51 protein-coding genes and 2 pseudogenes (2 of these 53 running past the window's edge) are annotated in these 57,399 nt (G+C 63.2%); 29 read left to right on the forward strand and 24 right to left on the reverse strand.

Annotated elements, in window-relative coordinates; genetic code table 11:
- Positions 1-1,298 carry the 5' portion of an IS30 family transposase gene (locus ACW5CM_RS01945; RefSeq protein WP_457123992.1) on the reverse strand. Its footprint begins 79 nt before the window's first position, so 1,298 of the gene's 1,377 nt are visible here — the first part of the coding sequence; its start codon is at positions 1,296-1,298; its stop codon lies beyond the left edge, outside the window.
- Between the two features lie 58 nt (positions 1,299-1,356).
- On the opposite strand from ACW5CM_RS01945, the pseudogene ACW5CM_RS01950 reads away from it, so the two are divergent.
- A pseudogene (locus ACW5CM_RS01950) lies at positions 1,357-1,674 on the forward strand (transposase); the annotation flags it as partial.
- 276 nt (positions 1,675-1,950) lie between these two features.
- Here the strand turns inward: ACW5CM_RS01950 and ACW5CM_RS01955 are convergent.
- The 3 genes from ACW5CM_RS01955 to ACW5CM_RS01965 all read right to left on the reverse strand — a co-directional run bounded on the left by ACW5CM_RS01955 (position 1,951) and on the right by ACW5CM_RS01965 (position 5,521).
- A complete protein-coding gene (locus ACW5CM_RS01955) occupies positions 1,951-2,739 on the reverse strand; it encodes an acetoacetate decarboxylase family protein (protein ID WP_439289780.1) in 789 nt (262 codons plus the stop codon).
- Between the two features lie 6 nt (positions 2,740-2,745).
- Positions 2,746-3,846 (reverse strand): NAD-dependent epimerase/dehydratase family protein, encoded by a 1,101-nt coding sequence (locus ACW5CM_RS01960; protein WP_439289779.1) that lies wholly within the window; start codon positions 3,844-3,846, stop codon positions 2,746-2,748.
- Positions 3,847-3,970: 124 nt separating this feature from the next.
- Positions 3,971-5,521 (reverse strand): class I adenylate-forming enzyme family protein, encoded by a 1,551-nt coding sequence (locus ACW5CM_RS01965; RefSeq protein WP_457123993.1) that lies wholly within the window; start codon positions 5,519-5,521, stop codon positions 3,971-3,973.
- Between the two features lie 297 nt (positions 5,522-5,818).
- On the opposite strand from ACW5CM_RS01965, the gene ACW5CM_RS01970 reads away from it, so the two are divergent.
- The 7 genes from ACW5CM_RS01970 (at position 5,819) to ACW5CM_RS02000 (ending at position 13,474) form a co-directional block, all read left to right on the forward strand.
- Positions 5,819-7,426, forward strand: coding sequence for an AMP-binding protein (locus tag ACW5CM_RS01970; protein ID WP_457123994.1), 1,608 nt, complete (start codon positions 5,819-5,821; stop codon positions 7,424-7,426).
- Between the two features lie 153 nt (positions 7,427-7,579).
- Positions 7,580-8,320, forward strand: coding sequence for an SDR family oxidoreductase (locus ACW5CM_RS01975; protein ID WP_457123995.1), 741 nt, complete (start codon positions 7,580-7,582; stop codon positions 8,318-8,320).
- Positions 8,317-9,078, forward strand: a complete 762-nt coding sequence (locus tag ACW5CM_RS01980) for an SDR family oxidoreductase (RefSeq protein ID WP_439289775.1) — start codon at positions 8,317-8,319, stop codon at positions 9,076-9,078. The genes ACW5CM_RS01975 and ACW5CM_RS01980 overlap by 4 nt, the downstream gene beginning before the upstream one ends.
- The gene (locus tag ACW5CM_RS01985; protein WP_457123996.1) at positions 9,078-9,539 is read left to right on the forward strand and encodes a MaoC family dehydratase; all 462 of its coding nucleotides are present in this window, start codon (positions 9,078-9,080) and stop codon (positions 9,537-9,539) included. Before ACW5CM_RS01980 ends, ACW5CM_RS01985 begins: the two co-directional genes overlap by 1 nt.
- A 2-nt stretch (positions 9,540-9,541) precedes the next feature.
- The gene (locus ACW5CM_RS01990; protein ID WP_457123997.1) at positions 9,542-11,335 is read left to right on the forward strand and encodes an acyl-CoA dehydrogenase; all 1,794 of its coding nucleotides are present in this window, start codon (positions 9,542-9,544) and stop codon (positions 11,333-11,335) included.
- A gap of 117 nt (positions 11,336-11,452) precedes the next feature.
- Positions 11,453-12,208, forward strand: a complete 756-nt coding sequence (gene fabG / locus ACW5CM_RS01995) for a 3-oxoacyl-ACP reductase FabG (RefSeq protein ID WP_457123998.1) — start codon at positions 11,453-11,455, stop codon at positions 12,206-12,208.
- A 66-nt stretch (positions 12,209-12,274) separates the two neighbouring features.
- A complete protein-coding gene (locus tag ACW5CM_RS02000) occupies positions 12,275-13,474 on the forward strand; it encodes an acetyl-CoA C-acyltransferase (RefSeq protein WP_457123999.1) in 1,200 nt (399 codons plus the stop codon).
- A 537-nt stretch (positions 13,475-14,011) separates the two neighbouring features.
- Here ACW5CM_RS02000 and ACW5CM_RS02005 read toward each other — a convergent pair.
- From ACW5CM_RS02005 to ACW5CM_RS02015, 3 genes are all read right to left on the reverse strand, one after another.
- On the reverse strand, positions 14,012-14,947 hold the full coding sequence (locus ACW5CM_RS02005) for a zinc-binding dehydrogenase (protein ID WP_439289770.1): 936 nt from the start codon (positions 14,945-14,947) through the stop codon (positions 14,012-14,014).
- A gap of 158 nt (positions 14,948-15,105) precedes the next feature.
- Positions 15,106-15,543, reverse strand: a complete 438-nt coding sequence (locus tag ACW5CM_RS02010) for a nuclear transport factor 2 family protein (RefSeq protein WP_457124000.1) — start codon at positions 15,541-15,543, stop codon at positions 15,106-15,108.
- Positions 15,540-16,613: an MsnO8 family LLM class oxidoreductase gene (locus tag ACW5CM_RS02015; RefSeq protein WP_457124001.1), complete on the reverse strand. Its 1,074-nt coding sequence runs from the start codon at positions 16,611-16,613 to the stop codon at positions 15,540-15,542. Before ACW5CM_RS02015 ends, ACW5CM_RS02010 begins: the two co-directional genes overlap by 4 nt.
- A 108-nt stretch (positions 16,614-16,721) precedes the next feature.
- Here ACW5CM_RS02015 and ACW5CM_RS02020 point away from each other — a divergent pair, with 108 nt between their 5' ends.
- From ACW5CM_RS02020 to ACW5CM_RS02030, 3 genes and pseudogenes are all read left to right on the forward strand, one after another.
- Positions 16,722-17,183 carry a MarR family winged helix-turn-helix transcriptional regulator gene (locus ACW5CM_RS02020; RefSeq protein WP_457124002.1) on the forward strand — a complete coding sequence of 154 codons (462 nt, stop codon included), beginning with the start codon at positions 16,722-16,724 and terminating at the stop codon, positions 17,181-17,183.
- Between the two features lie 50 nt (positions 17,184-17,233).
- Positions 17,234-17,668: a flavin reductase family protein gene (locus ACW5CM_RS02025; protein WP_457124110.1), complete on the forward strand. Its 435-nt coding sequence runs from the start codon at positions 17,234-17,236 to the stop codon at positions 17,666-17,668.
- Positions 17,653-17,897 (forward strand): annotated as a pseudogene (locus ACW5CM_RS02030) (IS256 family transposase); the annotation flags it as partial. The gene ACW5CM_RS02025 and the pseudogene ACW5CM_RS02030, both read left to right, overlap by 16 nt.
- A gap of 26 nt (positions 17,898-17,923) precedes the next feature.
- Here ACW5CM_RS02030 and ACW5CM_RS02035 read toward each other — a convergent pair.
- Entirely contained in the window at positions 17,924-19,492 is a 1,569-nt protein-coding gene (locus ACW5CM_RS02035; protein ID WP_457124003.1) for an AMP-binding protein, read from the reverse strand.
- Positions 19,489-20,280 carry an enoyl-CoA hydratase/isomerase family protein gene (locus tag ACW5CM_RS02040; RefSeq protein WP_457124004.1) on the reverse strand — a complete coding sequence of 264 codons (792 nt, stop codon included), beginning with the start codon at positions 20,278-20,280 and terminating at the stop codon, positions 19,489-19,491. The genes ACW5CM_RS02035 and ACW5CM_RS02040 overlap by 4 nt, the downstream gene beginning before the upstream one ends.
- Positions 20,281-21,398: 1,118 nt before the next feature.
- On the opposite strand from ACW5CM_RS02040, the gene ACW5CM_RS02045 reads away from it, so the two are divergent.
- Positions 21,399-22,172 carry an enoyl-CoA hydratase-related protein gene (locus ACW5CM_RS02045; RefSeq protein WP_457124111.1) on the forward strand — a complete coding sequence of 258 codons (774 nt, stop codon included), beginning with the start codon at positions 21,399-21,401 and terminating at the stop codon, positions 22,170-22,172.
- Positions 22,169-22,957, forward strand: a complete 789-nt coding sequence (locus ACW5CM_RS02050; protein WP_457124005.1) for an enoyl-CoA hydratase/isomerase family protein — start codon at positions 22,169-22,171, stop codon at positions 22,955-22,957. Before ACW5CM_RS02045 ends, ACW5CM_RS02050 begins: the two co-directional genes overlap by 4 nt.
- Here ACW5CM_RS02050 and ACW5CM_RS02055 read toward each other — a convergent pair.
- From ACW5CM_RS02055 to ACW5CM_RS02070, 4 genes are all read right to left on the reverse strand, one after another.
- On the reverse strand, positions 22,944-23,726 hold the full coding sequence (locus ACW5CM_RS02055) for an alpha/beta fold hydrolase (protein ID WP_457124006.1): 783 nt from the start codon (positions 23,724-23,726) through the stop codon (positions 22,944-22,946). The genes ACW5CM_RS02050 and ACW5CM_RS02055 overlap by 14 nt on opposite strands.
- A 118-nt stretch (positions 23,727-23,844) precedes the next feature.
- Positions 23,845-25,113, reverse strand: coding sequence for a hypothetical protein (locus tag ACW5CM_RS02060; protein WP_457124007.1), 1,269 nt, complete (start codon positions 25,111-25,113; stop codon positions 23,845-23,847).
- A 369-nt stretch (positions 25,114-25,482) separates the two neighbouring features.
- Positions 25,483-27,030, reverse strand: a complete 1,548-nt coding sequence (locus ACW5CM_RS02065) for a TRAP transporter large permease (protein WP_457124008.1) — start codon at positions 27,028-27,030, stop codon at positions 25,483-25,485.
- Positions 27,027-27,692 carry a TRAP transporter small permease subunit gene (locus ACW5CM_RS02070; protein WP_457124009.1) on the reverse strand — a complete coding sequence of 222 codons (666 nt, stop codon included), beginning with the start codon at positions 27,690-27,692 and terminating at the stop codon, positions 27,027-27,029. Before ACW5CM_RS02070 ends, ACW5CM_RS02065 begins: the two co-directional genes overlap by 4 nt.
- A 379-nt stretch (positions 27,693-28,071) precedes the next feature.
- Between ACW5CM_RS02070 and ACW5CM_RS02075 the strand changes: the two genes are divergently transcribed.
- Positions 28,072-28,650, forward strand: a complete 579-nt coding sequence (locus ACW5CM_RS02075; protein WP_457124010.1) for a cysteine hydrolase family protein — start codon at positions 28,072-28,074, stop codon at positions 28,648-28,650.
- A 191-nt stretch (positions 28,651-28,841) separates the two neighbouring features.
- Here ACW5CM_RS02075 and fdxA read toward each other — a convergent pair whose 3' ends face one another.
- From fdxA to ACW5CM_RS02095, 4 genes are all read right to left on the reverse strand, one after another.
- Positions 28,842-29,180: a ferredoxin gene (gene fdxA, locus ACW5CM_RS02080; RefSeq protein WP_457124011.1), complete on the reverse strand. Its 339-nt coding sequence runs from the start codon at positions 29,178-29,180 to the stop codon at positions 28,842-28,844.
- A complete protein-coding gene (locus ACW5CM_RS02085) occupies positions 29,144-30,487 on the reverse strand; it encodes an FAD-dependent oxidoreductase (RefSeq protein WP_457124112.1) in 1,344 nt (447 codons plus the stop codon). The genes fdxA and ACW5CM_RS02085 overlap by 37 nt, the downstream gene beginning before the upstream one ends.
- 16 nt (positions 30,488-30,503) lie before the next feature.
- Positions 30,504-31,709 (reverse strand): cytochrome P450, encoded by a 1,206-nt coding sequence (locus tag ACW5CM_RS02090; RefSeq protein WP_457124012.1) that lies wholly within the window; start codon positions 31,707-31,709, stop codon positions 30,504-30,506.
- Positions 31,710-31,791: 82 nt separating this feature from the next.
- Positions 31,792-32,997, reverse strand: a complete 1,206-nt coding sequence (locus ACW5CM_RS02095) for an MFS transporter (RefSeq protein WP_457124013.1) — start codon at positions 32,995-32,997, stop codon at positions 31,792-31,794.
- 304 nt (positions 32,998-33,301) lie between these two features.
- Between ACW5CM_RS02095 and ACW5CM_RS02100 the strand changes: the two genes are divergently transcribed.
- The 8 genes from ACW5CM_RS02100 to fgd all read left to right on the forward strand — a co-directional run bounded on the left by ACW5CM_RS02100 (position 33,302) and on the right by fgd (position 44,311).
- Positions 33,302-34,051, forward strand: coding sequence for an SDR family NAD(P)-dependent oxidoreductase (locus ACW5CM_RS02100; RefSeq protein ID WP_457124014.1), 750 nt, complete (start codon positions 33,302-33,304; stop codon positions 34,049-34,051).
- Positions 34,052-34,259: 208 nt separating this feature from the next.
- The gene (dctP, locus tag ACW5CM_RS02105) at positions 34,260-35,501 is read left to right on the forward strand and encodes a TRAP transporter substrate-binding protein DctP (protein ID WP_457124015.1); all 1,242 of its coding nucleotides are present in this window, start codon (positions 34,260-34,262) and stop codon (positions 35,499-35,501) included.
- Positions 35,502-36,146: 645 nt separating this feature from the next.
- The gene (locus ACW5CM_RS02110; protein WP_439289745.1) at positions 36,147-37,760 is read left to right on the forward strand and encodes an AMP-binding protein; all 1,614 of its coding nucleotides are present in this window, start codon (positions 36,147-36,149) and stop codon (positions 37,758-37,760) included.
- A gap of 330 nt (positions 37,761-38,090) precedes the next feature.
- Positions 38,091-38,927: a pyruvate, water dikinase regulatory protein gene (locus ACW5CM_RS02115; RefSeq protein ID WP_457124016.1), complete on the forward strand. Its 837-nt coding sequence runs from the start codon at positions 38,091-38,093 to the stop codon at positions 38,925-38,927.
- 36 nt (positions 38,928-38,963) lie between these two features.
- On the forward strand, positions 38,964-41,357 hold the full coding sequence (gene ppsA / locus ACW5CM_RS02120) for a phosphoenolpyruvate synthase (RefSeq protein ID WP_457124017.1): 2,394 nt from the start codon (positions 38,964-38,966) through the stop codon (positions 41,355-41,357).
- Between the two features lie 111 nt (positions 41,358-41,468).
- A complete protein-coding gene (locus tag ACW5CM_RS02125) occupies positions 41,469-42,491 on the forward strand; it encodes a TIGR03557 family F420-dependent LLM class oxidoreductase (protein WP_457124018.1) in 1,023 nt (340 codons plus the stop codon).
- A 1-nt stretch (position 42,492) separates the two neighbouring features.
- A complete protein-coding gene (cofE, locus tag ACW5CM_RS02130; RefSeq protein WP_457124019.1) occupies positions 42,493-43,317 on the forward strand; it encodes a coenzyme F420-0:L-glutamate ligase in 825 nt (274 codons plus the stop codon).
- Positions 43,295-44,311, forward strand: coding sequence for a glucose-6-phosphate dehydrogenase (coenzyme-F420) (gene fgd, locus ACW5CM_RS02135; RefSeq protein WP_457124020.1), 1,017 nt, complete (start codon positions 43,295-43,297; stop codon positions 44,309-44,311). Before cofE ends, fgd begins: the two co-directional genes overlap by 23 nt.
- A gap of 14 nt (positions 44,312-44,325) precedes the next feature.
- Here fgd and ACW5CM_RS02140 read toward each other — a convergent pair whose 3' ends face one another.
- The gene (locus ACW5CM_RS02140; protein ID WP_457124021.1) at positions 44,326-45,177 is read right to left on the reverse strand and encodes a TIGR03620 family F420-dependent LLM class oxidoreductase; all 852 of its coding nucleotides are present in this window, start codon (positions 45,175-45,177) and stop codon (positions 44,326-44,328) included.
- Between the two features lie 87 nt (positions 45,178-45,264).
- Between ACW5CM_RS02140 and ACW5CM_RS02145 the strand changes: the two genes are divergently transcribed.
- Complete coding sequence (locus ACW5CM_RS02145; protein WP_457124022.1) at positions 45,265-46,251, forward strand: LLM class F420-dependent oxidoreductase; 987 nt, start codon at positions 45,265-45,267, stop codon at positions 46,249-46,251.
- A 36-nt stretch (positions 46,252-46,287) separates the two neighbouring features.
- Here ACW5CM_RS02145 and ACW5CM_RS02150 read toward each other — a convergent pair whose 3' ends face one another.
- From ACW5CM_RS02150 to ACW5CM_RS02170, 5 genes are all read right to left on the reverse strand, one after another.
- Positions 46,288-46,683, reverse strand: a complete 396-nt coding sequence (locus tag ACW5CM_RS02150) for a PPOX class F420-dependent oxidoreductase (RefSeq protein ID WP_457124023.1) — start codon at positions 46,681-46,683, stop codon at positions 46,288-46,290.
- A complete protein-coding gene (locus tag ACW5CM_RS02155; protein ID WP_457124024.1) occupies positions 46,680-47,549 on the reverse strand; it encodes an ABC transporter ATP-binding protein in 870 nt (289 codons plus the stop codon). Before ACW5CM_RS02155 ends, ACW5CM_RS02150 begins: the two co-directional genes overlap by 4 nt.
- Entirely contained in the window at positions 47,546-48,613 is a 1,068-nt protein-coding gene (locus ACW5CM_RS02160; RefSeq protein ID WP_457124025.1) for a putative F420-0 ABC transporter permease subunit, read from the reverse strand. The genes ACW5CM_RS02155 and ACW5CM_RS02160 overlap by 4 nt, the downstream gene beginning before the upstream one ends.
- A complete protein-coding gene (locus ACW5CM_RS02165; RefSeq protein WP_457124026.1) occupies positions 48,610-49,608 on the reverse strand; it encodes a putative F420-0 ABC transporter substrate-binding protein in 999 nt (332 codons plus the stop codon). The genes ACW5CM_RS02160 and ACW5CM_RS02165 overlap by 4 nt, the downstream gene beginning before the upstream one ends.
- A 119-nt stretch (positions 49,609-49,727) precedes the next feature.
- Complete coding sequence (locus tag ACW5CM_RS02170; RefSeq protein WP_457124027.1) at positions 49,728-50,372, reverse strand: GntR family transcriptional regulator; 645 nt, start codon at positions 50,370-50,372, stop codon at positions 49,728-49,730.
- A gap of 143 nt (positions 50,373-50,515) precedes the next feature.
- Between ACW5CM_RS02170 and ACW5CM_RS02175 the strand changes: the two genes are divergently transcribed.
- From ACW5CM_RS02175 to ACW5CM_RS02190, 4 genes are read left to right on the forward strand one after another with little or no spacing between them, the layout of a single operon-like run.
- Positions 50,516-51,916 carry an FAD-binding oxidoreductase gene (locus tag ACW5CM_RS02175; protein WP_439255112.1) on the forward strand — a complete coding sequence of 467 codons (1,401 nt, stop codon included), beginning with the start codon at positions 50,516-50,518 and terminating at the stop codon, positions 51,914-51,916.
- A complete protein-coding gene (locus ACW5CM_RS02180; RefSeq protein WP_457124028.1) occupies positions 51,913-52,341 on the forward strand; it encodes a GlcG/HbpS family heme-binding protein in 429 nt (142 codons plus the stop codon). Before ACW5CM_RS02175 ends, ACW5CM_RS02180 begins: the two co-directional genes overlap by 4 nt.
- A complete protein-coding gene (locus tag ACW5CM_RS02185; protein ID WP_457124029.1) occupies positions 52,338-54,545 on the forward strand; it encodes a malate synthase G in 2,208 nt (735 codons plus the stop codon). The genes ACW5CM_RS02180 and ACW5CM_RS02185 overlap by 4 nt, the downstream gene beginning before the upstream one ends.
- Positions 54,542-55,066 carry a hypothetical protein gene (locus tag ACW5CM_RS02190; protein WP_457124030.1) on the forward strand — a complete coding sequence of 175 codons (525 nt, stop codon included), beginning with the start codon at positions 54,542-54,544 and terminating at the stop codon, positions 55,064-55,066. Before ACW5CM_RS02185 ends, ACW5CM_RS02190 begins: the two co-directional genes overlap by 4 nt.
- 24 nt (positions 55,067-55,090) lie before the next feature.
- On the opposite strand, the gene ACW5CM_RS02195 is transcribed toward ACW5CM_RS02190, so the two are convergent.
- Positions 55,091-56,107: a LacI family DNA-binding transcriptional regulator gene (locus ACW5CM_RS02195; RefSeq protein ID WP_457124031.1), complete on the reverse strand. Its 1,017-nt coding sequence runs from the start codon at positions 56,105-56,107 to the stop codon at positions 55,091-55,093.
- Between the two features lie 133 nt (positions 56,108-56,240).
- Here ACW5CM_RS02195 and ACW5CM_RS02200 point away from each other — a divergent pair, with 133 nt between their 5' ends.
- Positions 56,241-56,939 (forward strand): GntR family transcriptional regulator, encoded by a 699-nt coding sequence (locus ACW5CM_RS02200; protein ID WP_457124032.1) that lies wholly within the window; start codon positions 56,241-56,243, stop codon positions 56,937-56,939.
- 118 nt (positions 56,940-57,057) lie between these two features.
- A protein-coding gene (locus ACW5CM_RS02205; RefSeq protein ID WP_457124033.1) for a sugar phosphate isomerase/epimerase family protein crosses the window boundary here: on the forward strand, positions 57,058-57,399 show its 5' end (the start). The gene runs 639 nt beyond the window's last position; 342 of the gene's 981 nt are visible here — the first part of the coding sequence; its start codon is at positions 57,058-57,060; its stop codon lies off the right edge, out of view.

Raw genomic sequence — 57,399 nt, forward strand, 5'->3', positions numbered from 1 at the left:
AGGCGTTTGCGGGGCCGGGTGTTGAGAGCGTGGGCGACGGCGGCGAGGTCGTCCTCGGACCAGCGTGAGAGGTCGGTGCCTTTCGGGAAGTACTGCCGGAGCAGTCCATTCGTGTTTTCGTTCGTGCCGCGCTGCCAGGGGCTGTGCGGGTCGGCGAAGTAGACCTTCAAGCCGGTGTCAATCGTGAACTGTGCGTGCGCTGACATCTCCTTCCCTCGGTCCCAGGTCAGGGAGCGCTTGAGTTCATCTGGCAGAGTGCTCATTGCTTTGGCAAGTGCACGGTTCATCGAGAGCGCACCATAGCCGGATAACGGCGGGCCATTCTTGACGATCGGCTGCTCCCGCCAGCCATCTTCTCGCGGCAGATGGACCAGCGTGGTGAACCCGGTCGTCCGTTCGATGACGGTGCCGATCGCGGACCTGTTGATGCCGATGATGAGGTCCCCTTCGTGGTGGCCGGGGATGGCGCGGTCTTCAGCATCCGCGGGCCGCTCGCTGATGAGGACATCCGCGGTCACGTGAGCCCACGGCACCCGTTTCGACCGCGCTCGGGGCATGCGGAGTGCTCTCCCGGTGCGAAGACACAGGATGAGCTCGCGCTTGAGCGCCCCACGGCTCTGGATGAACAGCGCCTGGTAGATGGCCTCGTGACTGATCCGCATGCTGTCATCATCGGGGAAGTCGAGCTTGATCCGGTTCGCGATCTGCTCGGGGCTCCACCCCAGCACCCAGCCCCGGTCCTTCCGGTGAGGCTTGTTCTGCCCCGTCCATCTTGGCGGTTGCGGGCCCGGGGCAACGCAACCGTCCGGGCGGCGGATCTGACCGGAGAGGCGCTCCTGCACGTACTTGCGCAGTCGAGGGTCCGCGGCCAGCTTCGCGACCTTCGGTCTTCTGGCAAACAGTTCGGCCTTCCAGTGCGCGACGGACGCCCGGTAGTCCAACGTCCCGCCTCGCGTCGCGGCGTTACGACGCAACTCTCGAGAGATCGTCGAGGGGTTACGCCCCAGTGCCTTGGCAATCGCCCGCACCCCGGTCCCCGTCGCCTTCAGGATCGCGATCTCCTCGCGTTCAGCCAACGACAGATACCGACCCGACGGCGCCGGCCACGAATACGGTGACATACCTCCTGATTGTCGGAACCATCGCGACCCGACGACGGGAGCCACGCCGAGCGCGACGCCAGCCTCGGTCGGGAGTAACCCCGTGCTGATCTTCGCCCAGAACTCCCGCTCCCTGGCACGCGGATGACCCGGGTGTCCAGGCGAGCGCATAGATGCCCGCCCGGTCACTTCCCTCATCCAATCCGATGGTCGTCCCACAACACCCTCCGATCAAGTGTTGCTTCCACCGGTTGAGCCCAGCCAATACACGTCGATTCGGCTCACCGATCACCTCGCTCTCGAGGAGATCGCACCATCGATCGGATCCGTCGGCGACGCATACGATAACGCCCTGATGGAGACGATTAACGGCGTCTACAAAGCCGAATGCATCGGCACGACCGTGTTCCACGACGGCCCGTTCAAGACGATCGCGGACGTCGAGTTCGCGACCGGCGGCTGGGTCGACTGGTACAACCACCGCAGGCTGCACGGTAGCCTCGGCATGGTCAGCCCCAACGAATACGAGGCCGACCATTACGCGGCTCTCACCAGAGTGCCGCAACCCGCATAACAGCGGCAGTGAACCTGAGGCGGTTCAACCACCGAAATAGGGTCTGGTGGAATCGTTCGTTCTTGCCCTGGGTCATCGGATGCCCGGGCTTCCCCGTGATCGCGACAACACCGCGCGTGCTCACGTAAGCGACGAGGTGGCTGTTAATGTCGCGACGGTCCGGGTTCAACGCTCTCCCGTTGTCTGTGAAAAGCCGTCAGGCGCCGCAGTGCAGAGTGATTCCCTTCATCATCACTGACAGCCGATGGTATTCGGAGATTCGCGGCCCCTGACCGATTAGCCGGCGAAGGCCTCGGCACCGACAATCGTGAACGCGACCTCGCAACGAAACCCACCGACGATCTCCCGCGGTTCCAGAAGCGTGTGCTCCTCGAACGCTGAGTCGAACAACTCGAGCTCGGCGTCCCCAGACCACACATCGGCCACCTCGAACCCTTCGACGAGGTTGCGAGCGAGATCGTGCACCAACGGCGGCCCCCCGGCGAGGTCGGGCACGTGACGCGTGTGCCAGACCGGCATACGTAGCGCTTGGGGCACGAGCCCCGCTTTTTCCGGTCCGGTGAGGGTCACCGCACCACGCGCGAGCCGCGTGCCCAGCGAAGCGACCGTGCCGACGAGTCGGGCTCCGGCTGTCAGTTGCGGACCACCTTGGCCGACCTTCACGGTTCGGGTGATGTCGATTTGCCCCATCTTCTTCGGGAAGCCCTGAATCAGTCCCCGGGCGAACGACAGGTCATCATCGACCCAGATGTAGGGCACCCGCGCGACCTTCTTACCCGCCAGCGTGCCAAAGACGGAGATGTAGGCCTCGCTGTACTGCGCGCGGGCTGGGTTGTCCCCGTATCGCGGGTCATTGGGTGCCGTCGATGCCCAGTCGACGAACGTGAAGCAGGCCGAGCCATCGGGCAACGGCTCGATCTCGGCGGGCAGTACTGCGGCGATGGCGGCAGGGTCTGCACGGAACTCTATCCCGATCGCCGTGCCAGAGAAGTGCCATGGGGGCGCGGGGACGAGTGATGCTTTGCCGGTGGGGGAGAGCGGTAGGCTCCAGCCGTTAAGTGCCACGGTGACTCAGATACGCGTGTCGGCGCGGACGACGCGGGTGCCGGGGCCAGCGTACGATTTTCCGTAACCCGGCAGTTCGTCGTATCCGAGGTTCGGTGGATCGGCGATGGCCGCTTTCCACCAGTTGTAGAGCCGGTCCTCGGCGCCGTAGTCGAACGGGTCCTGGAGAGCAAATTCCTCGTAGCCGCCCCGCGCGGGTGGGTTGGCCTGCAGCCATCGGACGGCGCGGCGCACGGCTTCGCGCGCCGGTACGACGTCGTGATAGCCGAGCCGGTCGCGAAGCTTGGCGGTATCAACTACACGGTGGTGAGCCACAGAGCTCATCTGCAGGGGGCGCGACGGAATCGCCAGCTCCGAGGGCATCGAGACAATCTCCAAGTCGTAGGACATCTCATCGGCTACGAGCTCGACCATCTGTCTGATAGTGAGTTTTTCGTCGTCGCCGCAGTTGAAGATCTCGCCCTTCGACTCGTCGGGCTGCTCGATCGCGAGCATCATCGCGTGCGCGAGGTTGTCGACGTATCCGAACGGGATGAGTGACAGGCCGCCGTCGGGCAAGATGATGAACGGCCGGCCATCGATGATGCGGCGCATCACTGCCCACTCGCGCGGCGCGAGCTGTCGCGGACCGTAGATGTACGGGTATCGAAAGTGCGTGGCATCCGGCTGCAACTCGAAAAGAAGCTGCTCCGTTCGGGCAACGCGATAGCTCTTGCCGTCCTCGTCCTCACGTGCGAGATCGGCGTCCTCGCGGGTCGGAATGGGCAGGCCTGTCGGTTGGAAGACCGACGGATCGAAAAAGCCGCGGTAGACGGGCACGCCGCCGACGGAGAGGAAGTGCCCCGCGCGTCCGCGAAGTACTGAGGCCGTGGCCCGAAGGCGGCCGTAGCTCGCGATTACAACGTCGAACGAGCGCTGGCCGAGGGCCTCTCGGATGCCCTCCTCGCTGAAGACGTCACCGTGGATGTGTGGGAACCGCATTACCTCGTCGAGTTCGTGCGTGCCTCGGTGCAGGATCGTCAGGTCGTATCCTCGTTTCTCGAGGCCGGTTGCGATAGCCGGGCCGGTGGGACCCGTGCCGCCGATCAGAAGTGCTGTCTTGGACACTTGAATCTCCTTACGATCCACTATCTTATTAATGATAATACTTTGAGAGGTGTTGCGACGCAAGCGCCGCAACATGCCTCAGTTTGATGCTGGTCCGGGCATGGCCTGTGTCACCGCCCCTGATTCAGTCGGATGCTTGGGTGAGCTGACCGCGCAGGACCTTTCCAATCTCGTTGCGTGGGAAGGCATCGACCCTGGTGAAACCGGCAGGGATCTTGTACGGAACGAGGTGCTCACGACACCAATCCGCAAGACGGTCAGTGATTTCCGCGCTCTCACTGATGATCCATGCGTGCGGTACTTCTCCTAGCCGGCGATCCGGTACCCCGGCGACGGCAGCGTCACGCACGCCCGGGTGCCGGCGGAGGACCTCCTCGACCTCTGCGGGGAAGACCTTCAGGCCCCCACGATTGATCATGTCGCTGACACGTCCCTCGATCCACAGAAACCCGTCCGCGTCGAGTCTCCCGATGTCGCCGGTCCGCAGGTATCCCCCGACAAACCGATCGACATCTTCGGGTACTGCTGACGAACTTTTCGCGTAGCCCTGCATTCGGTACGGTGAGTTGACGAAGATCTCACCCGGTCGGTCGATGCCCACTTTCTCGCCATCTGGGCCACGGACCTCAAGCGCTACATCAGGGTACGGTCGACCCGCCGCACCGAGCTTGTCCACGCCGAAGTCGCGCACGTCAGCCGAAGTCCAGCCGACCACTTCACCGCCGAGCTCCGTCTGTCCGTAGGAGTTGAGCACGAAGACGTCGAAGCGTTCGTAGAAATCGCGGGCGAGAGTGGGCGAGAGTGGGGCGGTGATTGAGCGCACGAGCCGCAGGGGGGCGAGGTCGGTGAGGTTTGGATCGTCGGCGAGCATAGTGATCATGGCAGGCGCGAGCACAGTTGACTTGACCTGGAACTCTCGAACGATCTCCACGAAGAGATCGACATTGAACTTGTCCATCAGCGCCACGCCGATTCCGGCCCGAAAGGAGAAGACGGTGTTGTAGATGCCGGCCCACAGGGACAGGGATGTGGGGACGACGTTCATCCTTAACGAGCCTGGCGAATCGATGGGAGATTTGGCCGTGCGGCGCAGCATACGAAGGCTGGAATCGAGCGCACCGATGGTGCCTGAGTGTCGAAGCAGCACGGCCTTTGGTCGACCCGTCGTTCCCGAAGTCCGCAGGGCGAGAGCGATATCCGGCTCGTAGAGTTCCTGACTCTGGTCGGCGTGGGCGATGATGCGCGGCTCGAGGTTATCGGCAAACTGCACGTAACCGATGCTCCCCGCGCGTTCAGACCGCTCGCCCGCAGAGCCGATGAGTAGAGCGACGGGAGTCTCTGAGATGACGGAGGCAATCTCTTCCTGCGTCGCGCGACCGTTGATGGGCACGTAGACGCCGCCCGAGCTCCAGATCGCGAACATCGCGATCACCGCTCGCGCACTCTCTTCGACGTGGACGCCGATGGCCATTCCCTGTTTCGCTCCGGCGGCAGTGAGCGCGCCAGACAGGGCGGAGACTCGCTCTCGGACTTCGCGGAGACTGAGTCGATGCTTCGGGGACGCCACCAGCAACGAGGAGTCATCGAAAGCAAGGTCCTCCAGCAGCCCGCTCAAGAGCGCGTGCGAGACATCGTTCGCCGTAGCGTCCCCAATGGATATATCGTTCGTGTTCATATCGTTCCGTCCGTTGCGCTAATCGCCATGTAGTCTATTATTATTACATTTATACACGCTATCATTGCTATGATAGAAAGTATTCGCTCGGGAACGGAATGTCCTTGGTGTAACGGTGTAACGCATACCGTGACCCATCATGAGCGGCCGGAGTGTAGAAGGAGCGCGGATAGAGGCGGATGCCGACGTCCGGAGGATCGTGGTCGACAGAACAGTTGCCGGAACGCCATTCGCGACGAGGCGGTCGCCGCAATCATCGGACGCTGATCCGGTTTGACATCAAACGAGGGAGATTCGATGGAAGTGGTGGACACGTATGCAGGTGTGCTCCGTGCGAGTGCGGCGCGTTTCGCCGACCTCGAGGCCCTGGCTGATGGCGATGTACGATTCACTTTCGGGCAGCTGCTCACCGACGTGCGCGCGGTCGCGGCGGCGCTGATCGTGAGAGGCATTCGCCAGGGTGACCGCGTCGCAGTGTGGGCGCCAAACTCCCATTGGTGGGTCCGCTTCAGTGAAGCTGTTCACTACATCGGCGGAGTCGTCGTGCCGATCAACACACGCTACCGTGCGATTGAGGCCCGCGAGATCCTCAGCCGCACGAAAGCACGAGCGATTCTTATCGACGATCGCTTCCTCGGATTTGACTATCTCGAAGCACTCGGCGAGGCGTTCATCGACGAGGGTGTCGCCGCGCTGGACGATCTCGAGTTCGTGGTCGACGTGTCCGTGGACTCGTCACGGCGGTCGCGGACCGATTGCGACATCTTTGGGTGGGAAGGCTTCGTCGCCACCGGGGCTTCTATCGCCCCCGAGACTGTGGAGGCTGCCGCTGACGCAGTGCGCGGCTCTGATCTCGGCGACATTCTGTTCACCTCGGGCACGACCGGTCAGCCGAAGGGCGTGACGTTTGTGCAGGGCGCCGTGATCGCGCTCTACCGCGACTTCGGCCGCATCTGGGGCCTTCGCCCCGGGGACAGATACCTCCTGTCGTTGCCGATGTTCCACTCTGGCGGTTTCAAGGCTGGCGTCCTCACCTCGCTCATCCACGGTGCGGCGATCGTGCCGTTGGCAGTCTTCGACGCCGTCGAAATGATGCGTCTCATCGAGCGCGAGCGGGTCTCGATCCTCAACGGTCCCCCGACGGTCCTTTACGCGCTGCTGGATGACGCTCGTCGTGTCGAGTTCGACTTGTCGACGCTGCGCCTGGCCGCGACCGGCGCGGCGACGGTTCCGGTCACAATGGTGGAGCGCGTGCAGAAGGAGCTGCCTTTCGAGCACTTCATCACCGCGTACGGGATGACCGAGACCTACGGAGTGGCCACGATGTGCAACGTGGGGGACTCGAAGGAGATGATCGCTAATACGAACGGCCGCGCCCTGCCGAATGTTCTGCTGAAGGTCGTCGATGCCGACGGCGCCGAGCTGCCAGCCGGTCAGGCCGGGGAGCTTCTCGTGAAAGCGCCCAACGTGACGCCAGGCTACTGGCGCGAGATCGAGCAGTCATCCGCGGCTGTGGTGGATGGCTGGTTGAGCACGGGCGACATCGGCACGCTCGACGAGGCGGGTTACCTGAAGATCACTGACCGACTCAAAGACTTGTTCGTGGTTGGCGGATTCAACGTGTCGCCCGCTGAGGTCGAGCAGACTCTGGCTCGCCATCCTGACGTGCGAGAGGTCTCCGTCATCGGAGTGCCCGACGCGCGGTTGGGTGAGGTCGCGCGGGCGTTCATCATTCCCGGGAACGGATCCACGCCCGATGAAGCGGAGATTATCGCGTGGTGCAGGGAGCGTCTGGCGAACTTCAAGGTGCCGCGCATGGTGGTGCTCGTGGAGCAGCTGCCCCGTAACACGCAGGGCAAAGTCATGAAGACGGAGTTGCGAGCATCTTTTACATCCGTTGCATGATCGCCGGCGATGCCGATTGGTTAGTCACGGCGTGTGGATCCCGGCGGGTGCCAACGTCGTCAAGGTCGCGCAGTTCAATGATGAGGAGTTCAGGGTCGAGATGATTCGCATTGGTGGAGGGCAGGGTATGTCGAAGGTGCTGGAGCGATTCTCATGAGCGGAAACCTCAGTTTTGATTTCAGTGGGCAGACCGTGGTTATCACGGGTGCGGCTCGCGGCATTGGACTAGAACTCTCGCGCAACTTCGCGCGCGCGGGTGCCGACGTGGTTCTCATCGACTTTGACGGCGAAGCCGTGAATCAGGCTGCGGAAGAGGTGGGTGGTAGAGGCATCCGTGCGGATGTCAGCGACACGGCAAGCGTCAATGCTGCGATCGCGCAGATCATGGCTGAAAACGATCGCATTGACGTTCTCGTCAACAATGCCGGAATCTTGCGCGATGGCATGCTGTGGAAACTTAGCGACGCCGACTGGGACGCGGTTCTCGCCGTCCACGCTGGTGGCACATTCAAGATGACCCGCGCGTGTGTTCCGCAATTCCGAGCGCAGCGGTTCGGCCGGGTAATCAACGTCACCTCGTACACCGGTCTACGAGGCAACATCGGGCAGTCGAACTACGCGATGGCGAAGGCGGGAATCATCGGGTTCACCAAGACGGCGGCAAAGGAACTGGCGCACTTCGGCGTGACGGTTAACGCGATCTCGCCGAACGCCGACACCCGAATGATCGCCTCAGTGCCGCCCGACAAGCGTGCGGAGTTGGAAGCCGCGATTCCGCTGGGACGATTCGGAGAGCCGAGCGAGATGTTCGACGCCGTTGCTTTTCTTGCCTCCCGCGAGGCCAGCTACATCACCGGAGTTGTACTCCCCGTCGACGGAGGGATCTCGATATGAGCACCGCAGAACGCTATGAGGGCCGTGCAGCCATCGTCACCGGTGCAAGCCGAGGTATTGGCTTGGCGATCGCACGTCGCCTTCTCAACGAGGGTGCCCGCGTTGTTATCACTGGTCGTAATCAGGCTGGTCTCGACGCGGCCGTCGCCGAGCTCGGTGCCGGCGACCGCTTGCTGACCGTGGCCGGCAGCGCCGACGACCAGCAGCACCAAACCGACACAGTTGATCGTACGATCGCGGCCTTCGGCCGGATTGATCTCCTGGTCAACAACGCCGGGATTAACCCCGCGTTCGGGCCCCTCATCGAGTCTGATTTCTCGGCGGCGCGCAAGATCTTCGACGTCAACGTGCTCGGCTCGTTGGGCTGGGTCCAATCCGTGCACGAAGCCTGGATGGGTGCGAACGGCGGTGCAGTGGTGAATGTCGCTTCGGTAGCTGGACTCCGCCCGGCCGCAGACATCGGACTTTACGGCGCGAGTAAGTCTGCGGTCATCTACCTCACCGGCCAACTCGCAGTAGAACTCGGCCCGACGGTGCGCGTGAACGCCGTCGCTCCGGGGGTCGTAACGACCCGTTTCGCGAAACCACTTTACGAGGGAATCGAAGAAAAGGTTGTCGCGCGATACCCGCTTGGCAGGCTCGGCGAGACCGCCGACGTCGCCTCGGCTGTGGCTTACTTGGGCTCTGACGATTCGGCGTGGGTAACCGGTCAGACGCTGGTGGTTGACGGCGGGCTTCTGCTCGGGGGTGGAATCTGATGGGCGAACTCCGATACGACGAGCTAGGAGATGCGCTCGGCACGATGCTCGGCCCGAGCGACTCGATCCTCATCACGCAATCCCGCATCGACTCGTTCGCCGAAGCGACCGAAGACCGACAATGGATCCACATCGATCCAGCACGGGCAGCACACGGGCACTTCGGAACAACGATCGCTCACGGCTACCTCACCCTGTCACTCGTGTCAGCTTTCCTTGAACAGATTCTCGTCGTCTCCGGCTTCGAGAGCGTCATCAACTACGGCACCGATCGCGTACGCTTTCCCTCCCCGGTGCCCGTCGACTCCTTGATACGCGCAACAGGGGAGATCATTGGCGTGGTTCCCGGCGACGGCTGGACCCAGCTCACCGTCCGGGTCACCGTAGAACGCGACGGCGGCACCCGGCCTGTGTGCGTCGCTGACGTTCTCATCCGTTACATTGCTCCCGCGGAAGGTTGATCATGGCATCTCAAATCTTGTCGCGCCGCGACCTCGACTTCTTACTCTTCGAGTGGCTTAAGGTCGACGAACTACTGACTCGCCCACGATTCGCGGATCACTCTCGTGACACATTTGAAGCGGTGCTCGATCTCTCCGAAGCACTCGCCGAAGAGGCGTTCGCGCCACACAATGCCCTGAGCGATGCCAATGAGCCTCGCTTTGACGGGGAGCGCGCGCACGTGATCCCCGAGGTGGGTGAAGCGCTGAGGGCCTTCAACGATTCGGGCCTACTCTCAGGCGCGATGGACGAGGAGGTGGGCGGTGCGCAGTTGCCACACGTCGTCGACCGTGCATGCTTCGCCTGGTTCCAAGCCGCAAACACGGCAACGGCGGCCTACCCGATGCTGACAGCGGCCGCAGCGCGCCTTCTTCTCGCATTTGCGACTGAACGCGATATCGAGCGCTACGCAACTCCGATGATCGAGGGTCGCTTCTTTGGCACGATGTGCCTTTCCGAACCAGATGCAGGGTCATCGCTTGCAGACGTCAGGGTACGCGCCAAAGTGCAGACCGACGGCACCTTCCGGCTGTTCGGGAGCAAAATGTGGATCTCGGGAGGCGACCACGAGTTGAGTGAGAACATCGTGCATCTCGTGTTGGCGCGCGCAACGGGCGCACCCATGGGTGTCAAAGGCCTCTCGCTATACGCGGTACCCAAGTACCTGATGCAGGCAGACGGTTCGCTTGGTGAACGGAACGATGTCGCGCTCGTGGGCCTCAACCACAAAATGGGGTACCGTGGCACGACGAATACGGTGCTCGACTTTGGCGGTGGCCGCTATCTCCCCGGCGGTGAAGCCGGGGCCGTCGGTACACTCATCGGCGAAGAGAACCGTGGGCTCGTCTACATGTTTCGAATGATGAACGAGGCGCGCATCGCCGTCGGTGCTGGCGCAGCGGCGCTCGGATACACGAGTTATCTTCACGCGGTCGAGTATGCACGGACACGTCATCAGGGTCGCCTCGTCGACGCCAAAGGCTCGGATTCCCCTCCGGTGCCGATCGTTCGCCACCCCGACGTGCGTCGGATGCTGCTTACCTCCAAAGCTTACGCAGAGGGGGCGATGGCGCTCGTGTTGTATGCCGCACGATTGCTCGACGAGGAGGAGACTGGTGAGACTGACGATGATCGCCAGCGCGCCGCCATTCTGCTCGATGTGCTCACCCCGATCGTGAAGAGCTGGCCCTCGCAGTGGTGTCTTGTTGCGAACGATTTGGCGATCCAGATACACGGGGGATACGGGTACACCCGCGACTACCCGGTAGAGCAGTTCTACCGTGACAATCGGCTGAACCCCATCCACGAAGGCACCCACGGTATCCAGGCACTCGATCTACTCGGCCGGAAGGTGCGCCTGCACGGCGGCAAGGGATTGACGCTGCTAATGGAAACGATCCGCGCCACAGCAGCTCGGGCCGGTGAGTCCGAAGAGTTCGCCGGACACGGGAGCACGCTTGAAGTGGCAATTACCAGGATTGAAGCCATTACCTCCGACCTCTGGGCATCCGGGGATCCGGCGGCAGCGCTGGTTAACGCCAGCACGTATCTCGAGTCGCTCGGTGACATCGTCGTGGCGTCGCTGTGGTTGGAGCAAGCGCTTGCGGCCGATGTTGTCCCTGACGAGTTCCACAAGGCGAAACGAGTGACGGCGCGATACTACTTCACCGATATTCTGCCGCGCATCGGACCCGCACTCGATCTGCTCGAGCGGGCCGATCAGACGTTGATCGACCTCGACGATTCCTTACTCTGAAGCGGTTCGGATGGTGATATGCAAGCAAATCTCAAGCGGCCACGGTCGTGAGAGTAGCGCGCCGGCGCTCAAACGAGCGGCGGCGCAGACATCCGTTCTAACGAGGAGTGAATTCAAATGACGGAAAAGAGAACGGCGATTGTCACGGGTGGCGCCCGTGGCATCGGTGCAGCAGTTGCGCTGCGCCTCGCCTCTGCTGGTCGTCGGGTGGCAGTGATTGACCTACGTGAGGACGACACGGCAGACGTCGTGGCATCCATTCGTGCCACCGGTGGCGAGGCGATCGGCATCGGAGCAGATGTCTCCGCTTCCGCCGATGTTGCCGCAGCGGTTGAGCGCGTCGGTGAACAGCTCGGGGCACCAACAATTCTCGTAAACAATGCTGGAATCCTGCGCGACAACCTGCTTTTCAAGATGACTGAGGACGACTGGGATGCCGTGATGGACGTTCATCTGCGCGGTGCCTTCCTGATGTCACGCGCGGTGCAAGCGCACCAGGTGCAGGCTGGCTGGGGGAGGATCCTGAATCTGTCCAGCACTTCAGCGTTAGGTAACCGCGGGCAGGCGAACTATTCGGCAGCGAAAGCGGGACTGCAAGGCTTCACGAAGACGCTCGCGATCGAGCTGGGTCGGTTCGGAGTGACCGCAAACGCGATTGCCCCCGGGTTCGTCCAGACCGCAATGACTCGCGCGACGGCTGAACGCCTCGGGATGACCTTCGAAGACTTCCTCGCAGAAGTGGCAAAGAACATCCCAGTTGGGCGCGCTGGGCTCCCGGAAGACATTGCTGCCGCGGCCGCGTTCTTCACCGGCGACGAGGCAGCCTTCGTCTCAGGACAGGTACTCTACGTCGCTGGCGGACCGACGGACTGACCGGGTGGCTTAGGTCGTGTAAGGCCCCATCCTTACTTAGAAGCCCCAATCCTTAGCGGAGTGAACATGAGACAAGCAGTGATCGTTTCGACAGCGCGAACCGGGATCGGTCGGGCGTATCGGGGCGTGTTCAACAATACTGGTGGACAGGCGCTAGCCGGTCACGTGATTTCGCACGCGGTCGATCGTGCGGGGGTGGATGTCGCCGAGGTCGAAGACGTAGTGATGGGTGTGGCTCTGCAGCAGGGCAATACCGGGACGAACGTCGCCCGTCAGGCGGCGTTGCGCGCTGGACTTCCAGTGAGCGTACCCGGTATGACGGTCGATCGGCAGTGCGCGTCTGGGTTGATGGCAATTTCGATCGCTGCGAAGCAGATTGTGGTGGATCATCAACAGATTGCGATCGGTGGCGGACTCGAGTCAATATCGCTGGTGCAGAACGACAAGTTGAACCTGTATAGAGCCGAAGATCCCTGGCTTGTTGCTCAGCATCCGGGCACGTACCTACCGATGTTGAACACTGCGGAGATCGTCGCCGAGCGATACAAGGTCTCGCGTGAAGCTCAGGACGAGTACGCGCTGGTGTCTCAGCAACGCACCGCACGTGCACAGGAGTTGGGTCTGCTGGATGACGAAGTTGTGCCGTTTATTGCATCGATGGAGGTGCGAGACAGACAGACGGGGGAGATCGCCGTCCGTGAAGTGACGGTGTCGAAAGACGAGGGCAACCGCCCCGAGACGACGCTCGAAGGGCTTGCTGGTCTTCGCACCGTCCTGAATGACGGAGATGTTGCGAGGATCGCGACGATCACCGCCGGGAACGCATCGCAGCTCTCGGATGGCGCGTCTGCGTCCGTACTCATGGAAGCGGGCGAGGCATCCCGTCGTGGTCTCGAACCGCTGGGCATCTACCGGGGGATCGCAGTCGCCGGTGTTGAGCCAGACGAGATGGGCATCGGTCCGATCGTCGCTGTGCCAAAGCTCCTCAAGCAGCACGGACTTTCGGTCGATGACATTGACCTTTGGGAGCTCAACGAAGCCTTCGCTTGCCAAGCGCTGTACTGTCGCGACTTTCTGGACATCGATCCCGACCGGTACAACGTCAACGGAGGAGCGATCTCGATCGGACATCCTTACGGGATGTCGGGTGCGCGTATGGTTGGGCACGCGCTCATTGAGGGGCGTCGCCGTGGCGCGAAGCTCGTCGTCGTGACGATGTGCGTCGGTGGCGGAATGGGTGCCGCTGGCCTCTTTGAAGTCGTGTAGCGCGTACTCAGAGCCGACTAGGTCAGCCTCGCGCGCCCCGTCTGCTTGGTTGCGATTGCACCAGATTTGACAAGAAAAACTGGCAAGCAAAACTAGGCCCACCGAAAAGACCTGGTGAGAAGCGATTGTCGGAGTATCCAAACGGGCCGACCAACAAGGCCTCACGCCGGTCGCATTCGAAGGGTGTACTGACCTGAATCGGCACAGCTTCACGTCTGAGGGTTGCGCGAGGCGATCAAGATCGAGATTGCCGCGCGATCCGCTATGCCGGAGCGGTCGTGACAATCTCCGTCGTTGGAGCCGGGCTGGCAGTCTGACCCTTGCCCGTGCGCTGCAACTGAACGGCATCGACAGCGTCGCATACGGACCTGAGTGGTCGCGTGACGTAGACGCCCTGGGTGGGATGCTCCACATGCATCCCTGGTAGCGCGCGCTACGTGGTGCTGGCCTGTTCGATCAGTTCCACGCCATCGCTCGCCCCGAAGGCCAAGAAATGAAACTTCTAAAGGCGGGCGGTAGGTGGTGCCACCGCGGACTTTAGAACTCGGCGACGATCCGACCGAAGGTGCTTCCGACCACCAGTTTCTCCAATGTCTCCCCGATCTCGTCGAATGTGATCGGGTGCAGTTGTGGCGCCAGGCCGCCGGAGGCGAACAGATCGTACACGGCTGCCACGTCTGCCGGAGTGGTCCCGACCGACCCCAGGAGCTGGATCTCGTCGAGGACGAGTCTTTGCGTCGATATGGTCGCCTCGGGACGGCCGAGCCCGACCTGCACCACCGTGCCGCCCCTCTTCACGGCGTTGACAGCTACCGCAGTCGTCGTGCCGTAGCCCGCGAAGTCGATGATGACATCGAGGTCGAGGCCTTCGAAGGACGAGGCATCCTCGAACGACTCGGTCACGCCCAGCCCGGCGGCCAGGGAGCGGTTGAGTTCGCCGGGTTCGGCCGCGTAGACGGTGGCTCCGGTGAGGGAGGCCGTGCGCGCACCGATCTGACCGAGACCACCGAGGCCGATGATCCCGACACGTGACGAGGCGGACACCTGCCCGACTGACCTGACGGCCTTGTACGCGGTGCCACCGGCGTCTACACCCATCGCGGCCTGCGCGAAAGATGCTCCTTCGGGGATGGAGACGATCTCAGGGACCTTGGCGATCACGTACTCGGCGTAGCCTCCGTCGCGGCCCACTCCGGGTGCCGTGTAGTCGATGCCGACGATGCCGACCCGGTCACCCACCTGCATGTTGGTGACACCGTCCCCCCACGACTCGACGATGCCGGCACATTCGTGCCCGAGCACGATCGGCGTGTAGACAAGCGCGGTGAGAGAGCCCTCGCGGAAGCCGACGTCGCTGTGGCACATGCCCGCAGCTTTGATCTGGACCAGTACTTCACCGGGCCCGGGCTCGGGTTTCGGCTTGTCGACCAGACGCAACGGTTGACCTACTCCGGGAAACTCCCAAGCCTTCATGTCCTTCTCCGATCTCGTGGCGGCAGTGCGCCGGGCCGCAGGCGGACCTTCTTAGACGCTACCAAACGATCGATGGCTCGGGGTGGGGGCGACGCAGCGTATATGTCACCGTCGTGTCGGTTATGTGAGCCGCTCACCGTATCTTTATTGCTGGTCTCTCATGGTCCGTGAGAGATGACTTCGCGTCGGCTGATGCGCCAACCATCAATGGTGCGTATGAGCGTGTCGAGGTATTGGCCGATCAGTATGGGCATGGGGCCGGGCTGGCTGTTTCCGAGGCGGAGGAACTTGCTGCGGACCTCGACCTCATCACCATGGTCAGCGACGATCTCGCTGTTGGTGGTGTGGTGGGAGAGTGCGGGGCGTGTGAGAGCTGAGCGGTAGGTGTGCGGATCGTCGGCCGACCCGGTCATGGCTTCGAGAACGTGTTGCCGCCCCTTGATGACAGGTCCCGGCTGGCCGGGTGGACCCGCGTGGGTGAGGTCGAGCTCGACGTCGTCCGTGAAGATCTGGTCAAATGGGGCCGTGCCAGCGTCGAGGGCATGTCCGTAGCGGGCGATGGTCTGCATGATCTCGTAGTAGTCTGCGAACTTCACCGCGCTGTCTCCACTGATTTCAGCGTTTCCACGCGCGGTACGGACCGCGGTGTGAGGCCAAACGCCTGGGCGAGGAGTCCGTGGGAATGGCGTCGGGCAGCGGGGTCGGCGATGAGGTTTTGGATCATCACTTCATCGGCACCGCTTTCGGCGATCATTTGCTCCAAGGTGGCGCGCACATCATCGGGTCCGCCGGCCACGAACCTGGGCCACTGGCCGTCGACGATGGTCGTTGGCTGGTCCTTCTCGGCCTGTGTCATCTCGCGCGCGGCTTCATCGGGGGCAGGTACTACGACCGATCCGGCGGCACGGCCAGCACGACTGAGCCTGGAGTAGAAGCCCTTCGGCGAATTGGCCAGGTGCAGGCCGTCGGCGGTAGTGTCGCCAACTGCGACGTTGACCGCCAGGATCGCCCGCGGGGAGTCAAGCCCGAAACCTTGAGGGGCGAAGTTCTCCCGGTAGTGGCGCAGCGCCGCAGCGGCGCCCAGAGGGTTGATGAACCCGGCAAACGTGTAGCCGATACCGAGGCCGGCGGCGAGGTTCGAACCGTTCGGACTGGAGCCCAGTAGCCAGGTCTGCGGCACCTCGGGCACAGTCGTCATCAATGGGTGGCCGGTGAATGGGTGGGCGTCAGGAAATGTCTCGTAGAGCCAGCTCAAGGTCTCCAGCACCTGCTGCTGATGGTCGGCCTGTGCCGGGTTTTGTCTGTTCTGCTGAAGCGCCAGATCGAGCACCGGTCCCGCGGTGGCGCGGCCCATGCCCAGGTCGATCCTGCCCGGAGCCATCGCCTCAAGCTGCTTGAACATCTCGGCTACCTTGAACGGGCTGTAGTGGTTCATCAGTACCGCCCCCGAACCTAATCGGATCTCGGAGGTAACCATCGCGGCGGCCGCGATGAGGAGCTCGGGGTGGTGCGAGGCACCCGAGCGGCTCAGATGATGTTCGGCGAACCAGATGCGGTGGAAGCCCCGCTGCTCAGCATGGCGTGTGGTCTCCAGCGCATCGGCCAGAGCGTCCTTCTCGGTGGTGTCGGGCGCCACCGTCCCGAGATCAACAATGGACAGCTTCATGAACAGACGCTCCTCGACATCGGGGAAATGGGGCGTAATCCACGATACAGAATATAGTTAGTTGGGCCCAACTTGTTTTCTCTTGACTCGAACATTACTGTGGCGAACATGGATGAGGTTCTCGATGACCTGGAACGTTCACTGGCTGCGGTGCTGCGGTCGCTGACTGATCGTGCGACGTATGGTGAGGTTGCCGAGCGCTGCGGCTACGATCTGCCCCCGGCATCCTGGGCACTGCTGGAGTATCTTGACGCCTACGGTGCGCTACGGGTCTCTGATATCGCTGCCTGTCACGGCGTGGATGTCTCGTCGATCACTCCACGCTTGAAGCGGCTGGAGAACGACGACCTGGTTCGGCGTGAACGGGTACCCACGGATGCACGCGCGTTCCTCATCAGCATCACCGGCAAAGGGGCGCAAGCCTTGGAGAGTATCCATACCGCGCGACGCGAGATCCTCTCGCAAGCCCTCAGCGGCACCGATCCGGCGACGGTGTCAAACGCCACAGACGTGCTACGGAGCATCGCGGCCCATCTGTCCCACGACGCTGTCCGGCCGGTGCACCCATGACCTCACAATCAATTGAATTCACTGCGCTGGCTGAGGACTTCCGTGCTGGAATGGCCCGGGTCCCGACCTCCGTCGCTGTTGTCACCACCGATGCGGACGGGAAGCCGTACGGCACCACGGTCAGCGCTTTTATGTCCCTCTCGATGCACCCACCCACTGTGTTGGTCTCACTCGCCAACAAGTCGTCATTGCTGGCCAAGCTTCGTCCAGCAACTATTGTGGGCATCAATGTCCTCAGTGTTGACCAAGCAGACGTTGCTGCGTTCTTTGCGCGTGAGGACAAGAGGGGCGTCTCTGTGGCGTGGGAACTCGGCGATGACGAGCCGCCCCGGCTGTCCGGTGCACATGCCTGGTTTGCCGCCATTGTCACAGAACTGATCCAATTCCACCGCCCCGTTCAGATGAGCCTCCTCAGCCTCACGCGTCGAGAGCGGCGACTTGAGTCACTTGTAATACGCCTGCTCGGTGAGCGATCGAGTCGCTGACCTATCAGCTGCGCAATCATCAAGAGCCGGGGCCATTTCCCCAACGACACCACCGCCGAAGCTGCGCTGGCTCGCGATCTGCAACATCGAAGACAAAACGAGCACGCGAATGCGAGAAGGAACGCGGGGTGCCCGCACGAGACGCAAAGCGTCCGGCTGGCTCATCGAGGGCAACATCCCCACGAACTGGAAACAAGCCCTCACCGGCGCCAAGGCCCGCTCGATCTGACGGTCGTGTAGAGGAGCGACTGTGCGTCAGGACTCGGCTTGTAGTCCTGACGCACGGGCCCGCAGGGTCGCGCGATCGATCTTACCGACGTGCCCGCGGGGGAGTTCGGGCAGGATCCGGATCTCGCGGGGCACTTTGTAGTTCGCCAAGCGGGATCGGGCGTGCGTGATGACGTCGTCGACCGTGAGCGTGGCGCCCGCGCGTGCCACGATGAACGCCACCGGCACTTCTCCGAGGCGTTCGTGTTCAAGCCCCACGACTGCGGCTTGACTGATGTCGGCGTGCTCCGCGAGGGCGTTCTCCACCTCTGCCGGATAGACGTTGAAACCGCCCACCAGGAGCATGTCGGTGGATCGCCCGGCAATGTGGACGTATCCGTACTCATCGGTCCAGCCGGTGTCGCCGGTGTCGAGCCATCCGTCACGAACGGCTGCGGCCGTGGCCTCGGGGTCGTCCAGGTATCCCAGCATCACGTTGTCGCCCCGAACCTCGATGGGGCGAGGTTCGTCGGCAGTCGCACCATCAGTGCGAACATCGACACCAGGTAGTGCGCACCCGAGCGATTCGCTCACCAGATCGACGGAGTCTCCCCGCCGCGTCATGAGACATACGCCGGTTGCCTCCGTGAGTCCATAAGAGATCATCACGTCCTCGACGCCAAGCGTGCTGCGAAGGTCCCGGACCAACTGCGGCGGGACGATCGCCGACCCCATTACGACGGTTCGCAGGGTGTTCGCCGCGGGCAGCTTTCCGGCGTCACGCTCATCGAGCAGGGTTCGCAGTACGGCGGGTGGGCCGTTGAAGAATGTGACGCGATGGCGGTTCATGATCTCGACGATCGACTCGGCTCGCACAATGGGGACCAGGATCGCGGTGGCCCGGGCCACCAGTGTCGTGATGAGTCCGGTCTTGAACCCGCCGATGTGGGCGAGCGGATACACTACCGGATAGGTGTCACCGCGGTGCAACCCGGCGACATCGGCCCACGCGGCGCTCGTCCTCAGGAGGGGTCCTTGCCGCAGCCGAACTCCTTTCGGTCGGCCCGTCGTACCCGAGGTGAACTGGATGATTGCGACCTCCTCGCCGGTCATGGAGTCCACGCGTGCGTCGATCGTGGCAAGCGAGATGCTGTCCACTCCGGCCATGAGTGCCGTCCAGGGAAGGGTCCCGGAAGGAGCGACCGGACCGAGACACACGACAGGAACATCACCGGCAATGCGCAGCGCTTCCTCGGCGATGGCCCTGCCTCCCGCTTCAGCCGGCGCCATCACCAGCACCGGATGGGTGCGGCCGATGATGTGCTCGACCTCCGCGGCGGTGTAGCGGGTGTTGATCGGGACGATCGTCGCACCTGCGGTCGCCGCGGCGAGCAGCGCGACGGCCGTCGGTCTGTCATTGGCAGCCCACACGATGACGAGGTCGCCGAGTCGAACACCCTTGCTCACCAGCGCGGCGGCGGCCTCGCGAACCTCCGCCCACTGCTCGCCGAAGGTGGTGGCCGACTCGCCGTGCAACCAGGCCACGTCAGCGGGTGCCTCCCGAGCCGCGTTGCGCAGCTCCGCTCCGATGCTTGAGGCGGGCCTGCTCTTCGTCACCGCGGCTGCTGCCAGATTGGGTCGCGCTTCTCGGCGAAGGCTCGCGGCCCCTCTGCCTGGTCGGGGTGACCCCATACGCTGATGAGATGCTGCGAGCCGAGTCGGCACGCATCGGTCAGCCCCATCTCAAGTGCCGACCAGAGTGCCTTCTTCGTGGCACGCATGGCGGCGGGGGAGTTCCGGGCGATCTTCTCAGCGAGTAGTTGCGCCTCCTCGCGGAGCTTCTCAGGCGGATCGACAATCTGGCTCACCATGCCCAGCTCGTAGGCGCGTTGGGCCGATATCCGCTCGTGGCGGCCGAGGAGTGCCATTCTCATCACGGCTTCAAAAGGCATCTGCTTCGCCAGACCGATGGTCTCGACCGCCGTGACCTGACCAACTGAGACATGAGGATCGGAGAACTGCGCGTCCGACGCTGCGATGACGATGTCCGCGTCCGCCACGAAGTGCAGACCCCCGCCGACACACAGCCCGTTGACGGCTGCGATGACCGGTTTGCTGACATTTTGATGCCACGACGAGAAGTGGAGATTGAACGAGAGCATGTCGCGCTCGAATCGCTCCATACCGGCCTCGGACACCTCTCGGATGTCGGCACCGGTGTGGAACGCGCGGCCTTCACCAGTGTGAACGATGACCCGAACATGCGGGTCGTTCTCCAATTCCAGCCAGGCGTCCGCCATCTCGTCACGCTGCTGGACGTTCTGGGAGTTGAGGGCTTCCGGGCGGTTATTGATAAGCCATCCCACGTGGCCGTTGCGCTCAACGATGATGGTTTCGTAAGTCATGACTGCATTCTCCTCGATTAGGCGGTGGGTCACTCGCTGGCGGACTCGATGTGGGCGTCCGCGGAGCCCGATCCGTACGGCCGATGCCGACCGGGACCCCACGCGTGCCAACTTGCGGGTCTGATCGAGCGCGACCACGGGCGTGACGACTACGTCGCTCGACTCGACGGCAAAGATACCGGTCTCGCCGCCATTCGTTCGGCCGATGACCAAGATGGCGACGGCAGCTTGACGGTGGGGAGGTCGAGGTCGGAGGCGAGCTTGCGCCAATCGCTCCGAACTCATCTATCGATGTGCCATCAGTCGAGGATTCGATCGTCGCACCCCTCATCGCGTAACGGGTTGTTTCTTTGCTATCTTATCCATATAGGTCATAGTGTGGAAGGAGAACCGGTGATGTCTGTGCTTTTGCGCGTCTGGCGTGAGTTCGAAGAGGGTTCTTCTGTGCGCTGTATCGTCGTCCCCGGCGCGGGAAAGACGGTTCAGACCGGACTTGACGTCGCGGCACTTGCCAACGAATCACAGACCGTCAAAGACTCGTCGAGGCGGACTCGCAATGCCCGGTTGTCGTTGACCGGATGGCACCTTGGGGGCTCGCAACGCGTCGGCGAGATGGGGGAGGGCTGGTGCGTTGCACAGGCCACGCTCGACGAAGAACGGCGAATGGTGGCAGGCGCCTGCACCGGTGGAGTCGACCGGGTGGGCGCGAGGAACGCCTCACACTTGTCCAGGCTCGCGCGCCACCGCTCAGACGAGGGTCTGGCCGGTGGATGGAACGATCCCGCCGTGCGCCACGACATCGTCAAGTTGTGGTTTGAGGAGGGCGTCCGGCAGTGGACCAATTTCGTCGCGCGTGCGACGGAGACGCCGGCGAACCGGACCAGTACGCCTCGACGATGCCGAGCGAAGTCAAAGGATGCTGCGGAGCCGAGCCAACACCATCGAAGGTGGAACCCCCGAGGTCAACAAGAAGGTCCTGATCGAACGTGTGCTGCGCATGCCTAAGGTGCCGGGCCCTTTCGAGGCTTTGGGCGATGGTCAGTACCCATCGCAGATGATTATGAACCCCTAAATCGGTGCAGCAACCCTGCGCCTTGGTCAAGGAAGGCCGTGTGAAAATGACTGTCGAACAATCTTTGGTGGATCTGCAGGTTCGTGACGACGGGGTAGCGACACTGACGCTCGACGATGCCGCACGGCGCAATGCCGTGTCCAGGCAGATGAGTCTTGATGTTGAAGCAGCGTGTGAGCGCATCGAAGCCGATTCCCGGGTGAAGGTAGTGGTGGTGACCGGGGTCGGCTCAGTGTTCTCCGCGGGCGGGGACGTTGACGCGCTGGCCAACCCCGATTTCGATCTCGCGCCTCTCTACCGTGGCTTCCGCGCGGTTCACCTGTTGTCGGTTCCAACGATCGCGGCCATCAACGGACCGGCGATCGGTGCGGGCGCCAACTTCGCTTTGGCGTGTGATGTACGTGTTGCTGCACGCTCGGCCAAGTTTGATGCGACGTTCCTCGACATCGCTATCCATCCGGGGGGAGGCTACCTCTGGCGGATGAACAATGCGATCGGCAAGCAGGCGACCTCGGCCGTGGTGTTGATGGGCGAGAAGCTCACTGCCGAACGAGCGCTGGATCTTGGCCTGGTGTGGAGCGTCGTCGACGACGCCGACCTGATGGGGGAGGCGAACAGGCTCGCCACGCGCGTGGCGGCGCGTTCACCCGAGGTCGTCCGCCGCACCAAGGCTTCTCTGCGTGCGAGCATTCCTCTCCACGATGAGCGACTGGCCATCGACTTAGAGGAGATCGGTCAACTGTGGAGCATGGGACGCCCCGCCTACCGGGAGGCCACCGCGAAGTTGCTGGCGCGCCTGCGACCCTCGTCCGATCGATGATCACCCTCTCGGCCCCGGTCAGCGGCGTTCTTCAGATCAAGATCGATCGCGGCGGCCGCCGCAATGCCATCGACGCGGACGGGTTTCGTCAGCTCGCTGCGGCCTGGGATGAACTCGAGCAGTCAGACGCAAGGGTCGGGATCATTACTGGAGCGGGCGGCGACTTCAGTTCCGGCGCCGACTTGGCCAGCATTTCACGCGAGGTCGCTGCGGCGAATCGTGAGGGCGGGGGTGGCTCGATCTGGGCCGCAATCCACCGTGCCGTCCTGCGTGACCAAAACCTGCAGAAGCCCGTCGTCGCGGCGATCGAAGGCATCTGCTTCGGCGGCGGCATGGAACTGGCGGGTGCCACGGACATCCGGATCGCCTCCCGGTCAGCCCGCTTCGCACTACCGGAGGTTCGTCATGGCGTTGTGGCCAGTGGAGGATCGTTGGCTCGGCTGCCACGGCAGGTGCCCTACGCTGTGGCGATGGAGATCCTCCTGACCGGAGAGGAGAAGTCCGCGGCCGATATGGAGCGTTGGGGATTCTTGAATCGTGTGGTGGAAGACGGCACCGCGCTGAGCACCGCTGTCGAGGTCGCACAGCGAATCGCGGACAATGCGCCAGCAGCGGTTCACGCGACCAAGCGTACGGTGACTCGCGGGTTCAGCGGCACGCTCATGGAGGCGTACGAAATCGAACGGGCGACTGAAGTCGAGGTCATGCGCGGTGATGAGGCCAGGGAGGGCGCCCGCGCCTTCGCAGAGCGCCGGTCGCCCTCTTGGCGGCTCACGGGTCAGTGATTGCTGACCTGATCGGTGTGGTGAGTGCGAGTTCCACCTCGCGGATCAACTGATCAGGACGTTCGAGCGGCACGTGGTGGCCGCAGTCGGAGATGGTTCGAGACGTCGCGAGCCTACCGAGCTTGGCCAGCATGCGACGTTCCATGTCGGCGTCGACCAGACCGTCGTCGCCGCGGATCAACACCGTCGGAACCCGCGTTGGCCGTAGATCATCCGGTGACACCGATCCCAGGCCCAGGACACGAAGGTCAAACTTCCACGTCCACCCCTCCGGCCCCTGCTCGATGGAGCGCTCAGCAACATGCCGCAGGAGATGCTTCTGCGCGCGTCGGCTCGGCGGGAGCGTGCGGAAACGACCCAGTGCCTCGTCCTTGGTGGCGTATCGGCGGTGGTGTCGACTCGCCCGATCACGACGTTCCGCCGTTTCTTCGGGGGGTACGTCTCGAATCATGGCGTCGATCACGATCACCTGTCGGAACCGACTCGGTGCTGATTGTGCTGCGAGCAGACATACCGCGCCGCCCATGCTGTGTCCGACGAGGGTCAGCGCTCCGTTCGGGCTGATGGCGGTGGCGATCTCGACGACCTCGGCCGCCCAGCTGTCATGCGAATAGTGATCGTGGTGCCGGGCATCGCCGTGCCCTGTCAGGTCGATCGTGACGACCGTGCGCCGCATTGCCAGTTCCGGGGCTATGTGGTCCCACCAGTGCTGGTTCGCCGTCGCGCCGTGAACGAGCAGAACGACGTCGTTGTTGTTCTCACCCCACATTCGGCAGCGGAGGGGACCGTTCGCGGAAGCAACCGTTACGTGCTGGCCGAGCCGATCGGCATCCGGTATGGGGGCGCCAATCGTTGAAGACGGAATAATCACAATGACGAACGCGCAATCAGCGGCGAGAGAAGTGGTCGATGGCCGCCTGTGTCGCTTCTTGGAGGTTCGTGGCACCGCCGATGGGCTTCGGCAGGGACACGGGTCCATGTTCGCGGCTCGGAAGCAGGATCGACGCCGTTCCCGGTGCTGTGACCTCGCCACGTTGATTGACTGCCTCCAATTCCAGGTCGACCGCAGGGTGGAGCCCGTTTTCGTCCTCTGCCAGATACTTGCGGACGATTCGACCACCGATAGTCTGTAGGTCACCGACGTAGTTGAACTTGCGGAATTCCACTCGCAACTTCCACAGCCAGGCGTCATCGCCCATCCAGTCGGTCAGCGCATGAATCATCCACGTCTCCCGCATGCGGCCATAGTCGAAGGTTGTCGGGTTGCCGGACTGGCGAGCGAACTCGGGGTCCCAGTGGACTCGCTGCATGGCGTCCCACATGCCCTGATCGTCGCGATGGTAGAACCGGGGGATCCGCTGACGGGTCTTGTATGCGAGACGAAGTGCGGCGACGCCGTAGACGCCCATGCCCATGCCCGCGTGCCAGACGATCATGTCCGTGACGGTGAGTGGGCCCTTGATGAGCTTGTCGATCTGATCGCCTTCTTCGACGTCCTCGAACCACCGGGGTTCTGCGCCCCGGGGCGCCTCCACCGCGTACTGGGCGTCGATTTCTGCGATCTCGTCCGGGGTCCACACCTGAGGCTCGATCGCGTCGTACTTCTTACGCTTCACCGCCTCTGCGCGCTCGGTCCGGATCATCAATCGGTACTGACCGGCCAAGGGGTTTCCGTTGCCATCGGCGAACACATTGGCGTTCCACTCGTGGACGGCACGCCCGCCGAACTCGCTGCTCTTGTCGAGCACACCGACGAGCGCGTTGCGGCGCAAGATTTGTTGGCCCGTGTGCAGAGGCGACCACCATTCACGTTCGCTGGCGGAGTAGAAGGCGTGGACGCCCCTGAGCGGGTCCCCCTTGAGGTCTCCTTCGCGGGCGAGGTCCTCTTCGCTCATCACGTCCTCGCCGATGAGAGTGTCGCCCCCGACGAGCGGCGGGGGCGCGATGGGCTGGCCCCAACGGGACTTGGCCGCGTAGTCCGCGTCGCAGTAAAGCGGATTGTCGTCACCGTAGGAGTTGGCCACGATCCGGAACGCATCCGTCCCAGGGCTGAGATAGTGCGGTGGCACGGGATGCCGTTGAGCCATGCCGATGCGAGAACGGAGCTTTTCGATGCCCTCGTCGGTGATCTTGGCGGTCGTCTTCTCGGTGTTCATAGCGCTCCTCGTCCACGTTATTCCATATGTCTTAACTATGATAGATGCTTTTGTCGGATCTGCAATGTGCGCGATGCTATGCGCCGCGACGATCTCGACGCACCTGCGGTCGAGGAGCTTGAGCGCGGGTGTCACATAAGAATGTGACAGCGCTTGGACTGTCGGCAATGGACAGCGGCCACACCCTTCAGGCAGCAACGACTTACAAGGTCGAGACCGGAAACCGGCGCGTGTTGGATTCGGAGCTTGTAGCGATGCGCTCGGCGTCCCTGCTGCGGAGGGTGGCGAGTTCACCTACTTACCTCAGGTGTAGCTTCGATCGCTGGATTCCGCTCATCCTGGCATCAGCGATTCCTGGAGAGTGCGGAGTTAGTTGGCCGCGGATATGTTCGGGAGCCACAGGGCGAGGTCTGGCCAGGCGATCAGGATCATTAGCATCACGATGCAGGCCGCGATAAACGGCATCACGCCCTTGAATACATCGGTGATCTTGAGGTTGAGCCCCATCCCCTTCGTCGAGGACTGCGCCAGCGCCAGGACAACGAAGTTCAAAATGCCCAGTGGCGGTGCCACCATGTCGATCTCGGCGAGGATGATGAGGAACACACCGAACCAGATCAGGTCGACGTCGAGTGCGTTCAGCGGGCCGAGGAACACCGGGATGGTCAGCAGCATCATCGCGAGGGTGTCGAGGAAGAACCCCAGGATGAGGTAGATCGGAATGAGTAGAAGCAAGAAGCTGAGTTGGTTCAGGCCAAGGTCAATCACCGTATCGGCGACCCACTGCGCCAACCCACTAAGCGCCATCACACGGGTGAGCAGGTTCACACCCACGAGAAGCAGGAAGATCGCGGCCACGGCTGACACCGTCTCCATGAGAGTGCTGGAGAAGAAGGTTCCGACGACCTTGCGAGTCGGGATCACCGTGTCCCCAGGCTTGACACTCTTGACGGCTTTTCGCGAGCGCCCGATAACCAGTCCGAGACCCAGGATCAGCGTGATTAGGGCTCCGTAGGCGCCGGCTTCCGTCGCGGTGAAGACACCGAAGTAGATTCCGCCGAGAACGACGACGACGATGATGAGCACCGGAATCAGGTGGATGAGAGAGGCGAACCGCTCCTTCCACCGGTAGCTCGGCCCGCGCGGTGCGGACTTCGGGCTGATCCACGCCCAGAGGATGATCACACACGTGAACAGGAGAGCAAGTCCGAGGCCCGGGACCATGCCGGCAAGTAGCTGCGGTCCGACGGGGGTCTCGGCAACGCCCGCGTAGATCACCAACAGGATGCTTGGTGGGATGACCTGACCGAGGGTGCCGGCCATCGCGGTCGAGCCCATGGCGAGGCTGGGGTTGTAGCCCGAACGGATCATCTCGGGGATCGAGACCCGGCCGATCGCGTAGGTGATGCCGATGGTGCTGCCGCTCGCGGCTGCCATTCCCGCACCGGCGAAGTTGGTCGCAATCGCCAGACCACCCGGAAGCCGACTCAGCCACTTGCGAGCAGAGAGGTAGGCGCCGCTCATCAACCCACTCTTACCCATCGCCACGCCCATGAGGATGAACATCGGAATGACGCTCAGCGACCACGAGGCGAAGGAGTTGAAGACCATCTCCTTCAGAGTCCCGACAACGGCAGTCGGTCCGACCAATAGGTAGAGGCCGAAAATAGCCGCGATCGACATCGCGATGCCGATCGGGATCTTGAAGAGCATCAGCGCCATCATCAGCAAAATGATGATGAACCCGACGAGGAGCCTGTTCGATGGAACCACGAGCACGTACACGGCCAGCACGACGGTAACAATCGCCGTGACGATCAGACCGATCGTGAACCGCCGGGCGGTCAGAGCCTCCTTCACATCGATCGGCGACTTCACCGCAGGCGGTTGAGGTGCTTTACGCAAGGTTGTGCTCATCGAGCCTCCACCTTTCCAGTCGTCACGGACGCCGTGCCGCCAACAGCGGGCTGATACCTAACTGTCTCCGGCTCCCGCCCCAGCTCATCGAACACCGTCGCCTCTGCCTCGAGGGCAACAGCAACTTCATCATCATCAACCGGGCTGAACTCCTTGGCGGTGATCGCGCGCAAGAGTTGCGCGAACGCTTGCAACAGCAAACCGGCCATCCCCACTACGATCACCCAGCGGTACGGCCAGATCACGAGCCACGATGTCACGCTGGACGCCTCACCGAACCCCATCGCCTCGACGGCCTTCTCGGTGCCGAACCAGATAAACAAGACCATCGTGCCGAGAGTGAACACCATGCCCACCACCTCGATGATCCGCTGCACACGCTCACCAGTTGGAGCCGTCAGCAGATTCACCCGGATGTGCTCACCCCGCAACAACGCGTACCCAAGACCCAGCGAGATCAACATAGGCATCCACGCATACTGCGTCAGGCCGAGCGTTCCCGGCAGCGAACGATTAAAGAAGAACCGCCCAATCACGTCGAGCACGACATTCCCCATGAGGCCCACCGTCGCGGTGCCACCGAGAACCGCAAGCAGGATGCTGAAGCGGTCGATCCAACGCAGCCAAGCGACGCGATCGCTAGAAACTTCGAGAGTTGTCATCGAGCCGCTCCTCTCACAGGAACACCCACGTCCCTGTACCGATATCGGTACAGGTCGTCGAAATGCGTCATGATTCAACCTCTTCGTTGATTGCTCATAAAATGATTCACCAAGCGCCTGACCGAAGGTGTCACCACGGGTGGCTGCTTACTATACGCCGACTCCACTAACATCGATAATCATTACAATAATACCTAATCGAAGGAGTGTGGATGCTTATCGACACTGTCTTGCTCTGGGCTGTGCGCCTACCGGGTCAAGATGCGGGAGACGTGTTGGGGCACATCAAGTTGACATCGGAAGGGATGAGGGAGCGCTGCTCGCACCTCCGAGAGACCCGTACCTTGCGCCGGGCCGAATTCGAAGGGGCATCCTGAAGATGGCCACCATGCTCGATCCGGCGCGAACGCTGTTGCTCGCGATGGACTTCCAGCCGTCAGTAGTCGACCAGCTGGAGGAATCCAAAGACGTGATCGACCGAGTGGCGACTGCGGTGAATGTCGTTCGCGCCGCTGGCGGGAGCGTCGGATTCGTCACCGTTGGTCTGACAGGAGTTGAGCGAATGGCGGTGCCTGAGACCAACTCGATGTTCTGGCGACTCAGGTCCCATGGGTCGATGACAGCGGGAACACCGGAGACGACCGTGGTCGGTCATCTCGCGCCTCGCCCAGGTGATCTCATCGTACGCAAGCGGCGCGTCGGGTCGTTCAGCACGACCGACTTGCACAAGCAGTTGACCAGCCGCGGCATCGACACGTTGGTTCTGTGCGGAATCACCACGAGCGGGTGTGTTCTGTCCACGGTCCGTGAGGCGGCAGACCGCGATTACCGCGTGGTCGTGCTCGCGGATGGTTGTGCAGATTCCGACCCGGTGGCACACAGGATTCTTCTAGAGGTGATCTTCCCCAAGCAGGCTGTCGTTGCGTCCGTCGTCGACCTCACGGGAATGTGGATCTGATGCCCCGAGACAGATGGATCCACGCGGAGGCCATGACCACTCTTGGCTGGTCTAAGCCTGGGCGAGAGCAGCGATGGGTAGGGCCAGAGTCGACAACGAGTCCGCCACCGTGTAATTCTCTGGAGGCCTGGTGAAGTCCCATCAGTCGGCTTGATCGGGGCGACACACCGAATTCGGGCGGAGAGTTTTCTTCAGGTCGATGAAACCTGCGGGGCGACTTGGGGGATGTCGGTGCCGAGTGGGCCGGTCTTGCGTGCGCCGCCCGCTCGTCCGAGTGGTGTGTCGCGGCCGGGTAGTGTTTCGAGGAAGAAGGATGCGTTTTCTTCGAGGCGGGGGTCGTTGTCATCGATGTCCTCGTCGAAGCGAATCGCTTCAACGGGACAGACAGGTTCGCAGGCACCGCAGTCGATGCACTCGATCGGGTTGATGTAGAGTCGGCGTTTGCCTTCGTAGATGCAGTCCACGGGACAGACCGTGACGCACGATCGGTCCATCACGTCGATGCAGTCGCTGCCGATTGCGAAGGCCATTTGATCACCTCTGATTCGTTGAGGACATTGCCGAAAGCTGCTCGGCGCAGGTCCGTCCATGTGTGCAACTTGATTCGGTCACGGTTTGCGCGGGATCCCAGTGCGATCTCGGCATCGTCGATGGCACACCAACGGCGATAGTCAACGGCGTGTTCGAGCAACGTGGTGGCCGGATCCGGTCGGCGCGTGCCGTCGACGGGGAGGTCGGAGAGGAGATGTGCAACAGTCTCAGCGGCATCTGCCTTGTTAGTACCGATGACACCTGAGGGTCCGCGCTTGGCCCAGCCGACGACGTACTCGCCAGGGTTGACGGCACTCGACTGCGTGTTAAGGACGCGCCCTTCGACATTTGGGATGATTCCGAGCTCTTCATCGAAAGGGACATCTGGGAGTGGCTGCCCGCGATATCCGATGGCGCGAACGAGGAGATCACACGTGAGGTTTTCGCGGCGGCGGGTCGCCCCGGCGTGGTGGTCGACTTCCACGCGGCTGACACGCCCGTTCGTGAGTCCGATTGCGGTGATGCTACGCGCGAACGCGAAGCGCAGCAGATGTGTTCCTTGCTCACCGGAAGCGCTCCACTCCCTGAACTGCTCGAGCACTCGTTGCTCGGTCCTCGATAGGTTCGCTGTGTCGATTCCGTCCAGATCGCCGGGATCGACTGACACGTGGAGGCCGTCGACGGTCGCCAGCTCACGCAGTTCTTTGAGGGAGAACTTCGTCTGATGAGGCGGCCGTCGACACACAACGGTCACCGTCCGTGGTGCACTCGTGTGCAGCCCTGACAGCACGTGCTCGGGCATGTCAGTGTTCAGAAGTCGCTCGGTCGGGGCCAACAGGATGCGTGCCACATCCAGACTCACATTTCCGCCTCCCGCCACGACGACATGTTCGGCGTCCACGGTGCGACCAGGCACAGCGTCCGGGTGCGCCGAGTACCACGCCACGAGGTCGCGAGCCGATGTCGTGCCAAGTGCGTCGTCGTTGCTAATCCCGAGTAGGCGTTCACCTGCGGCCCCGGTCGCATAGACGACCGCGTCATAGGCCGAGAGCAACTCGCGTCGACCGGGGGCCACGCCGAACTCCACGTCTCCGAGGAAACGCACGCGCGGGTGCTGGAGAACGTTGCTAAACGAATCAGTCACGGACTTGATGCGGGGGTGGTCAGGGGCGACGCCGTACCGCACGAGACCGAACGGGGTCGGCAGGCGCTCCAACACGTCGACCACGACGCGGTCGTCCTCGACAAGCTCCTGCGCCGCGAACAGGCCGGATGGGCCTGCGCCCACCACTGCCACATGACGCATTCTCAATGTCAATTCCTCAGCGGGAGAATGTCGCGTGGATGTGAGCGGGGCCGGCAATCACTCCGGTGGGTTCGATCGTGACTTCGCCGATCTGAACGTCGCTATACCGGTCGAGCAGCTCGTCGAGCGTGATCTCGAGTTCCGCCTTTGCGACCGCGAAGCCCAGACAGTAGCGAAAGCCATAACCGAAACCGATGTCGAACCGGTTCTCGCGGTCCAACCGCATGACATCGGGGTCGGTGAAGAATGCCGGGTCACGACCTGCACCGCTCATGTTCATGGTGATGACATCGCCTTCGTGCAGCTCCACACCGTCCACAGTGAGATCCTCATGGGCGACGCGAACCTGGCGAGGCGTCGCAGGATGAAGTCGTTGGGATTCCAGGACGGCGGCCGGGATGAGCGACCGGTCAGAACGCAGTTCCTGCCACAAGTTGTTGTCGGCGACGCTGCGAATAAGTGATGCGATCTGGTAGCGGGTCGTGTCGTGTCCGGCCAATAGGATTCCAGCGACGTTCCAAACAATCTCCGCTTCGCTGATCGCTTCATCTCCTCCCCGGTCGCGTTCGGCGATGAGATCGGAAATGAGATCGGCTTGTGGCGTGGTACGCCGCAACTCCACAATGCGCTCGGAGTATTCGCGAACTGTCTCCAGCGCAGTCTCAAGACGTGGCACGCCTGGCCAGAAAGGTTCCTGCCCCAGCAGCCTCAGCTCGACCGTGGCATGTTCAAACTGCGGGACATCCTCGACCGGGATCCCGATGAATGTGGCGATCGATCGGATCGAAATATGGTGGCTCATCTCGGTGACGAGATCCAGCTGACCGTCGTCAGGAATCGCCTCAACAACCCCACGCACGATGCCCCGGATGTTTTCTCGCGCTTCCTTGATGCGATTAGGCCGGAAGCCCTTCATCAGCAGGGGCCGCAGCCTGTCGTGATTCTCGGGCCACGTCAGACTCAGGTTGCCATCGACCAAATAGTCAAGGATCGGCCCACCCTCAACACCCTTGTCAATGTAGAACTGCGGGGACCGCGGCTGCAACCGGTCGTCCCGGAAAATCTCACCAACGGTCTCGTACCCGAAGAACTCCTTACCCACCCGGCCACGCGCCACCGCAATCCGGTCCCCCGGGCCACGGCCCAAGAGCTGATTAGGATCCTCCAGGAACTCCACGGTGTGAGAGTCCAGCTCAGGAAGTGATTCATCAAGAACGGTCACGGGAGGCTCCTCTTCGAACGACGATGCAGCGTGCATTACCACAACTATAACAGACTCACGGTCTAAACATCAGACTGCAAGTCTAAATATCGTCGTGACGTCGTGCCTGGCGGTGCCAATTCAGGACAGCCACAGTGAGGAGGAGCGCAGCCATGAGGGCCCCGGTTCCGGCGAAACCAGTGTTGAGTACGAGGGCGCCGAACATGAGGCCCCCGAACGGCAGGATGCCTCCCCACGCCCAGAGAAAGAGGCTCACCACGCGACCGCGGTATTGTTCCGAGACGGCCTGCTGGATCTGAATGTTCAGGCCGATCATGATTCCCGCGCCGACGGCCGACACGACGAAACAAGCAGTCGCGGTCAGGGCGATCACGGGGGAGGCCATGACTATAAACACGGCTGCGGCCATGAGAGCCAAGCTGCCGGATACGGACTTGAGTGTGCGGGGTTGGAGCGGCTTGACGAACGCAGCTGCCAGTGCACCGAGAGCGGCCGAAGCCAGCAGCACGGCATACGTGAAGTCGCCAGCGTCGAGCACTTGAACTGTCACAGCTGGCAGAACCGAGAGGTAGGCCAGGCCGAACAGCGACGTGGCGGCGACCAGTTGCAGCGCTTGACCAAGGGCGGGTCTCCTGGTTGTCTCGCGGAATCCATCGATGATGTCGGCGAGGTACTTGCCATTGGAACTGGCTCTCCGGGCGTCCCGTGAAACCCGGAGCATCAGCAAGAAGCCGATGCTTTCGAATCCGGCCAGCATCCACAGACAGGTGGCCAGGTTGCCGCCGAGGGCAAGTGCCAGACCTGCTACCCCGGGTCCGACGAGCCGTGATCCGTTCATCAGCGCAGCGCCGGCCGCGAGGGCCCGAGGGAGTTCGGCCACCGACACCAAGCCCGGAATGACTGCTTGGAACGCTGGTGAGGAGATGGCAGTGGCGATGCCGAGCAGAAGTGCGAGCAGTTGAATCTGCCAAACCTCTGGCTGGTCGGACATCCCCGTGGTAGCCGTGGCGGCAGCGATGGCGACGACTGTCATGGCACCGCCGGGAGCTACCATCAGCCACCATCTCGACCACCGGTCGATCAACGCACCCAATGTGGGGGGTAGTAGAAACATCGGCAGCAGTTGCAGGAAATATAGAGTCGATGAAGCCCCGGCGTCGCCTCCACTCAGTTCGGCCACATGCCATTGGAAGAAGGTCACACTCACCCAAAAGCCCATCTGCCGGGAGAAATTGGAGACCGCAGCGGCAAGGAATACGCGGGGCAGAGGCGCTCTACGCGTGCTCACCAGGCTCCCTCGGGTTGCCTAATCGTCGGAGTGAACTGTGGGCGGTGATGGCTTTGGTGCTCGGCAGGCGTCGGGCATCGCAGGATTCGGGACGCCTGCCGATCCAAGCGCATAACGAACAGGCGTGCATGAACCTCCTACGGGCCTTCTGTCTTCCGGACAGATTACGGGCACCGGTGAGACCTCTCCGCCCGGTGCTGAGCGAGCTTATAGTATAAAGATTATATTGCTGAAACAGTCTGGTGCCCGGTGGTTGAGAGCGTGGGCGAACGCAGGGACCTTGCTCTAAACCAAGGAGGAATTAATGAATGACGGCCATCAGCGTCTGCGTGGACGGCGCATCCTTGTCACGGGGGCAGCATCCGGTATGGGTCGTGCCATTGCCGAACGTTTCGCCGCAGAGGGGGCGGCCTTAGCTTTGTTGGACATCGACGCATCCGGCGTGGAGAAAGTTGCTGCGCAATCGTCGGCTTTGGCGATTCGAGCCGATCTTCGCAACCTGGGGGAGATTGACGAGGCAGTCTCGGCTGCGGCGCAGCACATGGGGGGACTCGACGGCGTGGTGAACGCCGCCGGGGTCCTCATCACTCGATCTCTAGCTGAGACGGATGAGTCCGTGTGGGATCCGACTTTGGAGATCAATCTGCGAGCACCAATCCAGCTGTGCCGTGCGGCGCAACCGCACTTGCAGCACGCTGGCGCTGCCACGATCGTCAATCTTGCATCGGTCGGTGGCATGCGACCATACCGAAACCAGACTGCTTATGCCGCGTCGAAGGGCGGGCTGATTGCGGCAACCAAGGTCATGGCCGCGGAGTTGGGACCCAGCATCCGGGCTAATGTCCTGTCGCCAGGTGCGATCGACACACCGATGACACGAGAGCTGTTTCGCGGGAACGATGCACACCGCTCCGCGACAATCGAACGCTTGACGCTGCAGCGCATGGGGACACCGCAGGAAATCGCCGGTGCTGCTCTTTTCCTGTCCAGCACGGATTCCGCCTTCGTGACCGGCGTCGTGCTCAGTGTTGACGGCGGAATCAGTTGGCATTGACCTATTCTCCGGGCTTTAGGTGACCTCTTTTCTAGCTTGAGTAACTATTAATTAAATGATTGACACTTTGATGAATTTATGTCACGATTCGTTCAGAACAGGCTTGGGCACCTTCGGGCGGGGTGGTCACCCGCCGAGCGCAGGACGTTGAATCAGCGTGGTTCAAGGAGTGCAAGATTTATCGTCGTACATAGGAAGGAAACGATTCATGAAGCTGACAAAGAGGTCACGAACATCCGGACTGTTTGCGCTGACGTCCCTTGTTGGCGTGAGCCTGGTCCTGGCCGGGTGTGGCGGGGTGAGTGAGAGTGAACCGGGGGGCGAAAGCATCGAGGAGATGGAGCCGGTCGCCATTTCTTTCGGTTACTTCGGAGTCGAGAGCGATCCAAACGGTGCCGCCGTGATTGGCCACTGGCAGAAAGCAGTGACCGAACGCACCGACGGCGCGATCACCTTCGAGAACTACGTCGGCGGGTCGCTACTCGGCGCGATGGAGTCGTTGACGGGTGTCGGTGACGGTATCGCGGACATGAGTGTCATCAACCATTCGTATTTCCCCCAGGAACTCCCGATCACGGCATGGCTCGCAGGCATGGGGAATGAGGTGTCGGGCTCCACGGTTCATGATCTTGCCGCCGGCTCGGCCACCTTGCATGAACTCTTTCAAACCAATGAAGCGCTGATTGACGAATTTGCCAAGTATGATCTGAAAGTCTTGAGCGCTGCAACGACAACCGCGTACTCCCAAATCTGTACTTCGCCGGTTGAGACTGCGGAGCAAGCGGAAGGCAAGCGAGCAAGGGCCAGTGGCGACCTTTGGGTCAACGCGATGCAGGGAATCGGAATGGTCGCGTCAGATATCGCCTACGCCGAGACCTATGAGGGTCTACAGCGTGGCGTGCTCGACTGCGACACTCTCACCCCGCCAGGATGGCTGGCTTCGGGCGTCACGGAAGTCGCAACCGAATACCTCCCGCTCAACTACGCGCAAGTGCAGACCTCTCTCGTACTCAACCTCGAATTGTGGGAGACTCTTCCCGCCGACGTTCAAGCGATCATGCTGGAGGAATCGGCGAAGCTCTCCGTGAAGTATGCGCCAGACCAGTACCTGACCGGTATGGCGACTCTGGGAGACTTGATCGACGACGGATCCATCCGTGTCAATGATGTCACGAGCCTGAGCGGGGCTGTTGACGCCAAGCGCGCCGACTGGGTGGCAAACATGCCCGCTGCGGCTCCAGACGGGCTGAGCGACCCACAGGCGCTCATTGATCTATATCACGACACCTTGGACGGATGGACTGAGTCCCTCGTGGATCTCGGGTTCGAAGAGATCGCGATAGATCCTAAGTCGGTGCGCGAATCCTACTCAGGACTCGGCGACGTTGACTTGACCGCGTTCTTCGATCTTTACAACGAAGAGTTCGTCAGCGGTACGTTGCCCAAGTGAATGAATGTGCGCCTCGCACCCGTGGCGGAATGGTCCCGGTGCGAGGCGCACTTGCGGTCTGAAAATGAAGGTATCTGCACAGCTGGCGCATCGGTTGTGCGCGCATGGTAAAGTTCGGCAGCCACGGATACGCCAACCTGTCGCTGACATCGAATTCGCGCACTCGGCATCCGGTAAGTTCGTGTCTGTCGCACACGAAGCAGTGTGGGCGAAGTGGTGCGAATGCATCTGAGACAGCCGCATCGTGCGACGTCGTCTGTATGCCGGAATCAGTCGGCGGATGTCTGCAGCCGCGGTGCGGCTGAGGAGTTGCTGGGCACGGCCCTAGGCCAGCCTCGAGATGAGTCGATCATCGTGACGAAGTGCTACTTCTCGCATGGGCCACCGAACCGGCGTGGCGGAGCCAGGCTATGGATCATGCACGCACTCGAAGAGTCGCTCGCGCCGCTTAAGGCCGCGAATCGACGTGCTCCAACTGTATTGGCTGGATCCAACCCGACCCGGGAGAGTCTTTGGCCGCTCTCTCCTACCTCGTGTGACAGGGCAAGGTGATCTACGGTGGCACGTCGGGCGCGGCCGCAGCACAGATCGCCGAGTGTTCCCAGTTCGCAGGCTGTTGACGATTCCCGAAAAAATGGAGCAGACATGACTGATCTACCCCGTAGCCACCCCGAAGTGCTTCGTCGCGGTGCAGAAATATATGCTGACCGGCTTGCCTTGTGCGAAGGGGCCGTACGACTCACCTTCGTCGAGTTGCTACGTGACGCCGAGCAGATCGCGCGCGCTCTCCATGCCCACGGGATCCGCCCCGGCGACAGGGTGGGTATCTGGGCACCGAACTCTCATTGGTGGGTTCGATTCAGCCAAGGTGTTTACATGTTGGGTGCCGTGGTGGTTCCGATCAACACACGCTACCGAGCCGCCGAAGCGCGTGAGTTGCTCCAGCGAACTGACGCGAAGGCTGTGCTGATCGAGGACGGATTCCTTGAGTTTAACTATCTGAGTGCACTCGCCGACGGCCTTCCAGAACATCAAGAGGAACATGACTTGCGCAGCTTGTCTCTCGTCATCGATGTTTCAACCAGGACCCAAGATCTGGGAGATGTGGACTTCACCGTTGCCGGATGGAACGACTTCGTCGCGCGGGCGGACGAGGTGCCGCGAGAGGCGATCGATGACATCGTTGCGACGCTGGGTCCCGATGTACTGAGCGACATTCTCTTTACCTCAGGGACCACCGGACGTTCCAAAGGGGTTCGTTTCGCCCGAGGTGTCATTGAGCTGTATTGGAACTTTGGTCGGATTTGGGGTCTTCGCGCAGGAGACCGGTACCTCGTGTCGCTGCCGATGTTCCATGCCGGAGGGAACAAGGCAGGAATTCTGCAATGCCTCCTGCACGGTGTCACGATCATTCCACTCGCCGTTTTCGACCCCGTCGAGATGATGCAGCTGATCGAGCGTGAGCGTGCCACTGTGCTTAACGGTCCACCGACGGTGTATTACGCGCTCCTGGATCATCCCGACCGCGAAAAGTTCGATCTCTCCTCACTGCGGGTTGCTGCGACCGGTGCAGCTGTGGTGCCGATGGCCATGGTTGAACGCGTTCACGACGAACTTCCGTTTGAGCACTTCATCACCGCGTACGGCATGACCGAATGTTACGGCTCAGCTACGTTGTGCCGTCAGGACGACTCCCATGAAACGATCGCTTCGACAAATGGGCGACCTCTCCCGGGCGTCAAGATCAAGATTGTCGATCTTGACGGGCACGAGGTTCGCCCGAATGAGTCAGGCGAGGTGCTCATTCAAGGACCGAACGTCACCCCGGGCTATTGGGACACCCCCGAGCAGACGGCAGACGCCATTCGAGATGGTTGGCTATACACGGGCGATGTCGGTGCTTTGGACGAGGCTGGAAACCTGAAGATCACAGACCGGCTGAAGGACATGTTCTTCGTAGGTGGATTTAACGTGTCTCCCGCAGAGATAGAGCAAACACTGTCACGGCACCCGCACGTTGCCGAGGTGTCGGTTATCGGTGTCCCCGACGAGCGACTTGGCGAAGTGGCCCGCGCCTATGTGATCCCAGCGCATGGCGTGACTCCTTCCGAGGCCGAGATCATCGCTTGGTGTCGCGAACGGATGGCCAATTTCAAGGTGCCACGGTCGGTCATGATCACCGAGGAACTTCCGCGGAATGCCCAAGGAAAAGTTCTTCGGCGCGTATTGCGGGACATTGCAGGAGATTTGACGGGCTGAACGGCGTGATCGTTGGGTAGTTCCTGCGCGGAGTGCAGACGGGCACAGTGTTGTCCGTACACCCACGCCTGGTTGTCCCTGGCGGAGGCGTGTCCCGCATGGCTCGCAGGAAACGGGGCCGTGTTGGAAGGCCCGCTCGGTAAGCTCGCCACCGAACGCACGGGCCCCTTGGGTAAGGGCACCGTAATGCTTATCGACGAGACCATCGGGCTGCGATCCGACAGCTGGTCGCTGCCGCACCTCGCATCGAATTATTCAGGTAGTAAGAACTAGATTTTTTTTCAGGTAGATCGGGGATGAATTGCCCTCTTTCTTCCTTAGCCTTGATGTATGACCACCCCCACCGTCCCCGACGCAGCACCCCCGCGCGCCGCGTATTTCGTCTCGGACAGCACGGGTGTCACCGCGGAAACTCTCGGAAACGCACTGCTCGCGAACTTCCCCGGCATCCGCTTCCTCAAGCACACGATCCCGTTCGTCGTCACCGACGCCGAGGCGCGCACCGTCGTCGCCAGCATTGATGCAGACGCCGAAGCGGGCCGCGCGCCGCTCGTGTTCACGACGGTCAAGCACGCCGCACTCCGTGGCATCCTCGCCACTTCCAAAGCCACACTCATCGACCTCCTCGCCGGTCATCTGACCGAGCTGGAGACAGCGCTCGGCACGACGGCATCCGAACAACTTGGCCAGTTCCATGGCCTGGGTGACACTGACCGCTACTTCGCGCGCATGCGCGCCGTCGAATACGCGATCGAACACGACGACGGGCAGAGCTCAAGGGCCCTCGACCAGGCCGACGTCGTCATCATCGCGCCATCCCGTTGCGGCAAGACGCCCACGACCATGTACCTCGCTCTGCAACACGGGCTGCGAGTGGCGAACTACCCGCTCACGGACGACGACTACCCGTCCGAAGCGCTCCCGCGTGCAGTGGCGAAGTACGGCGCCCGCTGCTTCGGGCTTACCACCACGCCCCTGCGGCTGAGCCAGGTGCGCCACGAACGGCGCCCGAGTTCGCAGTACTCCAGTCTCGAGCAGTGCACCATCGAGCTCCGCCGCGCTGAAGATCTCTACCGACGAAACCGCGTTCCCTTCCTGAACTCCTCGACCAAAAGCGTCGAGGAGATGTCCGCGGTCATCATGCAGACCATGAAGCTGCGGGCGTGACCGCGCTTTATATAACCCAGTGAAAGAAGCATCCTTATGAGCAACATCCTGTGGTTCGACGAGGTCGGCATGGCAGACCTTCCTCAGGTCGGCGGCAAGAACGCCTCCCTCGGCGAGATGGTCTCCCACCTCGGAGGCCTCGGCGTGCGCGTGCCCGGCGGCTTCGCGACGACAGCGGATGCTTATCGCTCCTTTCTTTCGACGAGCGGCCTCGACCTGCGCATCCGCGAAGCAGTCGAAGCAATCGACGTCGACGACGTCACCCAGCTCTCCCGCGTCGGCGCCGCGGTGCGCGAGTGGATCGAGCAGCAGCCGCTGCCCGATGACATCGAGCGTGACATCCGCTCCGCTTACACGCGCCTGGTCGAGAACGACCCCGCCCCGGATGCCGTTTCCTGGGCCGTACGTTCATCGGCCACCGCAGAAGACCTCCCCGACGCCTCTTTCGCCGGCCAGCAGGAGACATTCCTCAACATCGCCGGCATCGAGCACATCCTGCAGGCAGTGAAGCAGGTGTTCTCGTCGCTCTACAACGACCGCGCAATCTCATACCGGGTGCACAACGGCTTCGACCACCACGACGTGGCGCTCTCCGTCGGCGTGCAGCGGATGGTGCGCTCCGACATCGGAGCATCCGGAGTCATGTTCACCGTCGACACCGAATCCGGTTTCGAGGACGCCGTCTTCATCACCAGCTCTTACGGGCTGGGCGAGGCCGTCGTGCAGGGTGCCGTGAACCCGGATGAGTTCTATGTCTACAAGCCGGCGCTCGCCGCCTTCCGCCCCGCGATCCTCAAGCGCTCCGTCGGCGAGAAAGCGATCGCGATGCGATACACCGAGAGTGAGCAGGTCGGCGGAACGACCGTCTTCGAAGACGTCCCGCTCGACCAGCGCCGCCTGCTCAGCATCACGGATGCTGAGGTCGAAGAACTGGCCCGTCACGCAGTCACGATCGAGCAGCACTACGGACGCCCGATGGACATCGAGTGGGCGCGCGACGGCGTCGACGGCAGGATCTACATCCTGCAGGCTCGACCAGAGACCGTCGTTTCCCGCGCCGACGCGAACGTCATGCGCCGCTTCGTACTCGCCGAGCGAAGTGATGTGCTCTCGACCGGACGCGCGATCGGTCAGAAGATCGGCTCCGGCGCGGTGAGTGTGCTGCGCAGCATCGACCAGATGGCGGACTTCAGAGCGGGCGACGTGCTCGTGGCCGACATGACCGACCCCGACTGGGAGCCGATCATGAAGAAAGCATCCGCGATCGTCACGAACCGCGGTGGCCGCACCTGCCACGCGGCGATCATCGCGCGCGAGCTCGGAATTCCGGCAGTCGTCGGCACGGGCGATGCCACCAGTGTGCTTCCCGACGGCCTCGACGTCACCGTCTCATGCGCGGAGGGTGACGACGGCCTTGTCTACCAGGGGCTTCTCGAATTCACGGAGGAGGAGACCCACCTGGATCGGATGCCGGAGGTCCCGGTCAAGATCATGATGAACGTCGGAACCCCCGATCAGGCATTCTCTTTCTCACGCCTGCCTAATCGCGGAGTCGGGCTCGCGCGCCTGGAGTTCATCATCAACCGCCAGATCGGCATCCATCCTCGTGCGCTCCTCGAATACGACTCGCTCCCGGAAGAACTGCAGGCCCAGATCGCCGACCGCATTGCGGCGTACTCGTCACCGCGTGAGTTCTTCGTGCAGCGCGTCGTAGAGGGTGTGGCGATGCTGGCCGCAGCGTTCGCTCCGGAACCGGTGATCGTGCGCATGAGCGACTTCAAGTCGAACGAGTACGCCAACCTGCTCGGCGGCGACCGCTACGAGCCGCATGAGGAGAACCCGATGATCGGGTACCGCGGGGCGTCACGCTACATCTCCGCGGACTTCCGCGAGTGCTTCGATATGGAGTGCGAGGCTATCCGCCGGGTGCGCGATGACATGGGCCTGAAGAACGTCAAGATCATGATCCCGTTCGTCCGCACCGTGGCCGAGGGCGCAGCCGTTATCGAACTACTCGCCGCGAACGGCCTGCGTCGCGGCGAGAACGGACTCGAGGTCGTCATGATGTGCGAGGTGCCGTCGAACGCGCTGCTGGCGGACGAGTTCCTCGATCACTTCGACGGTTTCTCGATCGGCTCGAACGACATGACCCAGCTGACGCTCGGCCTTGACCGCGACTCCGCGCTCGTCGCGCAGACGTTCGATGAGCGCGACCCGGCAGTGAAGAAGATGCTCGCGATGGCGATCGAGGCGTGCCTGCGTCGCGGCAAGTACGTCGGCATCTGCGGGCAGGGCCCCTCTGATCATCCGGACCTCGCCGACTGGCTGCTCGATCAGGGTATCGAGTCGATGTCGCTCAATCCCGACACGGTGGTGGAGACCTGGATGCGGTTGGCTCAGCGGGCGGCGGTGGTGCCGGTTGCTGGCTGACCGGGTTCAATTGGCGCAAATGGCTCGATCTTTACCGAGTATGCAACCATCTGTGCCAGTCGAAGGTGAAAGTCCGGCTTTGCCCCGTCCACCGCGCTCTAAGCTTCCGGTATGCCTTCCAGCTCGATGAACGTCACGCCCGGTGAGGTTCATCATGTCGTCGCGCTGGAGCAGTTCGCGCCGGATGCCGCGGTCGAACTGGCGACAGCCGCCGACAAGAGCGGCTTTGCCGGCACAGTCGTCGCTGACCGTTTCCAGCCGTGGTTGCCCAGCCAGGGAAATGCCTCGTTCGCGTGGGCTGTGCTGGGAGCGATCGGGCAGCGAACGACGGGAATGGTGACCGCTTCGGCGGTTCCTGGCTATCGGATGCATCCGGCCGCGGTGGCGCAGGCGAGCGCGACGCTGGCGGCGTTGTACCCGGACCGACACCGGCTCATCCTGTCTGCGGGTGATGCGATCGACGAGCACGTGGTGGGCCAGTACTGGCCGGAGGCCTCCGAGCGCGCGGCGAGGTTGTTCGACGCGGCCGAGGTCATCCGCAAACTCTTCGCAGCCTCGGCCAAGGGCAACGACACTCGGCATTCCGGCCCGCACTTCCGGCTGGAATCGTCGCGCCTGTGGACGATGCCGGTGACCCCGCCCCCGGTGCGCGTCTGGGCAGGCGGCCCGATGACAGCGCGTCGCGCGGGACGCACCCTCGACGGCATGGTTGTGCAGGCGGGCCCGGCAGAGCGACTGGCGGCCCTGCTCAATGCGTTTCGGGAGGGGCAGCGGGAGGCCCGACGTTCCACTGGCCCCGCACAGACAGTGGTTCACGTGCAGCTTTCGTGGGCGCCCACCGATGACGAGGCCATGGCCCAGGCGTTGCGGGACTGGCCGATGGCCGGTCTGCGATTCCCTCGCGGCGACATCCGTTCGCCGTTCGACGTCGATCAGCTCGCGCGTTCCGTCACCTCGGACGACATCCGCGCACGCATCCCCGTCTCGTCCGACCCCGAGGTTCATCGCGCGTACCTGCAGTCACTTTTCGATCTCGGGTTCGATGCGGTGCATGTGCACAACGTCGGGTCCCGCACGCAGGGCGAATGGATCGAGATCGTCGGCCGTGAGATTCTTCCGAAATTGGTGAAATGACATGACTGATCGGATGCAGGTGTGGGCACTTACGGGAATCCCTGAAGTTGCCGCGGGCGCCGACCTGACCAGGATGATTCTGGATGCTATCGCCGCCGCCGGAGATCAGCTGATCGACGGTGACATCCTCATCGTCACGTCGAAGATCATCTCGAAGGCCGAGGGGCGGTCGGTGCGGGCGGAGGACCGCGAGGCCGCGATCACCGCAGAGACCGTCCGCGTCGTCGCGACGCGTTCTCGTGCCGATGGTGGCGTGACGCGCATCGTTCAGAACCGTCTCGGCATCGTCGGGGCCGCAGCCGGTGTGGATGCCTCGAATACCGAACCAGGGACGATCCTGCTGCTGCCCCTGGACCCGGATGCGTCCGCCCGTGCGATCGCGTCTGCAATCCGCGATGAGACCGGCGCGGACGTCGGCATTATCGTGAGTGACACGCTGGGGCGCCCGTGGCGTGATGGGCAGACCGATGTGGCCATCGGCGCGGCGGGAGTGCACGTCTTCGATCAGCTGCATGGCGAGCTCGACAGTGCGGGTCGGCCGCTCATCGTCACGCTGCCCTGTGTCGCGGATGAGTTGGCTGCTGCCGGCGACCTGGTCAAGGGCAAGGTCAGCGGATGCCCCGTTGCTGTCGTCCGAGGCATGGGACGACTGGTGGGCGATTTCGATCTTCCCGGCGCCTCGAGCATTGTGAGATCTTCCGGGAAGGATATGTTCCGGCTGGGCGCGGATGAGGCGCACCGAATCGGGTTTGAAGAAGGATATAAAGCTGCCGGTGTGGCCGCTGAAACGAAGGAGACAGTCAATGACGCTGACACTGGGTTATAAGGCATCCGCTGAGCAGTTCGCTCCGCGTGAATTGGTCGATATTGCTGTTGCCGCAGAACGGCACGGCTTCGAGTCGGTCGCGGTGAGCGATCATTTCCAGCCGTGGCGCTACACCGGCGGTCATGCGCCGTTCTCGATCGCGTGGGCGGCGGCGGTGGGTGCACGCACCGAGCGGATCCGGATCGGGACGAGTGTCATGACGCCGACGTTCCGTTACAACCCTGCGGTGATCGCGCAGGCCTTCGCGACGCTCGGATGCCTGAGCCCGGGGCGCGTCTTCCTCGGCGTCGGCACCGGTGAGGCGCTGAACGAGATCGCGACGGGTTTCCAGGGCGCGGGCGAGCAGGAGTGGCCGGAGTTCCGCGAGCGCTTCGCGCGGCTGCGGGAGTCGATCCGCCTGATGCGTGCGTTGTGGACGGGGGAGCGGACGAGCTTCGATGGCGAGTATTACTCGACGCACGATGCATCCATCTATGACGTTCCCGAGGGTGGCGTCCCGGTGTATATCGCCGCGGGGGGCCCGATGGTGGCGAAGTACGCCGGGCGTGCGGGTGACGGTTTCATTTGCACCTCGGGCAAGGGCCGGGAGCTGTATGTCGACAGCCTCGTTCCCGCGGTCAAGGAAGGAGCAGCAGCGGGTGGTCGCAGCTTCGAACAGATCGATCGGATGATCGAGATCAAAATCTCCTATGAGGAGACGAGCGCGGCCGCGTTGGAGAATACCCGTTTCTGGGCGCCGCTGTCGCTATCGAAGGAGCAGAAGCACGACATCACCGACCCGATCGAAATGGAGAAGGCTGCCGATGCCCTTCCGATCGAGCAGGTCGCCAAGCGCTGGATCGTGGGCACTGACCCCGATGAGGTCGTCGCGCAGGTTAGGGAGTACGTCGACTGGGGCTTCAACCACCTCGTCTTCCATGCCCCCGGCCACGACCAGGAACGCTTCATGACGCTGTTCGAGCGGGATCTGGCGCCGAGGCTTCGCGCGCTCTGACGTGCCCCGTCACCTCATCGGAAAAGGCCAACTTCCACGGCGATCTCTTCCAGCGTCGGGATCGGGTCCTCCTGGGCAGGCAAAATCTGAACGCACACATGATCGGCTCCGGCATCGAGCTGACCCTGCACGACCGCGGCCAGCTCGGCCGCGGTGCCGTGTGGCGTGAGCGCATCGACCGCGTCGTCGGTTGCTCCGTCGTCGAGATCGGATGCCGTGAAGCCATGCTGTTCGAGCGTGCGACGGTAGTTCGACAGGGCGAGGTAGCGGGACAGGAACTTGCGGCCGGCGGCTCGCGCAGCATCCGTATCGAGACCGGGGACGAGCCGCTGTTCCGCAGCGATCAGCGAGTCAGGGCCGATGACGTCGCGCGCGAAGCGCGTGTGCGTGGGTGTCGTCATATACGGATGCGTACCTGCTGAGCGCTCAGCCGCGAGGCGCAGCGTTCGGGGCCCGAGTGCGGAGATCAGCCGACGATCTGCCGGCACGCCTTCTGCATCAAGGACGTCCAAGTAGTCGACCAGAGCCGAGTACGGTCGCTGATAGGTGTCGCCCTGGGCCTCGCGGTGCCCGATGCCGACGCCGAGAACGAACCTACCCGGATGCGACTGCTCCAGGCGATGGAATGATGCGGCGACCTCGTCGGCAGGGGCGGTCCAGATGTTCACGATTCCAGTCGCGATCTTGACTTCGGACGTCGCATCCAGAAGCTCACCCGCCAGCGCGAGATCAGCCGCCGGCGAGCCGCCGATCCAGACGGTGCCGTAGCCGAACCGTTCTGCAGCCACCGCAATCTCAGGGGACAGCAGTGGGCCGCCTCGCCAAAAGCCCATACGTCCGAGGTTGAGCTTGGTACGCGTTGTCATGCGAACTCCAGTCTGTGAAACGATCGGCCACTCGATAGCGAGCCTAGCCGCGTCCTCCAACGTCGGGCCGATCGCTACACTGCAGGCATGCGCTTCGGAACCTTCATCCCCCAAGGCTGGCGATTCGATCTCGTTGGCATCGACCCCACTGATCACTGGACGACGATGCGCGATCTTGCGCAGGCAGCGGATGCCGGACCCTGGGAATCATTGTGGGTGTATGACCACTTCCACACGACCCCCATCCCCAGCGAGGAGGCGACGCACGAGGCCTGGACGCTCATGTCGGCATTCGCCGCATCGACCAGCCGCATCCGCCTTGGACAGATGTGCACCTGTATGACGTACCGCAACCCGGCATACCTTGCGAAGGTCGCAGCGACGGTCGACATCGTCTCCGGTGGCCGCACCGAGATGGGCATCGGTGGCGGATGGTACGAGCACGAGTGGCGCGCCTATGGCTACGGGTTCCCCTCGGTGGGTGACCGACTCCGCCGCCTCGACGAGGGGGTTCAGATCATGCGCCAAGCCTGGACGACGGGCGAGGCCACTCTGGATGGAAAGTTCTACCAGGTCGACGGGGCGATCGTCCGCCCGCTTCCGCTCCAGGAAAACGGCATCCCGCTGTGGATTGCCGGCGGTGGAGAAAAGGTCACGCTGAAGATCGCCGCAAAGTATGCCAACTACACGAACTTCGCCGGTAACCCCGAAGAATTCACTCGCAAGAGCGAGATCCTGCGGCAGCACACGAAGGATGTCGGAACGGACTTCGACGCGATCGTGCGCTCAACCAACTTCAACACTGTGATCGGTGAAACCGAGGCTGAGGTGGCCGAACGGCTCGCCGTGATCGAGGCGCGCGTCGCTCCCCACCTCGGCGACCGCACGGACGCATATATGCAGAACTATCGCGGCGATCAGGGTCTCGCGGGCACTCCGGAACAGATCGTGGAGCGACTGCAGGAAATGTCGAACCGCGGGCTCGGCTACGCGATCCACTACTTCCCCGAGGCCGCCTACGACCGCTCCGGGATCGAGCTGTTCGAGCGCGAGGTCATCCCCGCGCTGAGCTGAGCCCACACCGAGCGTGCTCTGAGCCGAGTCGCAGCCTTAGCGACCGATGACGCGATCGATCGACATCGTGAGGATCACGCGGTCTGCGCTGTCCGCCGGCGCAGGCGTGTCAGGCGTGCCATATCGGCGACCAAGCTGCTGGTAGAACGCGCCGGTGGGGTCATCTGTGATCTCGATGAGGCGCCCGCGCACCTCGACGTATCGGGTCGGATTGTCGGAATCGAACACCGCCAGACTCATGGACGGATTGCGCTGGAGGGTGCGGTACTTGGCCCGCTTGTTCGTGTGGGTGAAGCGGATGGTGTCACCATCGCGTTCGAACCACATCGGGCTCACGTTCGCGGCGTCATCGCGGCCGACCGTGCCCAGGGCACCGTACAGCGGCCGTTCCAACAGGTCGATCAGATGGTCGGGGACGCTCGAAGTACTCATGCCTCCGAGTGTATCGACGCCCAGGATGGCGAGGGCAATCCGGTGGTGGGCTCGACAGGCTGGGTATCCAGCGGTGAGAACGCGATCAACGGTGAGCCGTCCACCGGATGCGGGATGACATCGGCGCGCACCCCGTAGACGAGTTGGATCAGCTCCGAGGTGAGAGTTTCAGTTGGCGCTCCGGATGCCACGACCCGGCCATGGTCGACGACGATGACCTGGTCGGCGTAGCGGGCGGCAAGCGGGAGATCGTGCAACGCCGCGAGAATCGCGACGCCGTCGTCGGCCAGCGACCGCATCAGCCCCAACGTGTGCAGCTGCGCGTGGATATCGAGGTGGTTGGTCGGCTCGTCCATGAGCAACAGTGTCGGCTCCTGCGCGAGCGCACGGGCCAGCAGCACTCGCTGACGCTCGCCGCCGGAGAGCTCCTGGAACCGCCGCTCTGAGAAGGCATCCGCTCCGGCACGACGCAGTGCCGCACGGGCGATTTCAGCATCCGCCTGATCCGGCCCTCCGAGCATCGAGAGGTGAGGAGTGCGCCCGAGAAGGACGACATCGAGCACGCTCAAGTCGAGATCGGTGTCTGCCTGCTGCTCGACGAGCGCGGTGTAGCGCGCCCGCGCGCGGCGCCGCATTGTGCGAGCATCCGTCCCGCCGAGCTCGATCGCGCCCGTCGTCGGCGCTTCCGCGGCGGCGATCAGATGCAGCAGCGTCGACTTGCCCGCACCGTTGGGTCCGACGAGCGCGGTGAGGGAACCAGCCTCGACGGTGCAGTCGATTCCATCGATCAGCATCCGGCCGCCGCGACTGAACGAGACGCCGTCGGTTCGCAGTGGAGGCCCGGAAGTAAGGGGGGGTCGGCTCATGAGATCCTCCGAGAGCGCAGCAACAGCAGCCCGAACAGTGGGGCGCCGATGAGCGCCGTGACGACGCCGACGGGCAATTCCCTCGGGTCGAAGAGCGTGCGGGCCAAAGTATCGGCCCAGATCAGGACAATCGCCCCGGTCAATGCAGACAGCGGCAGCAGGACGCGGTGCCGAGCGCCGACGATTAGTCGCACGGCGTGGGGAACGACCAGACCGATGAAGCCGATCGACCCGCTCACCGCGACCAGGCACCCCGTCAGCAGTGCCGTGGCGCCGAGCAGGATCCAACGGGTCCGTTCGACCGAGACTCCGAGGGAGGCTGCTGCGCGGTCGCCAAAGGCGAAGGCATCCAGGGCGCCGGCGCTCAGCATCAGCGGCCCGCCCACCACCACGATCGCCGACAGTGCAAGTAAAGCCATCGGCCAGGTGACCCCTGCCAGCGACCCGAGCAGCCACCCGAGGATCTCCCGGTAGGTGTCGCCGGTCGCGCTCCAGAAGATCACCAGGCTGGTCAGAGCCCCGAGTGCCGCAGAGACGGCGACGCCGGCCAGGATCGTCCGTGACGCGGTCATGCGTCCGATCGCGCCGGCCATGACGAGCGTCAGCGCCAATGCGCCCAGCGCGCCGCCGAATGCCGCGAGCGGCAGTGCGATCGAGATACCCAGCACGATCACCAGGACGGCCCCGAAGGATGCCCCGGACGAGAGGCCAAGCAGGTAGGGGTCGGCGAGCGGATTGCGCAGCACCGCCTGCATGATCGCCCCGCAGACGGCGAGCCCGGCGCCGACCGCGGCGGCTGCGAGCACCCGAGGCATCCGCAACTCCCAGATGATCCCGTCGCGCAACGGCGTCAAAGATGACTCCCCGATTCCGAGACGAGACAGGATGCTGCCCCACACCTCACCGGCGGATATCTGTGCCGGGCCCAGAGTGACGCTGACCACGACAGAGAGCCCGAGCGCGATGATCAGTGCAACCGTCCAGGCGCTGACGCGCGCACCAGGCCGATCGCGCCGGCCAGGTTCGGACGCGATATCCGGGTGGTTCGAGGTGACGGCAGTCACGGCAAATCGAGCGCCTCCAATTGCGTGAGCAGGGACTCGACGGCCTCGACGTTGCGGACCCCGGCCTCGCCGGCGGGGAACGGCACGATCAGGTACCGACCGTGCACGACCGCCGGAAGCTGGGCCGTCGCTGGGTTCGCCTCGAGGACGCCGATCTTCTTCTCCGTCGAGCCCCACGCCGAATCGACCAGCACGATGACATCCGGGTTCGCGTCCACGACGACCTCCCAGCTGAGACTCGACCAGGTCTCGTCGACGTCGTCCGCGATGTTGGTGAGGCCGGCGGCATCCATCATCATCTGTGGTGCGCCCATGCCCGCGCCGACGAATGGAGTGTCACTGCCGGAGCTGAACCAGAGCACGGTCAGGCCGCGGTCATCGGGGGTGACCGCATCGAGTCGGGTCTGCAGTTCGGCGACGAGGTCGGCCGCAGCATCGGGTGCATCGAAGATCGCACCAACCTGCTCGATCTCGGCGAACACGTCATCGAAAGTCAGCGGAGCGGGCTGGTAGTCGGGCTCCTGGCAGGCTGACGGCGAGACGAACGTGTTCACTCCGAGTGAGGCGAGCGTTTCGCGATCCCCGGCGCCGTCGGCCGTGACGTTCGACTCCCACCCCGCATAGACGAGGTCGGGTTCGAGGCTCAGCGTCGCCTCCTGGCCCGGGACCTTCTCGGAGATCAACGGGATATCGGCGCCATCTGCAGCCCATTCTTCGGCGTACGCGCCGTCAGGGAATGCTGTGCCGATCATTCGGCTCTCGAGGCCGAGCGCGAGCATCATCTCGATAGAGCTTGACTTGATCGCGAGAACCCGTTCCGGTCTGGCCTCGAACGTCACCTCGGTGCCGCAGTTGTCGATCGTGAGCGGATATCCGGCGTGGGAGGGAGGAGCGGTGTCCCCGGGGGTGGCCTCGGCAGTCGAGGCACAGCCGGCCAAAGCTGCCGCGGCGATGAGAAGCGTGAGGGCGGTGATCCGTCGAAAGGGTAAGGGCATGATTCTCCTGGCGCTGGTCGTTGTGATGACGAGCGGCCAAGTTCACGGCCGATTGTCCCTGCTAAGTCGGGCAGAGGATCACGGCGAGTCTAGTGGCACTCAGGCGGCTGTGGCACCTCTTACCGCCGATGCGCCCGATCGTGGATCGATCGCATGTGCTCCATGAGTCGCTCCGAGAACGCGGCGACGTCCCGTTGTGAGACGATCTCGGCGAGATCCGTGTGGTCGGTCACGATCGCCTGCATCCGCGTCTTGTCGTGCCAGACCGACCGCGTCGTCATGCGCCGAAGCCTGTCACGCAGACCGCGATAGATGTCGGCGAGGATGTCGTTGCCGCTGGAGTTCACGATCACGAGGTGGAACTCGGCATCCAGTGTCGTGAACGTCTCGATGTCGCCGGCATCCATCGCCACACGCATCTGCTCGGTGATGTCGAGTAGTTGGCGGCGCAGGGCCTGGGCGGCATCGGCGCTCGCCGCGATGGTGGTCATCGCGTGCGTCTCGATGAGTTGCCGCGCCTCGAGAACCTGTTCCTTCTCCTCCGGCTGAACGGGCACGACCAGCGCGCCGCGCTTCGGATAGAGCTTCAGCCACCCCTCGGCCTCGAGCCGCAGAAAAGCTTCGCGTACGGGTGTGCGGCTGAGGCCGGTTGCTTCAACGAACTGCCCCTCGGTGATCAGCTCACCGGAGCCGATCTGTCCGTCGAGGATGAGCTCACGAACATGTCGGTAGACCTGATCCGACGCAGACATCGGCTGGGACATCCGGACCTCCTTCGCCTCGGCCTCCAGATTATCGCGCAAAGCGGGCGTTGGGATTCATGTTGTATCTATCTTGCATCTATGACGTATCTAACGCTAGCCTCGGTTCGAACGGGCGCGAAGGCCCGGGAGCAGATGGAGACAATATGACAGCCGCAGCTCACCCGGTGATCCCAGAACTAGCGCAGGCGCTTCCTGCCGACGCGCTCATAACGGACCCGGCATCCATCGACGCCTACCGGTGGGATCGGGCCCTTGATCCGAACGCCGGCGTCCCGCTCGCCGTCGTGCGCCCGACTACGACCGAGCAGGTGCAGGAGGTCGTGCAGATCGCGGCCCGCAATCGCATCGCGATCGTGCCGCGCGGCGCCGGTTCAGGGCTCTCCGGCGGCAGCTCCGCCGTCGAAGGTGCGCTGATCGTCTCTCTCGATCGGATGCGACGGATCGAGGTCGACGCCGCAACCCGGATGGCCACAGTCCAGCCTGGGGCCTTCAACGCCGAGGTGAAGCAGGCCGCCGCAGCCCACGGCCTCTGGTACCCGCCGGACCCGTCCTCGTTCGAGTTCTGCTCGATCGGCGGCAACGTCGCAACCAACGCCGGCGGTCTCTGCTGCGTCAAATACGGCGTGACGACCGACTATGTGCTCGGCATGACGGTCGTCCTCGCCGATGGCCGCGCCGTGACCCTCGGCGGCCCCCGGCTGAAGGACGTCGCTGGGCTCTCCCTCGCCAAGCTGTTCGTCGGAAGCGAAGGGACGCTCGGCATCATCACCGAGATCATCCTCCGTCTGGTCCCCGCCCAGCGGCCCCCATCCACGGTCGTGGCCACCTTCCCGACACTGACGGGCGCGACCGACGCGGTGCTGGAGATCACGCGAACTATGCGCCCATCGATGCTGGAGCTCATGGATCGCATTTCGATCAATGCCGTCGAAGACGAGACGCGCATGGGGCTCGACCGGGAAGCCGCGGCGATGCTCATCATCCAATCCGACGAGTCACCGGCCGCGGCGAGTGAAGAGGTCGCACGGGTGGAGGCGATCTGCCAACAGTTCGGCGCGAGCGAGTGCTACATGACAGCGGATCCCGACGAGAGCGAGGCATTCGTCGTCGCCCGCCGAATGGCGATTCCGGCGATAGAGAAGAAGGGCAAGCTGCTGCTCGAAGACGTCGGCGTTCCGCTCCCGCGCCTCGGTGATCTGGTCGCCGGGCTCGAGCAGATCTCTGCCGCGCGTGAGGTTCTGATCGCCGTCATCGCGCACGCGGGCGATGGCAACACGCATCCGCTCATCGTGTTCGACCCGAACGATCTCGACCAGCAGGCCCGCGCCGAAGCAGCCTACGGAGAGGTCATCGACCTTGCGATCTCACTCGGCGGCACCATCACCGGCGAGCACGGGGTCGGCCGGCTCAAGCAGCCGTGGCTGCCGGCGTACCTCGGCCCGGACGTTCTCGAACTCAACATTCGCATCAAGAACGCCCTTGACCCTCAGAACATCTTCAACCCCGGCGCCGTATTCGGACCCTTGGGAGAGGCAGCCTCATGACCACGCACACATCCATCCAGGCCGTCACCTATGCCACCGCAGCCCGCGCGATCGAGCTCGGAATGCAGATTGCGACCGCCGCGGGCGTGCGTGCGGTGATCACCGTCGCCGACCCCGCCATGGCAATGGTCGCCTTCGGCCGCGCCGATGGCGCCACACCGCACAGCGTTGAGACGAGTCGCCGAAAGGCGGCAACCGCCGCGTCGACCCGCAAGCCCACCGTTGCGATCGCACCCGAGTTCGCCGTCGCGCTCGAGCACGGCACCGGCGGACTGCTCACCAGCGTTGCCGGTGGCGTTCCCCTCTCGTTCGCCGGTGTGCACATTGGTGGAATCGGCATCGCGGGTGGGCGTCCGGACCAGGACGCTGAGATCGCGCTTGCTCTGCTCGCCGAACTCGGTGCCGACGTGGAGGTCGCCCGATGAACGCGCAGCGGGTGGACCGGTCTGGCCTTCAGGTGATGCTGCCGCTGGCGGAATTCGTCGAGAGGGAGGCGCTTCCGGCATCCGGAATCGACGCGGGCGCGTTCTGGGCGGGCGTGGCCGACATCATCCGCGATCTTGCTCCCGTCAATCGCGAGCTTCTCGACGTTCGTGACCGGATGCAGCAGAGCCTCGATGCGTATCACTTGGCGAACCCCGGACAACCGGATGCTGCCGACTATCGCCGCCACCTGGAAGAGATCGGGTATCTGCTGCCGGCTCCGGCATCCGTCACGGTCGTCACCGAGGGCGTCGATGCGGAGATCGCGCAGATCGCAGGCCCCCAACTCGTGGTGCCGCTGCTCAACGCACGATTCGCGATCAACGCCGCCAACGCGCGGTGGGGTTCGCTCTACGACGCGCTCTACGGCACAGATGTGATCTCTGCCGATGGTGATCTCGCACCAGGAAGCGGCTACAACCCCGCCCGCGGCGCAGCGGCAATTCAGCGCGGGCGCGAGCTGCTCGATCAGGTCGCACCGCTCGAGCGCGGATCGCACCGCGATGCCACGGGGTACCGGGTCGAAGACGGAGCGCTGCGGGTGCAGCTCGCGTCCGCAGGCGCCGTCGCTCTTGCCGATCCGGACGGATTCGTCGGCTTCACCGGCGACCCGGCAGATCCAGCATCGGTCGTTCTCGTCCATCACGGATTGCACGTCGAGATCGTGCGCGACCGCGAGAGTGCGATCGGCAGCTCTGACCCGGCCGCGATCGCTGACATCGCGATCGAATCGGCCACGACGACGATCATGGACCTCGAAGACTCGGTCGCGGCAGTGGATGCCGAAGACAAGGTGCTGGGCTACCGCAACTGGCATGCGCTGATGCGCGGTGACCTCACCGCCGAAGTGGCCAAGGACGGATCGACGTTCCTGCGGACGATGAATCCCGATCGCACGTTCACCACTCCCGATGGCGGCAGTGTGTCGCTGTCGGGGCGTTCCTTGCTGCTTGTGCGCAACGTCGGTCACCTGATGACTACCGATGCGGTTCTTGATGCGTCGGGCGCTGAGATACCCGAGGGCATCCTCGACGCGGTCATGACGGTCCTCGGCTCGGTCGCCGACCTGCGGGGGGATGCCGTGGGCGGAAACTCTCGCACCGGATCTGTCTACGTCGTCAAGCCGAAGATGCATGGACCAGAAGAGGTGGCGTTCGCCGTCTCGCTCTTCGAACGGGTCGAGAAGCTGCTGGATCTGCCGCACGCGAGCGTGAAACTCGGCATCATGGACGAGGAACGCCGAACGACCGTCAACCTCGTCGCCTGCATTGAGGCTGCGCGCGAGCGCGTCGCCTTCATCAACACCGGCTTCCTCGATCGCACCGGCGATGAGCTGCACACCTCCATGAACGCGGGCGTCATGGTCCCGAAGGCCGCCATGCGCGATGAAGCATGGCTGGCAGCATACGAGCGCTCCAACGTCGACGTCGGCACGGCCTCTGGCCTGCGCGGACGCGGTCAGATCGGCAAGGGGATGTGGGCGATGCCCGACCTCATGCGCGACATGCTCGAACAGAAGGCGTCGCAGCTGCGGGCCGGAGCGACGACGGCGTGGGTACCGTCGCCTACCGCGGCAACCCTGCATGCGCTGCACTATCACGAGGTCGACACAGCCGCGGTGGCCGCCGAGCTAGCGGAACGTCCGGCACAGTCCATCGACGAGATCCTCCACATTCCGCTGGTGGACGGTTCGCTTTCACCGGAGACGATCGAGGTTGAGCTCGACAATAACGTGCAGTCAATCCTCGGCTACGTCGTGCGCTGGATCGATCAGGGCATCGGGTGCTCGAAGGTTCCCGACATCCATGGCGTCGCACTGATGGAGGATCGCGCCACACTGCGTATCTCCAGCCAACTGCTGGCGAACTGGCTGGTGCACGGCGTGATCGACGTCGACGACATCGACCAGAGCCTGCACCGGATGGCACCTGTCGTTGACCAGCAGAACGCGGATGACCTGCTGTACGAGCCGTTGGTCGGAGCGTACGGGCCGGGGCTCGCCTTCGATGCGGCCCGACGACTGATCATCGAGGGCGCCCGCCAGCCCAATGGTTATACCGAGCCGCTCCTGCACCGACTGCGGCGTGAGAAGAAGGCAGGCGTGGAGTCATCGCAGCACGCGGACTCTGCCAAAATAGGCGGATGACGAGGACGAAGACCCTGGTGCCGCTGATCGGAATGCTCGTCCTGGGAGCAGCGCTGATCAGCGGATGCGCACCGGTGCCAGCCATTGAGGATTCGGCGCCGCCGGCGGAGGCGGTTTCGGAATCGCCGACACCAACCGCCGCGCCGTCGCACCCGACGACATCTTCCCCCGACACGGATGCGACAACGAGCTTCCTCGCGTGGCTCGATGCTTCGCGCGTTCCCGACCTCGATGCTGCGTGCGCGCCGCTGTCGCCCGAGCTCGTCGCTCGGATGCTCGCGGAAATGCAGCGCGACGGTTTCCCTGAGGTCTCCACGTGCGAGGAGATGATCACTGTCGCTGCAGAGCTGTATCGCGCGTTCGATCAGAGTGCTGAGGTGACCATCGACGTGCAATCCGAGACGGCGAGCGACGCCGTTTTGTTCGTCACCTACCTCGCCAGCGGGGATTGCGGGACAGTCGTCATGGAGCGTCCGGCATCCGAGTGGGTCATCACCGAGCAGACCGAAGAGTGCGCCTGATCTGCTGCGCGCGCGGCTGAGCTTCTATCCAGTCCCCGGGAAGCCGGTGGATTCGCGACGGACGATGCGGAAGTCGGGCTTGACGGTGCGAGGAGGGCGTCGAGATCCCTTCTCGGCGATGCGTTCGATGAGCAGATCCACCGCGGTAGCCGCGATCTGCTCACTGCCCACGTCCACGCTTGACATGGACGGGAGGGAGAACCTGGCCTCATCGATATTGTCGAAGCCGATGACCGCGACATCCTCGGGGATACGGAGTCGCGCCTCGCCGAGCGCTCGGAGCGCGCCCAGCCCCAACGTGTCGTTGAGGGCGAAGACCGCGTCGAACGCTGTGCCCTCTTCGATCAGTTCACGGATCATGGAAGCTCCGGCGGAGTGGTTCCAGTGCGGGCTGCTGCGGATCAGAGACTGATCGACCTCAATGCCGGCGCCCTCGAGCGCAAGGACGTAACCGTCCAGGCGCAGACTCGCCGAGCTGACCTCGTCGCCGCGCTCCACCTCAGCACCGATAACGGCGATTCTGCGGCGTCCGATGTCGAGGAGATGCTCCACCGCGGCGCGCGCCGACGACGTGTTGTGCATGGCGACATGGTCTGTCGGGCCGTTGAAGATCCGCTCTCCCAGCAGAACCAGCGGAAAATCGGTGCTCAGCGATTTCACGTCATTCTGGCCCAGGGTGAACGGGCTGAACAGCAGGCCGTCCGTCAGGCGCAGACGCCCGCCTGCGACGACTTGCAGCTCGCGCTCGCGATCACCACTGGTCTGTTCAACAACAACGCCGAGGCCCCGGGCATCCGCGGCCCGAATGATCGCGTCCGCGAGCTCGGCGAAATAGTTCTCCCGAAGTGCGGGCACCGCGAGGCCGATGACGCCGGTTCGTCCCGAGCGAAGCCCTCGGGCTGAGAGGTTCGGGCGATAGTCCAGCTCGGCGATGGCCGCGAGTACTCGATCGCGCGTATCGGGACGGACATGCGGATGATCGTTGATGACGTTCGATACGGTCTTGATCGAAACGCTCGCCAGGCGCGCGACGTCATGCATCGTCGAGCCCATTAAGTCACCCATCGTCCTGCCCCGCGCTCGGTGCGTCGCGTTCCCCATACTTTAGCTGGCACCTGCTCCCGCGCCCCGCCATGCCACCGCGCCCCTGTCGCGCGCCGCGTATGATGGCGCAATGCCGACCGAGCTTTCTCGACCTGATCGGCCAGCGCGGATCAGTCCTCGGCTGGTGGTGGATGACGTCCACGATCAACTGCTGCGTCTCATCATCGACGGGCATATGGAGCCAGAATCGCCGTTGAGCATTGACGCGCTGGCTCGTGATTTCGGTGTCTCCAGCAGCCCGGTTCGCGAGGCGCTGGCCCGTCTGGAATCGACCGGCCTCATTCAACGACTCGCATTGCGCGGATACCGTGTCGCGCCGGCCCTTGAGTCGAATGAGCTCGCCGAGCTCATGGATGCGCGCCTGTTTCTGGAACCGGCCGCCGCGGCGGCAACTGCTGAACGGGAAGGGCGCGCACCGCTGCTCGAGCAGCTTGACGCGACGCTGAGCACGCTAGCCGCAGATCAAGCGGGCGAGCAGTTCGAATCCTTCCGTGCGTACTACGAAGCGGACCGTGAGTTCCACCGGGCCATCGTTGCGGGAACCGACAATCGTTTCCTGCTGCATGCCTACGACGCCCTGGGGGGACACGTCCAGCGTTTCCGCCTCTTCTCCGGCAGGGGCGTCACCGACGCCGATGCGACAGTGGCTGAGCATCGTGCGATCAGGGACGCGATCGCCGCGGGCGACTCCGCCGCTGCCGAGGCGGCCATGCGCGCGCATCTCACCGGTGTTCGCGAGCGCTCGCTCGCCGAAATCGCTGTGGACTGACCGCGCCGCCGCCTGACCGACTCTCGTTCGCTTCGCTCGGGCTGAGACTCGTGCACCCCATTCGTGAACGTTTTTCGTGTATCGTGCACGATACCGGATTCGATGGAGTTGATGGACGATGGCATTCACTGCCGACACCTGGCCGATCGCGGCGGCAATGCTGCCGTTTCCCACGAGCATGCCTCCGGGAGGAAATGACGACCCGCTTCGTGCCGAGTGGTCGCGCGCGCTCGGCGAAGTGGCGGATGCCGGATTCGACAGTGTCGATCTGACTGACTCCTGGGTGCGCTGTGGCGATCTTGGGCCCGCGCATCTCGCCCTGCTTCAGGAAGTTCTCGACGAGCACGACCTGCGTGCGATCTCGCTGTCGGCCATCCGTCGTTCCGTGATCGATGCGGCGCACGGCGACGATAACCTCGCCTACAGCCACCGCACGCTGGAGGCCGCGGCGCAGCTCGGC

It is taken from the genome of Microbacterium wangyouchuni (genome assembly GCF_054072595.1).

Coding starts and splice junctions, on each gene's coding strand:
- ACW5CM_RS02150 (WP_457124023.1), bottom strand. CDS start 46,683: ATGAGTACTTCGAGCGTCCCCGACCATCTGATCGACCTGTTGGAACGG.
- ppsA (WP_457124017.1), top strand. CDS start 38,964: ATGAGCAACATCCTGTGGTTCGACGAGGTCGGCATGGCAGACCTTCCT.
- ACW5CM_RS02200 (WP_457124032.1), top strand. CDS start 56,241: ATGCCGACCGAGCTTTCTCGACCTGATCGGCCAGCGCGGATCAGTCCT.
- fgd (WP_457124020.1), top strand. CDS start 43,295: ATGACGCTGACACTGGGTTATAAGGCATCCGCTGAGCAGTTCGCTCCG.
- ACW5CM_RS02050 (WP_457124005.1), top strand. CDS start 22,169: ATGATCACCCTCTCGGCCCCGGTCAGCGGCGTTCTTCAGATCAAGATC.
- ACW5CM_RS02005 (WP_439289770.1), bottom strand. CDS start 14,947: ATGAAGGCTTGGGAGTTTCCCGGAGTAGGTCAACCGTTGCGTCTGGTC.
- ACW5CM_RS02155 (WP_457124024.1), bottom strand. CDS start 47,549: ATGAGCCGACCCCCCCTTACTTCCGGGCCTCCACTGCGAACCGACGGC.
- ACW5CM_RS02180 (WP_457124028.1), top strand. CDS start 51,913: ATGACCACGCACACATCCATCCAGGCCGTCACCTATGCCACCGCAGCC.
- ACW5CM_RS02115 (WP_457124016.1), top strand. CDS start 38,091: ATGACCACCCCCACCGTCCCCGACGCAGCACCCCCGCGCGCCGCGTAT.
- ACW5CM_RS02085 (WP_457124112.1), bottom strand. CDS start 30,487: ATGCGTCATGTGGCAGTGGTGGGCGCAGGCCCATCCGGCCTGTTCGCG.
- ACW5CM_RS02125 (WP_457124018.1), top strand. CDS start 41,469: ATGCCTTCCAGCTCGATGAACGTCACGCCCGGTGAGGTTCATCATGTC.
- ACW5CM_RS02165 (WP_457124026.1), bottom strand. CDS start 49,608: ATGCCCTTACCCTTTCGACGGATCACCGCCCTCACGCTTCTCATCGCC.
- ACW5CM_RS01975 (WP_457123995.1), top strand. CDS start 7,580: ATGAGCGGAAACCTCAGTTTTGATTTCAGTGGGCAGACCGTGGTTATC.
- cofE (WP_457124019.1), top strand. CDS start 42,493: ATGACTGATCGGATGCAGGTGTGGGCACTTACGGGAATCCCTGAAGTT.
- ACW5CM_RS02145 (WP_457124022.1), top strand. CDS start 45,265: ATGCGCTTCGGAACCTTCATCCCCCAAGGCTGGCGATTCGATCTCGTT.
- ACW5CM_RS02045 (WP_457124111.1), top strand. CDS start 21,399: ATGACTGTCGAACAATCTTTGGTGGATCTGCAGGTTCGTGACGACGGG.
- ACW5CM_RS02070 (WP_457124009.1), bottom strand. CDS start 27,692: ATGACAACTCTCGAAGTTTCTAGCGATCGCGTCGCTTGGCTGCGTTGG.
- ACW5CM_RS02190 (WP_457124030.1), top strand. CDS start 54,542: ATGACGAGGACGAAGACCCTGGTGCCGCTGATCGGAATGCTCGTCCTG.
- ACW5CM_RS02175 (WP_439255112.1), top strand. CDS start 50,516: ATGACAGCCGCAGCTCACCCGGTGATCCCAGAACTAGCGCAGGCGCTT.
- ACW5CM_RS02040 (WP_457124004.1), bottom strand. CDS start 20,280: ATGACTTACGAAACCATCATCGTTGAGCGCAACGGCCACGTGGGATGG.
- ACW5CM_RS02060 (WP_457124007.1), bottom strand. CDS start 25,113: ATGAACACCGAGAAGACGACCGCCAAGATCACCGACGAGGGCATCGAA.
- ACW5CM_RS02185 (WP_457124029.1), top strand. CDS start 52,338: ATGAACGCGCAGCGGGTGGACCGGTCTGGCCTTCAGGTGATGCTGCCG.
- ACW5CM_RS02065 (WP_457124008.1), bottom strand. CDS start 27,030: ATGAGCACAACCTTGCGTAAAGCACCTCAACCGCCTGCGGTGAAGTCG.
- ACW5CM_RS01970 (WP_457123994.1), top strand. CDS start 5,819: ATGGAAGTGGTGGACACGTATGCAGGTGTGCTCCGTGCGAGTGCGGCG.
- ACW5CM_RS02025 (WP_457124110.1), top strand. CDS start 17,234: ATGGCCCGGGTCCCGACCTCCGTCGCTGTTGTCACCACCGATGCGGAC.
- fabG (WP_457123998.1), top strand. CDS start 11,453: ATGACGGAAAAGAGAACGGCGATTGTCACGGGTGGCGCCCGTGGCATC.
- dctP (WP_457124015.1), top strand. CDS start 34,260: ATGAAGCTGACAAAGAGGTCACGAACATCCGGACTGTTTGCGCTGACG.
- ACW5CM_RS02055 (WP_457124006.1), bottom strand. CDS start 23,726: ATGTGGGGTGAGAACAACAACGACGTCGTTCTGCTCGTTCACGGCGCG.
- ACW5CM_RS02110 (WP_439289745.1), top strand. CDS start 36,147: ATGACTGATCTACCCCGTAGCCACCCCGAAGTGCTTCGTCGCGGTGCA.
- ACW5CM_RS02140 (WP_457124021.1), bottom strand. CDS start 45,177: ATGACAACGCGTACCAAGCTCAACCTCGGACGTATGGGCTTTTGGCGA.
- ACW5CM_RS02020 (WP_457124002.1), top strand. CDS start 16,722: ATGGATGAGGTTCTCGATGACCTGGAACGTTCACTGGCTGCGGTGCTG.
- ACW5CM_RS02075 (WP_457124010.1), top strand. CDS start 28,072: ATGGCCACCATGCTCGATCCGGCGCGAACGCTGTTGCTCGCGATGGAC.
- ACW5CM_RS01985 (WP_457123996.1), top strand. CDS start 9,078: ATGGGCGAACTCCGATACGACGAGCTAGGAGATGCGCTCGGCACGATG.
- ACW5CM_RS01965 (WP_457123993.1), bottom strand. CDS start 5,521: ATGAACACGAACGATATATCCATTGGGGACGCTACGGCGAACGATGTC.
- fdxA (WP_457124011.1), bottom strand. CDS start 29,180: ATGGCCTTCGCAATCGGCAGCGACTGCATCGACGTGATGGACCGATCG.
- ACW5CM_RS02195 (WP_457124031.1), bottom strand. CDS start 56,107: ATGCATGACGTCGCGCGCCTGGCGAGCGTTTCGATCAAGACCGTATCG.
- ACW5CM_RS01980 (WP_439289775.1), top strand. CDS start 8,317: ATGAGCACCGCAGAACGCTATGAGGGCCGTGCAGCCATCGTCACCGGT.
- ACW5CM_RS02000 (WP_457123999.1), top strand. CDS start 12,275: ATGAGACAAGCAGTGATCGTTTCGACAGCGCGAACCGGGATCGGTCGG.
- ACW5CM_RS02100 (WP_457124014.1), top strand. CDS start 33,302: ATGAATGACGGCCATCAGCGTCTGCGTGGACGGCGCATCCTTGTCACG.
- ACW5CM_RS02015 (WP_457124001.1), bottom strand. CDS start 16,613: ATGAAGCTGTCCATTGTTGATCTCGGGACGGTGGCGCCCGACACCACC.
- ACW5CM_RS01990 (WP_457123997.1), top strand. CDS start 9,542: ATGGCATCTCAAATCTTGTCGCGCCGCGACCTCGACTTCTTACTCTTC.
- ACW5CM_RS02170 (WP_457124027.1), bottom strand. CDS start 50,372: ATGTCCCAGCCGATGTCTGCGTCGGATCAGGTCTACCGACATGTTCGT.